38 protein-coding genes, 1 other RNA gene and 1 pseudogene (1 of these 40 running past the window's edge) are annotated in these 57,671 nt (G+C 70.2%); 30 read left to right on the forward strand and 10 right to left on the reverse strand.

The window, feature by feature from the left end; all coding sequences use genetic code 11:
• On the forward strand, window positions 1–1,112 hold a 1,112-nt coding region (locus QK440_RS17710), incomplete at its 5' end, for a histidine phosphatase family protein (protein WP_282794083.1).
• A 49-nt stretch (window positions 1,113–1,161) separates the two neighbouring features.
• On the opposite strand, the gene eda is transcribed toward QK440_RS17710, so the two are convergent.
• Entirely contained in the window at window positions 1,162–1,797 is a 636-nt protein-coding gene (gene eda / locus QK440_RS17715; RefSeq protein ID WP_282794084.1) for a bifunctional 4-hydroxy-2-oxoglutarate aldolase/2-dehydro-3-deoxy-phosphogluconate aldolase, read from the reverse strand.
• A 120-nt stretch (window positions 1,798–1,917) separates the two neighbouring features.
• Window positions 1,918–2,718, reverse strand: a complete 801-nt coding sequence (yaaA, locus tag QK440_RS17720; RefSeq protein ID WP_282794085.1) for a peroxide stress protein YaaA — start codon at window positions 2,716–2,718, stop codon at window positions 1,918–1,920.
• 379 nt (window positions 2,719–3,097) lie between these two features.
• On the opposite strand from yaaA, the gene QK440_RS17725 reads away from it, so the two are divergent.
• Window positions 3,098–4,546: an RNB domain-containing ribonuclease gene (locus tag QK440_RS17725; RefSeq protein ID WP_282794086.1), complete on the forward strand. Its 1,449-nt coding sequence runs from the start codon at window positions 3,098–3,100 to the stop codon at window positions 4,544–4,546.
• Between the two features lie 86 nt (window positions 4,547–4,632).
• Here the strand turns inward: QK440_RS17725 and QK440_RS17730 are convergent, their stop codons facing one another.
• Window positions 4,633–5,319: a hypothetical protein gene (locus tag QK440_RS17730; RefSeq protein ID WP_282794087.1), complete on the reverse strand. Its 687-nt coding sequence runs from the start codon at window positions 5,317–5,319 to the stop codon at window positions 4,633–4,635.
• On the reverse strand, window positions 5,316–6,116 hold the full coding sequence (locus tag QK440_RS17735; protein ID WP_282794088.1) for a MerR family transcriptional regulator: 801 nt from the start codon (window positions 6,114–6,116) through the stop codon (window positions 5,316–5,318). The genes QK440_RS17730 and QK440_RS17735 overlap by 4 nt, the downstream gene beginning before the upstream one ends.
• A gap of 180 nt (window positions 6,117–6,296) precedes the next feature.
• On the opposite strand from QK440_RS17735, the gene QK440_RS17740 reads away from it, so the two are divergent.
• Window positions 6,297–7,370, forward strand: a complete 1,074-nt coding sequence (locus QK440_RS17740) for an AraC family transcriptional regulator (RefSeq protein WP_282794089.1) — start codon at window positions 6,297–6,299, stop codon at window positions 7,368–7,370.
• A gap of 6 nt (window positions 7,371–7,376) precedes the next feature.
• On the opposite strand, the gene QK440_RS17745 is transcribed toward QK440_RS17740, so the two are convergent.
• Both QK440_RS17745 and QK440_RS17750 read right to left on the reverse strand, forming a co-directional pair.
• On the reverse strand, window positions 7,377–7,706 hold the full coding sequence (locus tag QK440_RS17745) for a hypothetical protein (protein ID WP_282794090.1): 330 nt from the start codon (window positions 7,704–7,706) through the stop codon (window positions 7,377–7,379).
• 162 nt (window positions 7,707–7,868) lie between these two features.
• The gene (locus QK440_RS17750; protein WP_282794091.1) at window positions 7,869–8,234 is read right to left on the reverse strand and encodes a hypothetical protein; all 366 of its coding nucleotides are present in this window, start codon (window positions 8,232–8,234) and stop codon (window positions 7,869–7,871) included.
• Window positions 8,235–8,290: 56 nt separating this feature from the next.
• Between QK440_RS17750 and rnpB the strand changes: the two genes are divergently transcribed.
• The 3 genes from rnpB to QK440_RS17765 all read left to right on the forward strand — a co-directional run bounded on the left by rnpB (window position 8,291) and on the right by QK440_RS17765 (window position 9,999).
• Window positions 8,291–8,692, forward strand: an RNA gene (gene rnpB, locus QK440_RS17755) — RNase P RNA component class A.
• Window positions 8,693–8,912: 220 nt separating this feature from the next.
• Window positions 8,913–9,608, forward strand: coding sequence for a DUF2637 domain-containing protein (locus QK440_RS17760; protein WP_282794133.1), 696 nt, complete (start codon window positions 8,913–8,915; stop codon window positions 9,606–9,608).
• Window positions 9,609–9,780: 172 nt separating this feature from the next.
• Window positions 9,781–9,999 (forward strand): hypothetical protein, encoded by a 219-nt coding sequence (locus tag QK440_RS17765; protein ID WP_282794092.1) that lies wholly within the window; start codon window positions 9,781–9,783, stop codon window positions 9,997–9,999.
• A gap of 110 nt (window positions 10,000–10,109) precedes the next feature.
• Here the strand turns inward: QK440_RS17765 and QK440_RS17770 are convergent, their stop codons facing one another.
• From QK440_RS17770 to QK440_RS17780, 3 genes are all read right to left on the reverse strand, one after another.
• Window positions 10,110–11,621: an amino acid permease gene (locus QK440_RS17770; RefSeq protein ID WP_282794093.1), complete on the reverse strand. Its 1,512-nt coding sequence runs from the start codon at window positions 11,619–11,621 to the stop codon at window positions 10,110–10,112.
• A gap of 51 nt (window positions 11,622–11,672) precedes the next feature.
• Window positions 11,673–12,596 carry a hypothetical protein gene (locus QK440_RS17775; protein WP_282794094.1) on the reverse strand — a complete coding sequence of 308 codons (924 nt, stop codon included), beginning with the start codon at window positions 12,594–12,596 and terminating at the stop codon, window positions 11,673–11,675.
• Window positions 12,597–13,001: 405 nt separating this feature from the next.
• On the reverse strand, window positions 13,002–13,511 hold the full coding sequence (locus tag QK440_RS17780) for a winged helix-turn-helix transcriptional regulator (RefSeq protein WP_282794095.1): 510 nt from the start codon (window positions 13,509–13,511) through the stop codon (window positions 13,002–13,004).
• A 499-nt stretch (window positions 13,512–14,010) separates the two neighbouring features.
• On the opposite strand from QK440_RS17780, the gene QK440_RS17785 reads away from it, so the two are divergent.
• From QK440_RS17785 to QK440_RS17865, 17 genes are all read left to right on the forward strand, one after another.
• Window positions 14,011–14,856: a winged helix-turn-helix transcriptional regulator gene (locus tag QK440_RS17785; RefSeq protein ID WP_282794096.1), complete on the forward strand. Its 846-nt coding sequence runs from the start codon at window positions 14,011–14,013 to the stop codon at window positions 14,854–14,856.
• Between the two features lie 31 nt (window positions 14,857–14,887).
• Window positions 14,888–16,111, forward strand: coding sequence for a cytochrome P450 (locus tag QK440_RS17790; RefSeq protein ID WP_282794097.1), 1,224 nt, complete (start codon window positions 14,888–14,890; stop codon window positions 16,109–16,111).
• Between the two features lie 463 nt (window positions 16,112–16,574).
• Window positions 16,575–16,703, forward strand: a complete 129-nt coding sequence (locus tag QK440_RS17795; RefSeq protein ID WP_282794098.1) for a hypothetical protein — start codon at window positions 16,575–16,577, stop codon at window positions 16,701–16,703.
• Window positions 16,704–16,788: 85 nt separating this feature from the next.
• Window positions 16,789–16,932, forward strand: a complete 144-nt coding sequence (locus QK440_RS17800) for a hypothetical protein (RefSeq protein ID WP_282794099.1) — start codon at window positions 16,789–16,791, stop codon at window positions 16,930–16,932.
• A 422-nt stretch (window positions 16,933–17,354) separates the two neighbouring features.
• Window positions 17,355–17,960: a hypothetical protein gene (locus QK440_RS17805; protein WP_282794100.1), complete on the forward strand. Its 606-nt coding sequence runs from the start codon at window positions 17,355–17,357 to the stop codon at window positions 17,958–17,960.
• Window positions 17,961–18,307: 347 nt separating this feature from the next.
• Window positions 18,308–18,997: a hypothetical protein gene (locus QK440_RS17810; protein ID WP_282794101.1), complete on the forward strand. Its 690-nt coding sequence runs from the start codon at window positions 18,308–18,310 to the stop codon at window positions 18,995–18,997.
• A gap of 257 nt (window positions 18,998–19,254) precedes the next feature.
• The gene (locus tag QK440_RS17815; RefSeq protein ID WP_282794102.1) at window positions 19,255–19,749 is read left to right on the forward strand and encodes an SAF domain-containing protein; all 495 of its coding nucleotides are present in this window, start codon (window positions 19,255–19,257) and stop codon (window positions 19,747–19,749) included.
• Window positions 19,750–19,751: 2 nt separating this feature from the next.
• Entirely contained in the window at window positions 19,752–20,600 is an 849-nt protein-coding gene (locus QK440_RS17820) for a hypothetical protein (protein ID WP_282794103.1), read from the forward strand.
• A gap of 185 nt (window positions 20,601–20,785) precedes the next feature.
• Window positions 20,786–22,063 (forward strand): ATPase, T2SS/T4P/T4SS family, encoded by a 1,278-nt coding sequence (locus QK440_RS17825; RefSeq protein WP_282794104.1) that lies wholly within the window; start codon window positions 20,786–20,788, stop codon window positions 22,061–22,063.
• Window positions 22,060–22,971, forward strand: coding sequence for a type II secretion system F family protein (locus QK440_RS17830; RefSeq protein WP_282794105.1), 912 nt, complete (start codon window positions 22,060–22,062; stop codon window positions 22,969–22,971). Before QK440_RS17825 ends, QK440_RS17830 begins: the two co-directional genes overlap by 4 nt.
• Complete coding sequence (locus tag QK440_RS17835; protein WP_282794106.1) at window positions 22,968–23,867, forward strand: type II secretion system F family protein; 900 nt, start codon at window positions 22,968–22,970, stop codon at window positions 23,865–23,867. Before QK440_RS17830 ends, QK440_RS17835 begins: the two co-directional genes overlap by 4 nt.
• A gap of 30 nt (window positions 23,868–23,897) precedes the next feature.
• Entirely contained in the window at window positions 23,898–24,092 is a 195-nt protein-coding gene (locus tag QK440_RS17840) for a hypothetical protein (protein WP_282794135.1), read from the forward strand.
• Between the two features lie 5 nt (window positions 24,093–24,097).
• Window positions 24,098–24,490, forward strand: a complete 393-nt coding sequence (locus QK440_RS17845; RefSeq protein ID WP_282794134.1) for a TadE/TadG family type IV pilus assembly protein — start codon at window positions 24,098–24,100, stop codon at window positions 24,488–24,490.
• Entirely contained in the window at window positions 24,487–24,933 is a 447-nt protein-coding gene (locus QK440_RS17850) for a TadE family protein (RefSeq protein WP_282794107.1), read from the forward strand. Before QK440_RS17845 ends, QK440_RS17850 begins: the two co-directional genes overlap by 4 nt.
• Complete coding sequence (locus QK440_RS17855) at window positions 24,930–25,397, forward strand: pilus assembly protein TadG-related protein (protein ID WP_282794108.1); 468 nt, start codon at window positions 24,930–24,932, stop codon at window positions 25,395–25,397. Before QK440_RS17850 ends, QK440_RS17855 begins: the two co-directional genes overlap by 4 nt.
• A 12-nt stretch (window positions 25,398–25,409) precedes the next feature.
• Entirely contained in the window at window positions 25,410–28,130 is a 2,721-nt protein-coding gene (locus QK440_RS17860) for a BTAD domain-containing putative transcriptional regulator (RefSeq protein ID WP_282794109.1), read from the forward strand.
• Window positions 28,131–28,229: 99 nt separating this feature from the next.
• Window positions 28,230–29,056 (forward strand): IS5 family transposase gene (locus tag QK440_RS17865; protein ID WP_282794110.1). Its coding sequence is split into 2 segments (ribosomal slippage): window positions 28,230–28,581 and window positions 28,581–29,056, totalling 828 coding nucleotides; the frame shifts between segments, so codons are not numbered across the junction.
• A 512-nt stretch (window positions 29,057–29,568) separates the two neighbouring features.
• On the opposite strand, the pseudogene QK440_RS17870 reads toward QK440_RS17865, so the two are convergent.
• Window positions 29,569–30,847: pseudogene (locus QK440_RS17870) on the reverse strand (IS701 family transposase).
• Window positions 30,848–31,875: 1,028 nt separating this feature from the next.
• Here QK440_RS17870 and QK440_RS17875 point away from each other — a divergent pair.
• From QK440_RS17875 to QK440_RS17905, 7 genes are all read left to right on the forward strand, one after another.
• Window positions 31,876–32,550 carry an LmbU family transcriptional regulator gene (locus tag QK440_RS17875; RefSeq protein ID WP_282794111.1) on the forward strand — a complete coding sequence of 225 codons (675 nt, stop codon included), beginning with the start codon at window positions 31,876–31,878 and terminating at the stop codon, window positions 32,548–32,550.
• A 74-nt stretch (window positions 32,551–32,624) separates the two neighbouring features.
• Complete coding sequence (locus QK440_RS17880; protein WP_282794112.1) at window positions 32,625–34,211, forward strand: amino acid adenylation domain-containing protein; 1,587 nt, start codon at window positions 32,625–32,627, stop codon at window positions 34,209–34,211.
• A 31-nt stretch (window positions 34,212–34,242) separates the two neighbouring features.
• The gene (locus QK440_RS17885; protein WP_282794113.1) at window positions 34,243–34,488 is read left to right on the forward strand and encodes an acyl carrier protein; all 246 of its coding nucleotides are present in this window, start codon (window positions 34,243–34,245) and stop codon (window positions 34,486–34,488) included.
• Window positions 34,489–34,643: 155 nt separating this feature from the next.
• The gene (locus QK440_RS17890; protein ID WP_282794114.1) at window positions 34,644–35,831 is read left to right on the forward strand and encodes an NAD(P)/FAD-dependent oxidoreductase; all 1,188 of its coding nucleotides are present in this window, start codon (window positions 34,644–34,646) and stop codon (window positions 35,829–35,831) included.
• Between the two features lie 185 nt (window positions 35,832–36,016).
• Window positions 36,017–42,415: a non-ribosomal peptide synthetase gene (locus QK440_RS17895; RefSeq protein WP_282794115.1), complete on the forward strand. Its 6,399-nt coding sequence runs from the start codon at window positions 36,017–36,019 to the stop codon at window positions 42,413–42,415.
• 46 nt (window positions 42,416–42,461) lie between these two features.
• Window positions 42,462–50,246 (forward strand): non-ribosomal peptide synthetase, encoded by a 7,785-nt coding sequence (locus tag QK440_RS17900; RefSeq protein ID WP_282794116.1) that lies wholly within the window; start codon window positions 42,462–42,464, stop codon window positions 50,244–50,246.
• Window positions 50,243–57,671: the 5' portion of a non-ribosomal peptide synthetase gene (locus QK440_RS17905; RefSeq protein WP_282794117.1), read on the forward strand. It continues 1,529 nt past the right edge of the window; the window shows 7,429 of its 8,958 coding nt (coding positions 1–7,429); it begins with the start codon at window positions 50,243–50,245; its stop codon lies beyond the right edge, outside the window. Before QK440_RS17900 ends, QK440_RS17905 begins: the two co-directional genes overlap by 4 nt.

The following is a 57,671-nucleotide window of genomic DNA, read 5'->3' on the forward strand; positions in this document are numbered from 1 at the left end:
ACGCCCGGGCCGCGCGGTCGGTCGCGGCGGGCGGCTCCGGCGGCGACGGGCCGGGCGACGCCGTGCCCGTCGGCAGCGGTGGCTCCGCAGGGGCCGGGCCCGGTGTGTCCGGCGCGGGCGCGACCGCCCTGGCGGGTGAGCTGGAACCTGTCGGCCCCGGCGCGGGCGCGGCCGGGGCGAGCGGACCCGGGACGTCCGGACTTGAGACCTCCGGGCTCGGGACGTCCGGGCTCGGGACGTCCGGGCCCGGGACATCCGGGCTTGAGACATCCAGGCTCGGGACGTCCGGGCCCGGGACATCCAGGCTTGGGGCATCCGGACCCGGGACGTCCGGGCTTGAGACATCCGGGCTCGGGACATCCGGGCTCGGGACGTCCGGACCCGGGACGTCCGGACCCGGAGCGTCCGAAGCGCTCGGAGTGCCCGTGTCACCTGGGCGTGGCGTGGCCACCGGGACGCCGCCCGTGGGCTGGGCCGCGCCCGCCGACCTCGGCGCCCCCGCCACCTTCGTCCTGCTCCGGCACGGCGAGACCCCGCTGACGCCCGAGAAGCGGTTCTCCGGCAGCGGCGGGAGCGATCCCTCCCTGTCGGACATCGGCCGCGAGCAGGCCGTCCGCGTCGCCGCCGCGCTGGCCGCGCGCGGCACCGTGCAGGCCGTCGTCTCCTCGCCGCTGCTGCGCTGCCAGGAGACCGCCCGCACCGTCGCCGCCCGGCTCGGCCTCGACGTCCACCTGGAACCGGGCCTGCGCGAGACCGACTTCGGCGCCTGGGAGGGCCTCACCTTCGCCGAGGTGCGCGAGCGCCACCCCGACGAGCTGACGGCCTGGCTCGCCTCGCCGCACGTCGCCCCGCCCGGCGGCGAGTCCTTCGCCGAGGTCACGAGCCGCGTCTCGGCCGCGCGCGACAGGCTCCTCGCCGCGTACGCGGGCCGTACGGTCCTCCTGGTCACGCACGTCACGCCGGTCAAGACCCTCGTACGCCTCGCGCTCGGCGCACCGCCCGAGTCCCTGTTCCGGATGGAACTCGCGGCGGCGTCGCTGTCGGCGGTGGCGTACTACGCGGACGGCAACGCGAGCGTGCGGCTCCTGAACGACACCGGCCACCTGCGCTGACCGCCCGGGCCGCGGGCTCCGTGCTCGGCCGAGGGCGGTCCGGGAACCCTCAGCCCAGGCCCGCCGCCTCGCGGGCCAGGGACTCGACGCGGGCCCAGTCCGCCGCCCCGACCGCCTCGGCGGGCAGCATCCAACTGCCGCCCACGCAGGCGACGTTGGGCAGTTGCAGGTACGAGGGGGCGGACGCGGCCGTGATGCCGCCCGTCGGGCAGAAGCGGGCCGCGGGCAGCGGGCCCGCGAGCGACTTCAGATACGCGATGCCGCCCGCCGCCTCGGCCGGGAAGAACTTCATGTCCCGCACCCCGTGCTCCAGCAGCGCCAGCACCTCCGACGCCGTGGAGACGCCCGGCAGGAACGGCACCCCCGACTCCCGCATCGCGCCCAGGACCGACTCCGTCCAGCCCGGGCTGACCAGGAACCGCGCCCCCGCGCCCACCGCGTCCTCCACGTGGCCGGGCGAGGTGACGGTGCCCGCGCCCACCACGGCCTCCGGGACCTCGGCGGCGATCGCCCGGATCGCGTCCAGCGCGGCCGGGGTCCGCAGCGTGACCTCGATGGCGGTCAGGCCGCCCGCGACGAGCGCTCGCGCGAGCGGTACGGCGGTGTGGGCCGTGTCCACGACGACGACGGGGACGACGGGGGCCAGGTCCAGGGCGGAGCCCTTGGCGGCGACGGGGGAGTTCATGCAGGCATCGTGCCCTCCCGCCACCACCCTCCGCAAAGCCCGTTGCGCCTCCTGCAACAGGCGTCCGCCCGCTCGGGCCACGTCCCGCCGCCCGGCCGCGACCGGGCACCGGCGGGGTGGCTAGTGGATGTCCCGGACCACCACGTCCAAGGACCAGGGGCGCCCCGGCTTCGACGGGGGCTCGGCCTCCACCACGTGGCCGAGGTCCCGCAGGGCCTCCACCAGCTCGGCGGGGGACGCCGGGGCCGCTCCGGCGGTCAGCAGGGAGCGCACCACGCGCCCCTTGGTGGCCTTGTTGAAGTGCGAGACCACGGAGCGCTTCTCCACGCCGTCCACCAGCCGCGCGTGCAGCACCCGCACCGTCGCCGTCCGCCCGGCGACCTCCCCCTTCGGCTTCCACGCGGCCGCGTACGCCGCCGACCGCAGGTCCAGGACGAGCCCGTCCCCGGCGGCCTCGGGCAGCACGGACGCCATCGGCCCGCGCCAGTGCGCGGCCAGCGCGCCGAGGCCCGGCAGCTTCACGCCCATCGAGCAGCGGTAGGACGGGATGCGGTCGGTGACGGAGACCGCTCCCCACAGCCCGGAGAAGACCAGCAGCGAGCGCCCCGCCCGCCGCTTCGCCGCGGCGTCGAGCGAGGCCAGGTCGAGCGCGTCGTACAGGACGCCGGTGTAGATCTCACCGGCCGGCCGGGCCCCGGCGGTACGCAGGGCGGCGTTCTTCGCGACCTCGCCGCGCAGCCCCTCGCTGAGGCCGAGGACCTCCCGCGCCTTCTCCTCGTCGGCGGCGCACAGGTCGACGAGCTCGTCGAGGACGGCGGCGCGGGCCTCGGCCAGCCCCGGCAGCGACAGCGACGCGAGCTCGAGCGGTGCTCCGTGCCCGGAGTCGGCCTTGCCCTCGGACGGTGGCAGCAGGACGAGCACGGGGTTCTCCTTACGGTGGTGCGGGTGGGGCTCGGCCCCGGCGACAGCGTACGGGGTACCGGGGCCCGGCCCCGGGCGCCCCTTCCGCCCCGGTGGGTGCGGGGCTTCCTCCTCCCGCCCGCCCACCCCTCTCCATCGCGCCGGCGCGCTCGTCCTCAAACGCCGGACGGGCTGGGTCTCTCTCGCCGTTGTCGGCTGAGCGCTGGGTGGGGCGTCCGTTACCGCATCGCGCCGGCGCGCTCGTCCTCAAACGCCGGACGGGCTGGAAGCCCTGCCGGGCGGACTGATGTCCTCGCCGGACGGGCTGAAAACCCCTGCCGGGTGGCCGAACGGCCGGGGTCCGGGTGCCGGGTCTTGGGGGTGGGCCTACGCTCGGGGCATGCCCCGGCGTCGTCTTCGTGTGTCCGGCGCGGCCGAGGCCCCGCTGCGGGGCGCGCTGCGTGAGCTGCGGGTGCGGCTCGGGGTGCCGGAGGCGTTCCCGGACGGGGTGCTCGCGGCGGCGGAGCGGGCCGTGGCGGCCCCGCGCCTGCCGCAGGCGGACGCGACCGACATCCCCTTCTTCACGGTCGACCCGCCGGCCTCCGTCGACCTCGACCAGGCGGCGCACCTGTCGCGGCGGGCGGGCGGCGGCTTCCGCGTGCGGTACGCGATCGCGGACGTCGCGGCGTACGTCACCCCGCACGGCCCGCTGGACGCGGAGGCCCACCGCCGCGTCACCACCCTGTACTTCCCGGACGAGAAGGTCCCGCTGCACCCCGCCGCGATCAGCGAGGGCGCGGCCAGCCTGCTGCCCGGCCGGACCCGCCCGGCGCTCCTGTGGACGGTCGACCTGGACGCGGACGGCCGTACCGAGTCCGCCGACGTGCGCCGCGCCCTGGTCCGCAGCCGCGCCAAGCTCGACTACGACGGCGTGCAGCGAGCCGTCGACGCCGGTACCGCCGAGGAGCCCCTCGCGCTGCTCGCGGAGGTAGGGCGGCTGCGCGAGCGGCTGGAGGCCGAGCGCGGCGGCATCTCCCTCGACGTGCCCGAGCAGGAGATCGTCCGCGGCCCGGACGGCGGGGCGTACGAGCTCGCCTACCGCGCGCCCCTGCCCGCCGACGGCTGGAACGCCCAGCTCTCCCTGCTCACCGGCATGGCCGCCGCGCGGCTCATGCTCGACTCGGGCACGGGCGTGCTGCGGACGCTGCCCACCGCCCCCGACGGCGCGGTCGGCCGCCTGCGCCGCACCGCGCGGGCCCTGCGCGTCGACTGGCCGCGCCACCTGCCGTACGCCGCACTCGTCCGCTCCCTCGACCCGCGCCTGCCGCACCACGCCGCGTTCCTCCAGGAGTGCACGACGCTGCTGCGCGGCGCCGGGTACACGGTGTTCAGCGGCGGCGAGGTCCCCGAGCTGACGACCCACGCCGCCGTGGCCGCGCCGTACGCGCACTGCACCGCGCCGCTGCGCCGCCTCGCCGACCGGTACGCGGGCGAGCTGTGCCTGGCCGCGTGCGCGGGCACGGCGCCGCCGGAGTGGGTGCTCGCGGCGCTGCCGGAGCTGCCCGGGGAGATGGCGGAGGGCACGCGCCGCGGCAACACCGTGGAGCGCGCCTGCGTGGACCTCGTCGAGGCCGCGCTGCTCCAGGACCGCGTCGGCGAGGTCTTCGACGCGGTCGTGGTGGACGTGAAGGAGCGCCGCCCGGCCGTCGGCACCGTCCAGTTGACCGACCCCGCGGTCGTCGCCCGCGTCGAGTCCCCCGCGGAGCCGCTGCCGCTGGGGGAGCGCGTCCGGGTCCGCCTCGCGCGGGCGGACCCCGCCGCGGCGACGGTCCTGTTCACCCCCGCGTGACGGGCCCCCGCGGCCCCCAGCGGAAGGGCTCCCCGCGTCCCGGGCGCCCGCGTGCGCTGTCCCCGCTTCCGCCTTGGGCCGTGTCCTCAGGCCGCGCACCCCTCCGCCGGACGCGCCGGGGCGTCCGCCTCACCGGTCAGGGCGTCCGCCGCGCGCGCGGCGGGAACCTCCGCCCGCGGCCGCCGCAGCGCGTCGACCAGGGCCCGCGGATCGTCGGCGTGCAGCCGCACCACGCGCGCGGTCGCCCGGCGCCCCAGCGGTCGTACGAACTCCACCGGGTGGGTGAGTTCGACGGTGACGGTCGTCTGGTTGCCGACGGCGACGTCGAGCGTGCCGTCGTCGCCGATCCGGATCGCGCGGCCCTCGGGGAAGCGGTGGTCCACACGCGCGCGGGCGACGGCCGATGCGGGGACGCGCAGGTCGAGCAGGTGGCCGTAGCGCACCCGCAGCGACCCGTCCGGGGCCACCACGTGGGGCCGCGTGACACAGGCCGCGTGCAGCGCGAGGCACTGCGCCACCGTGTACACGTCCACGAACAGCAGCGCACCGTGCACGAGCGGCCAGGGGACGACGAGCGCGAGCGCGGCCGTCTCGACGACGCAGAGGAACGTGAAGGCGAGCAGCGTCGCGGTCTGCGGTCCGGTGTACGCCGCCGCGTGGCCGTCACCGCCGACGCCGTGGCGCCGCCGCGCCATCCACAGCCCGAGGCTCTGGAACCCCCGCAGCTCGTGGCCCGCGAGCCGCCGCAGCAGGCGTACTCCGTCCCGCGTCACACCGACCACCCCGCCTTCCCGGTGAGCTGCTTGAGCATGTGCCGTACGGCCGCCGCCTGGGCGGGCGCGAAGTCGTCGAGGAAGGCGTCGCCGAAGGCGGCGCTCGGGGCGCCGCGCCCCTCCGGCTCCTGGCGGTCCTCGCCCCCGTGTACGAGGACCGCCAGGATGTCGCGCGGTACGAGGTCGGCGAGCTCCTGGCCGAGCGGCTCCACCCGGGGGTCGTCCACGGGGGCGTCGGCCAGCTCGTCGAGCCGTGCGTACGCCTGGTGCAGCCGGGCGGCGAGCTCCTGGTCGTCGGCGAGCTGCCGCAGTACCAGGTAGAGGCGCTCGCGGACGCCGTCGTCGGCCACGGTGTCGAACAGGGCGAGGTGTTCCAGGTCCTTGGCGGCGCTCGCGGAGTCGGCCGGCCACAGCCGCGCGAACAGTTCCGCGAGCTTCGGCGAGACCGGCCCGTTGTCGGGAAGCAGCCCGTCCCGGGACATCCGCAGCAGCTCGGCCAGCCGGGCCCGGCGCTCCCTGATCGCCGCCTCCTGCCGTGCCAGGTCCTCGTCCAGCTCCGCGAGCACTTCGGTCAGCTCCCGCCCGGCGTCGTCCGCGAGCACGTCCCGCACCTCGTCGAGCCCGAGCCCCAGCTCGGTCAGCCGCTTGATCCGGGCCAGCACGATGGCCTCGCGGAGCCCGTACGAGCGGTACCCGTTGGGCAGCCGTACGGGCTCGGCCAGCAGCCCGAGGTGGTGGTAGTGGCGGATGGCGCGCGTGGTCAGCCCGACGGCGGCCGCGATCTCTCCGATGCGCATGCCTTTCAGTAGAAACGTTGACGCTGCGGCAAGGTCAAGCGACGGGACCCGAGGCGCTGACCCTGAGGACCCTCGCGCGGCCCCAGGAGGCCGAGGCGTGAGACGTGGTTGAACGCCCCCCGGCTGCCTGCGGCATGCTTTCGGCCAGGACGCGGAGGAGGCCGGGAGGGGGGTGAGGGGATGCACGGCCGACTGGGCACGAACGGCGGCGAACGTAGCGACGCGGACGACGAAGGCACAGGCACGGACGCCGGACGCGCGGACACTGGACGCACGGACGCCGGACGCGCGGACGTCGGACGCAACGACGGAGGCGACAACAGAGGCGACGACAGACGCAACGACAGACGCAACGACAGAAGCAACGACAGAAGAGACAGGAACGGCGAACGCGCGGTGTGGACCCGGGCCCCGCTCGGCGGCGGCGCGACGCTCGACCTGCTCACCGCCCGCTTCGACCGGCACCGCTACGCCCCGCACTGCCACGAGGAGTTCACGGTCGGCGTCTGCGTGGCGGGCAGGGAGATCATCGACTACCGGGGCGGGCGCCTGGACGTGGGCGCGGGCGCTGTCGTCGTCCTCGCCCCCGGGGAGACCCACACCGGCCGCCCCGCGCCGGGCGACGACGGCTACGCGTACCGCGCGATCTACCCGGCGCCGCGGCTGCTCGCCGAGGCCACCCGCGGTCTGCCGCACTTCAGGGAGGCGGTGGTGGACGACAGGGAACTGGCGTCGGCCCTGTACGCGGCGCACACCGCGCTGAGCGGGGACGCGGCGACCGACTCCCTGGCCGCCTTCACCGCCGAGTCGCGCCTGGCCTGGCTGCTCAGCACCCTCGCGCACCGCCACGGCAGCGCGCGCCCGGCCCCGGACGCGGTCCCGGGCGCGGCCGCCCTCGCGCGGGCGGTGCGCGACCGTCTCGCGGAGGACCTGCGCACCCCGCCCTCCCTCGCCGAGCTGGCCGCCGAGACGGGCCTGTCCCGGTACCAGTTGCTGCGCGCCTTCCGTACGACGATGGGGATGCCGCCGTACGCCTGGCTGGCCCAGCACCGCGTCGCGCGGGCCCGCGGTCTCCTGGAGGCGGGGCACCGGCCCGCGGAGGTCGCGGGCCTGGTGGGCTTCGCCGACCAGGCGCATCTGACGCGCTGGTTCCGCAGGGTGACGGGGGTGACCCCGGCGGCGTACCGCACCAGCGTGCGCCCCGGCGGGCCCGCCGCCGAGGGGCGCAACACCGTTCAAGACGCCGCCCCCTGACCGGGCTCACACTGCGGGCATGACGGCACGAGGCTGGTTCCTGTTCTCGCTCATGGGTGTCCTGTGGGGCATCCCGTACCTGATGATCAAAGTGGCCGTCGACAGCGACCTGTCGCCGTCGATGGTGGTGTTCACGCGCTGTGCGCTGGGGGCGGCGCTGCTGCTGCCCTTCGCGCTGCGCCAGGGCGGACTGGGGGGCGTCCTGCGGACCCACTGGCGGCCCATGCTCGCCTTCGCCTGCGTCGAGATCCTCGGCCCCTGGTGGACCCTGACCGACGCCGAGCGGCACCTGTCGAGCTCGACGGCGGGCCTGCTGATCGCCGCGGTCCCGATCATCGGCGCCGTCCTCGCCCGCTTCTTCGGCGACGCCGAACGCCTCGGCAGGCGCCGCCTCACCGGGCTCACCCTCGGCTTCGCGGGGGTCGCGGTGCTCACCGTGCCGCACCTGACGGGCGGCGACGCCTGGTCGCTCACCGAGGTCCTGATCACGGCGCTCGGCTACGCCACGGCCCCGCTGATCGTGGCCCGCCACCTCAGGAAGGTGCCCACGCTCCAGCTCATCGCCCCCTGCCTGACGCTGGCGGCGCTGGTGTACGCCCCCGCGGCGGCGGCGACGTGGCCCGCCGAGGTCCCCGACGACAAGACCCTCGCGGCGCTGGCGGGCCTGGGCGTCATCTGCACGGCGCTGGCCTTCGTGGTCTTCCTCGAACTCATCCACGAGGCGGGCCCGACGCGCGCGGTGGTCTTCACGTACGTCAACCCGGCGGTGGCGGCGCTCGCGGGCATGGCGTTCCTCTCCGAACACCTCACCCCGTCGTTCTGGGCGGCCTTCACGCTGATCCTGGCGGGCTCGTTCCTGGCCACGGCGGCCTCCGGACCGCGGTCCCCGGCGTGGCGGGTACCATGGTCGGCACGGCAGACGAGCCGGGCGGACGGCCGCGTGGAGGCCCTGGTGGACCTCCCCGAGGAACGTCCGGGCTCCACAGGGCAAGGTGGTGGCTAACGGCCACCCGGGGTGACCCGCGGGACAGTGCCACAGAAAGCAGACCGCCGGGGACCTCGGTCCTCGGTAAGGGTGAAACGGTGGTGTAAGAGACCACCAGCGCCTGAGGTGACTCAGGCGGCTAGGTAAACCCCACCTGGAGCAAGGTCAAGAGGAGACACCCCGGTGTCTCTGCGCGGACGACCGAGGGCTGCCCGCCCGAGTCCGCGGGTAGACCGCACGAGGCCGACAGCAATGCCGGCCCTAGATGGATGGCCGTCGCCCCGACCGCCGCGAGGCGACCGGGGAACAGAACCCGGCGTACAGCCCGACTCGTCTGCCTTTACGCCTCTGACCAGCACATTCGCTGCGATCAAGGGCTTGTCCGCCTGCTCGGACATCCCGCTTCTACCTGGGAGTTCCCGGGAGTTCCCGCGCGGATGTGCACTGGATGTGCACTGGTCTCAGTCCCACACGCCCTACCCAGCAGCCCTGGGTGGGGCGTTTTCGCGTACCGGGCGCCACGCGTGATCGCCGATGACGTTGAAAGGAGGCTGTCGATGTCGAGCGCTGAGCACCGCCGTCCCCGTACTGCCGGTCCGCCGGAGACCGAAGCGGTGCGGTCCAGGGGTGGGACACAGCGGCGAGCACCTCAAGAGGAAGCCGGCCTGCACCTATGGGTGCGCCGTCTGTGTGCCTTGGTCGTGGCAGGAGTCGCCGCATACGCCTCATATGTGCATCAACGGGAGTTCGCCCTTCTAGGTGGGGCAGACGCGGCCAGTGCGGCGCTATGGCCGTTGTCGGTCGACGGGCTTCTGCTGCTGTCGACAGTGGGCCTCTTGGCGCGCCCCGCCCCCGCTGGCACACACCGCCGCGGCGTGCTGTGGCTGGCGTTCCTGCTCGGCATCGTCGTCTCGCTCGCGGCGAACATCGCAGCGGCGCCTGCCCTGGCCTGGAAACCGGTGCTAGTGGCAGGGTGGCCTCCCGTAGCACTGCTGCTCGCCGTCGAGCTCCTGGCGCACCGCCCGGGGCAGTGGACCGAGGTCCGCGCACTCGGCGACGAGGCGAACGAGGACGGTGAAGGCGGATCCGATGCGAGCGATCCGTTGTTCGAGCAGGCGCTGCGCTTGGACGCCCGTAATTGGGAGCTGCGCCGGCGTCCGATCTCGGCCGAGGCCTTGCGGAAGGAACTGCGCATCGGTGCGAGCCGCTCGAGGAAATTGGTCGCGATGGTGCGAGCTGACCCGAACGGTTGAGCGCCCGAGACGGGCCCCGGGTTCCGACGGATCTTGCGTCCGGGCCTGACGAGCCGGTCAGCTTTTCTGAGATCTGACCCCAAGGCCCCGGCTCCCCGGATGCGGGTCGCCCCGGAGCCGGGTCTCCTTGAAATCTATCGGTCTATACTGCGGCGGCGGTTAACGTTCATTCATGGACGATTCCCTCTCGTTCGAGAGCTTCCTCGCGGGAGCCAAGAAGGCCGCGCATCGGGCCATGGACGGCCACGGTCGTGGTGAGTACGACGAGTTCGCGTGCAGCCTGGAGCTCAACACGCAACAAGAGATCTTTGCATCCGGGGTTCGCGTGAGCGCTCTTACGGTCCCGAACCAGGCGGGCAACATCACGCTCGGTGAGACGTACGCCGGTTGACCGAGCTCTCCCGAAGCGCCGGTCCTCTGCCGGACCTTTCGTACGTGACCATGCTTCGTTGAACCTTTCCGCCGGTGCTGATCAGGAGCTCGGCGCGAGCGGTCGGCTATCTACTCAGGCGCCCGTGAATGCTGTCGAGCGACACTGCTGGCGTGGTGGGGCCTGAGGAACCACTTCCGAGCCGAAGCCAGCCACCAGGTGCCGCAGAAGGCGAGGACGACGCCGACCGCGATGGGGGCGTAGTTGAAGGTCTTGGCGGTGATCGGTGAGCTCTGCGGGAGCATGAACAGCACCGTGATGACCAGGACCCAGGCGACGGCGACGGTGCCGATGATGGTGGACCAGGAGCCGAGGTGCCAGGGGCCGCGTTCGAACCGGTCGCCCTGCCGCAGCCGGAGGTAGGTCGGAATCACGTAGGCGATGTACAGGCCGATGGTGGCGATGGAGGTCACGGCCGCGTACGCGGTGTTGTTCCAGAGGTAGGGCAGGCCGAGGGCGAAGGCGCCGCCGGTGGCGAGCCAGACGGCGTGGGTGGGGGTGCGGGTGCCCGGGTGGAGCTTGTGCCACGTCGTGGAGAAGGGCAGCGCGCCGTCGCGGGAGAAGGCGTAGATCATGCGGGAGTTGGCGGTCACCGAGGCCATGCCGCAGAACAACTGGGCGACGATGATGACGAGCAGCAGCCACTTGCCGGTCGCCGCGCCGAGGGCGTCCATCAGGATCTGCGCCGGAGGTACGCCGGTGCTTGATTCGAGGGCGCCGGTGTAGGAGCGGATGGCGTAGGTGAAACCGAAGAGAAGAACGAACCCGGCTACCAGGGAGACGAGGATCGAGCGGACGATGCCCTTGGGCCCCGCGACCGCGGCGTCGATGGTCTCCTCGGTCATATGGGCGGAGGCGTCGTAGCCGGTGAAGGTGTACTGCGCCATCAGCAGCCCGATCAGCACCACGTAGGCGGTCGAGCTGAAGCCGGTGTTGTTGGTGACTTCGCCCAGAACGAAGTGGACGGATTGGTGGTGGTCGGGGACGAAGACGAGAGCGCCACTGATGGCGAGAACGCCGGTGATGTGCCACCAGATGGAGATCTCGTTGAGGAAGGCGACGATGCGCACGCCGAAGGTGTTCAGGATGCCGTGCAGGATGAGGATGGCTCCGAACAGTGTGATCGTGTGCCCCGGGGTGGCGGCGTAGCCGAATTGCAGATCGAGCAAGGCGTTGAGGAAGGTGGCGGCGCCGAAGTCGATGCCCGCGGTGACCGCGATCTGCCCCAGGGTGTTGAACCAGCCGGTGAACCACGCCCACGCCGCCGCTGACCGTTCGGGCGCCATGCGGTGCGCCCAGAAGTAGAGGCCGGCGCTGGTCGGGTAGGAGGAGCAGACCTCGGCCATGGAGAGGCCCACGAAGAGGGTCATCAGGCCGACGAACAGCCAGCCCCACATGATGACGGCGGGGCCGCCGGTATTCATGCCGTAGCCGTAGAGGGTCATGCAGCCGGACAGGATGGAGATGATCGTGAAGCTGACGCCGAAGTTGGCGCGGCCGGACATGGAGCGCGACAGGGTCTGCCGGTAGCCGAGCTGCCGCAGGCGCTCTTCGTCCGAGACGCGGGATACATCTAAGGGCACCGGGTTTCTGTCCTTCCGTGTATGACGGGTGTGGCGGTATGGGCGCGCCTCTCAAGGGCGCCGTCGCCGGGGCGGGCTGTAGGCCCAGGCACGGTGGCGCAGGAACAGTTCGCGGGCGCGGCCGCAGTAGGCCCACGGGATGCGTGTGGCGTATGGGCCGATCGCGTCGAAGATCTCCGCGGCCTCGTGGTGGCGGTTGGCGAACGACAGCGCGTGCGCCAGGTAGTTGGCGTCGTCGGCGAAGCACGCGTGCGGCCGCGGCGCCCGATAGCGCCACCAGCGCTCCAGCGCCAGGTCGATGTGCGGGCAGTCGACCCACGGGTGGATCACCAGTCCGTACGAGCCCTCGTTCTGCTCCTGCCGGCAGCGGTGGACCTCGGCGATCACTACGAGCGGCAGAACCGCGATTGGCAAGCCCTTAGGGGCGATGGCGACTTGCTCCTCGGCCCACCACATCGCCTCGCCCGGGGCGCCGTGGTAGCGGGGGAAGAGGTAGGTGACGACCTCGTGGTGGGCTTCGCGGTTCCAGGGGTCGCGTTGTTTGATCTCCTCCCACACGTGGCTGAGCGTGCTGTGGTCGGGCGCGTGGGTGCGCAGCAACGCGAGCATGACCACGAGTGGGGCCACGTCCTGGGGCCACAGGTCGAGTGCGGCACGGCACGTCGCCCAGGCCTCCTCCATCTGCGTCTGGCCGCTGTCACGGCCCGCGATCATCGCGCGTAAGGCCTGTACGTGCGCGAGCAGCGCCAAGGCGTGCGGGGAGTGCGGCTCGGCCTCCGCCCAGGTGTCGGCGAACCGGAGGCGGGCGCCGGCCTCGGCCAGTACCTGAAGGCGGAAGATCCTCCGGTCCCAGTCCGGCCCGGTGGCGATGAGCATCTCTCGTGGCCCTTCCCACCGGCCCATGGCGGCGTCCTCGAGCACGCGTCGTAGGGCCTTGTCGTCTCTGGCCGGGTGTGAGTCAAACATCGTGGACATGGGATCGCTTCTCGCGAGTGAGTGAGCGGGCCCCTGCCCCGGAATGCACAGCTTCACCGCAGGGGAGTCGGGTGCGACGCTTGCTGTGGTCCCGGAGCAGGGTGCTTTGGGGGGTGGGACCGTCCCGGGTGTTACGGGGCGGGGTTGTGCAAGGCCGGGCGGTAGCCCTCCCGGCAGTGCCTCGCCTATGCCCGCACCTGTCTTTCTCCGCCTGGGTGGGCATCACGAGTACAGCTGCTCTACCGATGCCCGCCACGGCGTTGCACCTTGCCTGGTGCACATGCGAGCCTCGGCTTCTCCATCACTACTCCCTCCCCTCCCTTCGGCCGCAAGAGGTGCTTGCGGACCAACTTCGAAGTCAGCACGGGAGCGAGAGGGCGTGAGTGATCGTGGACGAGGAGGCCTTTATCGACCAGAGGCCTTACGGCGCTGCTGAGCCCTCACCAGAAGCGCTGAGTGTGTCCGCGCCCATTCAGCGGCAGGAACCATGACTGTCAGGAGCTCTCGGGCCGGCGGCGTCAACCAGTACGTTGTGGTGAAGGGAAAATGTGCCGCTCGTTCGCGCTCGATGAGTTCCCTTTCGGTCAGACGCTGCAGAGTTCGGCACAACGTGCCTTCCTGGATGTGACGGTGGGATCGCCCGGGCCAGTTGCTGGTGGGTGTCCGCGCGCGAACCGCGTTCAGCAGGTCTGTGTACTGCAAGGGGCCGTCCTGCAGAGCCACAAAGACATCCCAGTACCATTCCCCGTTCACCATGCGCAGGAAATCATGGATCAGTTGCAGATATTCCTCGTCGCGAGGGGTGACTCTTGGCCGCAGGGAACGGCGAAAGAGTGGCAGACGGGCGGTCAGGCGGCGGGGTGATTCTCTGGCTTCTGTATTCCCGCCTGCTGAGTGATCGTTGTTCTCATGCACGGGACCCCCTTATTGATGCCGCACGTATGCTTCGGTTCCACTGACGATCACGCAGTTGCTCATCGGCCGGACGCAAGACGCCGGTGACCGATGGGCGTTACGCACTTCAACCTCGATGCTCTCGGCGATGCCGCATCGCTCCTCCTTTTGGTCCATACCTGTCCGACTCTTGCCGGGGGAGGGGGCAACACCCCCCAGCCGCTGTCCCGCATGGCGCTTCACTTTCCTGAGGGTGTGGTCGGGCGCTCAGCCTGCCGACGGTTGTCTCAGCACCTAACAAGGTGCTACACCGCCCTCGCGATCTAACTTCAAAGCCAGTGCCGCTACGTCGATGACTTCAAGCCAGTCACGGTGGTACGACTTGCGGCAGAAGGTGTGCCCGTCGAGCCGCCTAGGGTTTCCCTCGTTGGCGTAGCAGGATGCATGAGCGGCCGCGGCTCATGCTCATGGGGGTAGGCGCTTGCCAAACGACGAGCTCCGCTATCTACGCGGGATCGGGATGACGATCGAGCTCATCCGGAACAAGTGGACGTATGCCGTTCTTGTCGCGCTGTTGGACGGCGCGATGAGTCCGTCGGAGCTGCTGCAACACATCAACAGAGGGAATGTGCGCAATGCGGACCTGTTGAATGAGTGGGTCCTGCATGAGAAGACCCTCGTCGAAACACTGCGGCGGATGGAAGGCGAAGGGCTGATCAAGCGCTGCCCCACCTCGCCCCGGTGCAAGAGCGCTGCTCGAGAGCTGACCTCCCTGTCGAGGGAATTGATGGACGCACTGCACGAGCCGGCCAGCTGGGCGACGCGCCACGCACGTCTGCTGCTGTCGAACCTGCAAGTTCGCCGAGGGTTGAAACTCGACGAGCGGCCGTCCCGACCCCCTTCGGCCACTGCGGCTGGAAAGCGCACTCCGAGCCAGGAGCGCTGGCGCAATTTCGGCGTCGCGCTCACGATGCTCCGTTTGCGCTGGAGCTTCCCGGTGATGGCCGGCCTGCGCAACGGCCCGCTGCGCCCTACGGATCTCGCCGTGGTCGTCAACGAGGGCATCGATCGCCGCGTCTACGGTCAGCGGACCCTGTCGGACAAGGTGCTCTGGGACACCCTGCACCGGCTGTCCGCTGACGGTGTGATCATTCATGAAGCGCGGGGGCGCGAGTTCGCCGGAACTGCCCGGTGTTCATTGACGGACTCGGGCCGTGAGCTGCTGACAGCTCTTGTTCCTGTGGGGAAGTGGGCGGTGCGGCACGAAGACGAGATCGTCGAGGCCCTGCGTTCGCGCCATCAAGGACCTGGTTCTGCGGGGGCTACTCACCCACAAACTGATGGCCCATCAGGTAGCGTGGGATAGCGAACTCAACCGTTGCAAGGGGGGTTGTCGGATGTCCACAGGGCTCGGGTGCAACGGCGACATGGCCGAGTTTCCCTTCCCGCCGCGGGAGTTCGGCGGCCCACCGGAAGCGTACGCCGACAGGCGCGGTGGCTGTCCGCTCGGGCCGGTCACGCTGCCGAGCGGCGACGAGGTCCTCCTGGCCACGACGTACGAAGACGTCAGAGAAGTGCACGCGGACGCCCGCTTCACGCGCAACCTTCGGTACCCCGGCGCTCCCCGCATGCTCGCCGGCCGCGACATTCCTGATGATCCGCACGCTCTCGTCAACATGGACCCTCCCGAACACACTCGGCTGCGGCGCATCGTGCAGTCCGCGTTCACACCGCGACGGGCCGAAGAGTGGCGACCGCAGATCCAAACGCTGGCCGACGAATTGCTCGACGCTCTCGCCTCCACCTCGCCGCCCGTTGACCTGATGGACGCCTTCGCCTTCCCTCTCCCGATCAACATCATCTGCCGATTGTTGGGCGTCCCGGCGCAGGACAGCCCTCGCTTCCGGGTGTGGTCGGACGTGTTCCTGTCCACGAGCACGGCCACTGCGGAAGAGCGCCTGAAGGCCGGAGCGGAATTCGCTGCGTACACCGACAGGCTCATCGCCGAGCGGCGTGAGAAGCCCGGCTCCGACCTGCTCGATGAACTGATCAACGCTCACGACGCCGAGGACCGGCTCAGCGAGGGCGAGCTGGCTCGTATGGTCCGCGGGCTGATCATCGCTGGTCACGAAACCACCGGGCACGTCATCGGCCGAGGCGTCCTGACCCTGCTGCGGCACCCTGACCAGATGGCCGCGATCCGACGTGAACCGGACGTGCTGCTCAGTGGAGCTGTCGAGGAGATCCTCCGCACCGAGGTGCCGGGGCATGGGGGCCTGCTGCGCGTGGCCACCGAGGACCTAACGTTGCCGTCCGGGGGCGCAGTATCCAAGGGGCAGGCGGTGCTGGCGCCCGTGGTGGCTGCCAATTACGATCCGCAGCAGTTCCCGGACCCGGACGAGTTCGACATCCGTCGGAACGCTGAGAACCGGCATCTCGCTTTCGGGCACGGCCCTCATTACTGCCTGGGTGCCAATCTCGCGCGCGTAGAGATCCAAGTAGCCATCCTCTCACTCATCGAGCGCTTCCCTGGACTTGCTCTGGCTGTCCCGCCCGACAGCCTGCGGTGGACTACTGGCAGCCGCATCTGCAGCCTGGTCGCTCTCCCCGTCGCTTGGTAGGGGCAAGGGACCGGCTGTGGGAAGACCGGTACAGCGACCATCGGTAAGATTGATCATGGATCGCAGTTGCGGCTTCCTGGCGTCCCGGTGAGTCCACACACCGTTCGCAGAACTCCTCGCGAGACTCGCACGTTGTGCGAGACAGTTCCCATCTTCAAACCGAGGAGTGTGCCGTTCGGTGACTGGGGAGTTCGGTAGTCGTTAACTATGCATGATCTTGCACACAACGCGCCGCATCGCTCCGCGTCTCGCGCTCGCCGCAGCGGTGGCTCTTTCCGCTGTCGGCCTGGGGACAGGCTCCCAGGCGCAGGCCCAGGTTCTCCAGCCGGCCTGCCCGCCTCCCGGCGGTGGCTCCTGCTACTTTGAGTACTACGACGGTGATGGACGGCGCACGATCGAATTCGAACCTGAGGTCGGCCGGTGCTACAACACCACCAGTGCCGGGGCGGTCCGGGGGGCCAACATGACGAACCGCAGGGTCCACCTGTGGCCCACGAGCAACTGCTCCGGCAGCCCGACCGCACTGGTCGACCCGGGCTTCTCGTGGAATGACCCCAGTCACCACTACTACTCGTTCCGGCCAATTCGCTGACCACTTCCCTGAGCCACGGGCGGATTTGGACGACGTGTACGACGAGGCCGTGGCAGTCCGCGGGGGCGCGGGCGGGGACTTGGTCGTGACCGCTACCGCGACCGTCCGTTACGACACCTTGCAGCGTGCGTCGGTGCTGGCCGGTGGTGACGGGTGCGACGCCGAGCCCGAAGAGCTCGAGGCGTACGGCCAGTGCGTCGTCGGCTTCGAGAAGGACGTGCGTCGCTGACTCCGCCGCCCGCCCGTAACGCTTGTGGGTGGTGACAGCGGAGGCGGCGGCGGGATGCTCAGCAGAAAGTCGTAGAGGGCCCGGTCGCGTAGCGCGGCCGGGCCCGCACCATGCAACGAGCCGCGGTACATGTACGTGACCGGCTAATCCTAATCTCACCGATAACCGCTGTACCAATGTTCCCCAGGCTCGGGGACGGCTCAGCATCTGTTCACCTCCGTCAGCGGGCAGACCGATCATGCTCTACGCGGCGTTTACTGCGATCTAGGGCGATTTCCTTGATCTGAAACTTCGTCCTGACTTCGAAGTCGGTCCGCCGAGGTGTCTTGCGGTGAGGGGGCTGGGCCGGAGTAAAGGTGGATGCGCCGGCGTGCGCATGTGCGCCCGGTATGAGTCTGCGTTGTTCGTGGGGTGGTGTGCCCATGGGGTCCACAGAGAATCGTCGTCGCGGCGAATGGCGCAGCGCGTGCGCCGGGCTCGGCACCGCGGCCGTGCTCCTCTGCGCAGGGTGCAATGGCTCGTCGGCCACGAAGGAGCCTGCTGGCGCCGACTCGCGCGATTCCCCCGGCTCGAGCGTGAAGGAGCCGCATACCTCGACGACGGCGTCCGCCACAGAAGGTGCGAGGAGGAAGGCGACCACGGCCTACCTGGGCATGTGGCGCGACATGGCGGAGGCGGCGAGGAGTTCCGACTGGCGGGCGCCGCGGCTCGCCCGGTACGCGACGGGCGAAGCGCTCAAGGCGATCACGCGCGGAATGTACGCCGACCACCGGAACGGCCTCGTCACAAAGGGAAAGCCGAAGAACTCGCCCAAGATCACCAAAGTCACCCCGGCTGCCGAGCCCACCGCGGCGATGATCTCGGATTGCGGTGACTCATCCCGCTGGCTGAAGTACCGGAAGAGCAGCGGTGAGCTGGCCGATGACAGGCCCGGCGGACGCCAGGCGATCACGGCCGAAGTGAAGAAGCAGGCCGACGGCGGGTGGAAGGTCACGCGGTTCGCCGTCTGGGAGGTCGGGTCGTGTTGAGACGTACCTGCACCGTGCTGGTCGTGGCGGGAACCTTGTCCCTGGCGGGCGTTCTTCCTGCGCTGGCCGATCCGGGCTGGGGGAACGTGGACTGTTCGCAGCACCCGCATCCAGGGTGCGAACTCGACGCAGGGAAAGGCCGAGAAGGCGGAAAGAAGGCTCCCCGGCTGGAGGGACGCGGTGCGGCGCCCCGCCCTCGCGGAGGCGAAGGCGGAGGTGGCGGCAACGGTTCACGGGAGCGTGATCCGAACCTGGCGCGGTGTGCGTACGAGCGCAGCGACTACGAGCCGCCGGGCCCGGTGGTGCACGCGGCATACCAGGAGCCGGCAGTCAGCGGTGCCCAACGTGTGGCAGCGGCCGCGCCGGAGCGAGGAGCCGAGCCCGGCTCGGCGGCGCAGGTGGCGGACCCGAGGCCGGGGGAGGAGGGCGCCTGGTACGTCTACAAGTGCTCGTCGAGCGGGTTCCGGGACGCCTTCTACCGGCCCCCGGTGTGGCTCCCCGACGGGGTCCAGGACGACGCCGGTGGCTCTCCTGCGCCGTCACCCGAGCAGGTGGCCCAGCGGGCGCGCAGCCAGCTACGGCTTCCCCCTCCCACGATCAGGACCAACCCGCCGGTCGAGCAGCTGGTCGGCCTGCCGACGTGGCTGTGGCTGGCCCCCGGGGCCTGGCAGCAGGTCTCGGCGTCGGCCTCGGTGCCCGGGGTGTCGGTGACAGCGGTGGCGCGGCCGAGCAAGGTCGTCTGGCGGCTGGGCGACGGCAGCTCGGTGACGTGCGAGGGACCGGGCACTCCGTACGACACCGGAGCCCGCGGCAAGAGGGGTGCGCTGGGCGCTCGTAGCGCCTCGCCGGACTGCGGGCACACCTATCGCTCCTCGTCGGCCGGACAGCCCGGGAACGCGTACGCGGTCTCCGCGACGGTCCACTGGACGGTGAGCTGGTCCGGCGAAGGACAGAGCGGGGCATTCCCCGGCTTGACCACCACGGCCGACGCTCGCTTCCGCGTCGCGGAGAGCCAGGCACTGAACACCGAGGACTGACGGCGTCGCGCTGGTGCGGTCGCAGGACGTAACGGCAGGAGGGGCCACGGATGAGCACCCGACTACGCGCGCTCGGGGACCCCGGTTCCGCGAGCCGGGACTCCCTGAGGAGGGGTGGGCCCGACGCTGGACGGGCTCCGTCGCGGTTGGCGAGTGCCTCGCGGCGACGGCGCTTGCCCTACCTCTTGCTCGGAGTGCTCCTGGTCCTCGGCTGCGCGACCGGAGGTGTGTTGCTCACGTTGAAGTTGGGAGACCGCGTGACCGTACTCGTGCTGAAGCGGCCCGTATCCGTCGGGCAGGAGCTGCGCGTCTCTGATGTACGGGAGGCGAGCATCGCCCGGAACGGCGGGATCGACGCGGTACCGGCGGAGGCCCGCGGCGCGGTTGAGGGACGATCGCTCGCCTACAGCCTTCCCGCCGGAGCCGTACTGACGAAAAGCGTCCTGGGCAGCCCGAAGGTGCCACGTGCGGGGCAGGCCGTCGCCGCGGTCGGGTTGAAGCTGGGGCAGTTCCCCACCGGGCTCCAGCCCGGTCATCGCGTCATGGTCGTGGCCGCTGCTCCCGATGACGTAGGCGACGAGTCCGCTGCCGTCGGCACCGAGACCTGGAAAGCCGTGGTGGCCGAGGTGCGGGGGCACAAGGACGACCAGGTGACGGTGGTGACCCTGCAGTTGGCCGAGGCCGACGCCCGTCGTCTGGCCGCCGCGCCGGAGGGGACGCTGCGCCTGGTCGTGGTGCGGGGAGGGCGGTAGCCATGGCCTTGGTGGCGCTGTGCAGCCTGAAGGGGTCGCCCGGGGTGACGACCACCGCCCTCGGCCTCGCGGCGGGCTGGCCGGCCGGCGATGCACCGGTGGTCGTCGAGTGCGATCCGGCGGGCGGCGATCTGCTGGCCCGCTTCCGTCTCGACCTCTCACCCGGGCTCGTCAGCCTGGCTGCCGCCGCGCGTCGGGCGACCGACCCCGACCTGCTGTGGCAGCACACCCAGCGGCTTCCCGGCGGACTGCGGGTCGTCGTCGGACCGCCGGGCGCGGAACAGGCCCGCGCCGCATTGGAGCAGCTCACTCATGACGGCGGAACGACTGTCCGGAGTTGGACGGACGTGGCGGGAGCAGTCGTGCTCGCGGACTGCGGCCGGGTTGAAGGCAACACCCAGGTAATGCCGGTCCTCCGTACCGCTGACCTCGTGCTCCTGCTCGCACGGGCTCGGAGCGACGCCCTGGCCTACGTAGCGATGAAGAGGGAAGCGCTCGGCCAGTGGTCACGCGCGCTGGCTTTCGTGCTCGTGGGCGAGGGCTACCGAGACGATGAGGTGAGCCGTGAGCTGGGCATCGAGGTAGCAGCCCGTCTTCCGGCAGACTTGCGGGGCGCGGCCCTGCTGCGGGGCGTCACCGGCAGACGCGCTGCCCCGGCCCGCACAGAGCTGGGCAAAGCACTCGCGTCCTTGGCGACGCGGATGGCGGGCCGCGTGGTGAAAGGCTCCGAGCGGACCGGCGTAGAAGTCACGGACACTGAACTCACCGCCCCCGCTCTCCACTTCAGGCTGCCCGGTGCCCAAGGATGGCCTGAGTGCCCAGCCTCCTCCGGCAACGGAGGGGTGCGATGAACGACTTCGAGCGGGAGACGCCACCGCCTTCGGGCAGCGCACCGGGCTCGGGTCCGGCAGGGCCGAGCAACGGAAAGGTCCGGGTCACTCTGGGCACCGGCGTGACCGATCCTGCGGGGCTCCCTGGTGCGAGCCTTTACGAGGACGCGACGACCGAGCGGCTACGCCAACGGCTGCGACGCCAATTGTCCAAGCGACTCTCCGAGAGGGTCCGGGCCCACGAGTCCTCCGGCCAGCCGCAGTGGCCGGAGGCCGAACGGCGTGCCCTGGCCGAAGCGGTCCTCGCCGACGCCGCGGAGGAGTACGCACGCGAGCAGTTGACCAAGGGCGGCCCCGTCGTCTCACGCGACGTCGAGCAGCAGGTGGTCCAGGCGGTGCTGAACGAGGTCTTCGGCCTCGCCGGTCTCGAACCGCTGCTCCGCAACCAGGACATCGAGAACATCAATATCAACGGTGACCGGGTCTTCGTGCGCTACGCGGACGGCCGTCGCGAACAGCTCCCGCCGGTGGTGGGGTCGGACGCGGAGCTGACGCAGCTCATCCGCGACCTCGCCGCCCGCTCGGGGGTGGAGGAGCGCCGCTTCGACCGGGGGAGCCCGGGCGTGAGCTTCCAGTTGCCCGGTGGTGAGCGCGTCTTCGCCGTCATGGCCGTGACCGCCCGACCGTCCGTATCCATCCGACGACACCGCTACCGGACCGTTTCGCTCGGCAAGCTGCGCCGCCTCGGCACCATCGACCGGGACCTGGAGGCGTTCCTCGGCGCTCTGGTCAGGGCGCGCAAGAACCTCCTGGTCACCGGCGGCACCGCTATCGGCAAGACCACCCTGCTGCGCGCGTTGGCCGCGGAGATCCCGCCCTGGGAGCGGCTGGTCACCGTAGAAGACGTCCTCGAGCTCGGGCTGGACGCCGACGCCGTCGCCCACCCCGATGTGGTCGCGATGCAGGCCCGCGAGGCCAACATCGAGGGCCAGGGCGCCATCTCACAGGCTGAGCTGGTGCGCTGGGCCCTGCGGATGTCCCCCGACCGCGTCATCGTCGGCGAGGTCCGCGGGTCCGAGGTGATCCCGATGTGCAACGCCATGAGCCAGGGCAACGACGGCTCCATGGCCACCCTGCACGCCTCCACGAGCCGAGGAGCGTTCACCCGGCTCGCCGCGTACGCCGTCCAAGGCCCCGAGCGCCTGTCCTTGGAGGCCACCAACCTCCTCGTCGCCTCCGCCCTGGACTTCGTCGTCCACCTGGACCGCCCGCGCGGCGAACCGGCCAGCCGCGTGGTCTCCTCCATCCGCGAGGTGATCGACGCCGACGGCCCGCAGATCGTCTCCAACGAGGTCTTCCGTCCCGGGCCAGACCTCCGCGCCGAGCCCGGCGTGCCCCTCCGCACGGAGACGCTGGACGCCCTGGTGGCCGCGGGCCTGGATCCCGAAGCGCTGCAGCGCCTGGGCCAGTGGTGGTCACCATGAGTGCGTACGTGCCGCTGGCAGCGCTCCTGGGGCTGGGCATCAGCAGCGGATTACTCCTCGTCGTACGCGGGTGGCGTGAGCCGCCGAAGTCGGCCTCCTCACCATCTGTCCTGCGCACGGCGCGGCACCAGTACGGCCAGCGGGAACGCGGCGGGCGCTGGCTCACCGCATCGCTGGCCGCAGGGCTCCTGGCCGGAGCCGTCACCGGCTGGGTGGCGGGCGGGCTGCTCGCCGCCATGACGACCTGGACGATGCCTCGCCTGCTCGATGTCGGGGCGGTCGACCGGGAGCAGCTGGCCCGGATCGAGGGAGTGGCCGGCTGGAGCGAGATGCTGCGCGACACCCTCGCCGCGGCCGCGGGCCTGGAGCAGGCCATCACGGCCACCGCGCGCGCAGCGCCCAAGGCCGTACGCCCTCAGATCTTGGAGCTGGCAGCCCGTCTGGAGCGGGGGGAACGCCTCGCCCCGGCCCTGCGACGTCTCGCCGATGATCTGGACGATCCGGCCGCCGACCTCGTACTCGCCGCCCTGGCCCTGGCCTCACAGCACCAGGCCCGCCAGCTCGCCCCGCTTCTCGGCGAACTCGCCGCTACTGGCCGGGCGCAGGTCGCCATGCGGCAGCGCGTCGACGCCGCCCGTGCCCGCATGCGTACGACCCTGCGCGTCGTCGTCACGACCACGCTCTCCTTCGCCGGAGGCCTTGTCGTGCTCAACCCCGCCTTCCTCGACCCGTACGACGCGGCCGCCGGACAACTGGTGCTGCTCGGTATCGGCGCGCTGTTCACCGTCGCGTTCTCCTGGCTGCGCCGGTTGGCCCGGATCGAGGGCCCCGAGCGCTTCCTGATCTCCCTGGACGGCCTGGCCCCCGTTGAGGGCAACGGGACCGGAGGGCGGGAGGTGTCGCCATGACCGTCACACTTGGCTTGCTGGGCACGGGGGTGGGCCTTGGCCTGTGGTCGCTGCTGGTGTGGCTGGCCCCGCCCCGACCGGGTCTGTCCGACCTCATGGCGCGACTGCACCCCGAGCCTCCGCAGCAGCCCCTCCTCACCACCCCGGAGGCCGGGGGCTGGGCAGTCCGCCTCGGCGCCCCCTTCACCACTGCTCTGCGCTCGCTCGGGCTGCCGCACCGGGACGTCCAGAAGGACCTGGCCGTCACGGAGCGCTCGGCGGACGTACACCTCGCGGAGAAGGCCGCACTCGCCCTGACGGGCCTGGTACTGCCCCTGGCGGTCGAACTCGTCCTGGCCGTGGGAGGCAGGGCGCTGCCGTGGGCCGTACCCGCGTCCGTCGCCATGGCGCTGGCGGTGAGCGGCTTCCTGCTGCCCGACCTGACCGTACGAGCCCAGGCCCAGCGCCGCAGGGAGGCCTTCCGCCATGCCCTCGGCGCCTACCTGAACCTCATCCACATTCTGCTCGCCGGGGGCGCGGGCATCGATGCCGCCCTGCACGACGCCGCCCGGACGGGCCAAGGATGGGCCTTCCAGCAACTGCGCCGCGCGCTGAACACCGCGCGCCTCACCCGCAGCTCCCCCTGGACCACCCTCGGGCAACTCGGGGAGGAGCTGGAGATCGCCGAACTGACGGAACTCGCCGCCGTGCTCTCCCTCGCCGGCACCGAGGGCTCGAAGGTCCGCGCGTCGCTGGCCGCCAAGGCCGCCGCCCTGCGCAGCCAGGACGGCGCCGCCGCCGAGGGCCAGGCCAACGCGGCCACCGAGCGCATGGCCCTGCCCGGCATGCTCATGGCCTTCGGCTTCGTGATCTTCGTCTTCTATCCGGCCCTTACTCAGATCACCGCCTCACTATGACTTCCCCACGACGCCGAAAGGAGACCGGCCATGCTTCCGCGCCCTTCCCCTTGGACCTGGCAGCGACAACTCGGCGGGTTTCTGCGCGCCTTGGCCCGCGACGACCGCGGCATGACCTCCGAGCACGTCATCTGGATCGCCTTCGCCGCCGCGCTCGCCCTGGCCGTGACGGGGCTGTTCGGTCCGCAGATCATGGCGGCCGCGCGCAGCGTCAGCTTCCGCTGAGACCGCTGGCACCACGGTGCGACGATGGCGGCTCCGTCACCACGGAGATGGTGATCGTCATGCCGCTGATCCTCACCCTCGTACTCCTCCTCGCGCAGGCGGCTCTGTACATCCACGCGACCCACATCGCCCAGACCACCGCCTCCCACGCCTTGGCGGCCACACGCGTCCACAACGGCACCACGGCCTCCGGGCACAGGGAAGCAGACCGCGTACTCGACCAGCTCGGTCGCGGGCCGCTGCGCGACACCCGGATCTCGGTGGACCGCGGCGCCGACCGTGCCGACGTACGTGTCCTGGGTACCGCGAGCAGCGTCCTGCCCTTTGTGCGGTTGCCCGTCCGGGCTCGCGCCGTCGGCCCGACCGAGGAGTTCAGGCCCGAGGTGAACCGGCCGTGAGGAACCGGATTCCCGATGTCGGCTCGGCGACGATCGAACTCGTCCTCATCATCCCCGTGTTGGTCCTGATGCTGTGGTTCCTGGTCTTCAGCGGGCGCATGACCGACGCCCGGCTGAGCGTCGAGGACGCCGCCCACCAGGCGGCCCGCGCCGCGAGCCAGCAACGAACAGCTTCCGCTGCCGCCGCGCACGCCCACACGACCGCTGCTTCGGCGCTGAGCGAAGCGGGCCTCACCTGCCGTCCCCTCACGGTCGACTTGAACGGCAGCGTGCAACCGGGGAGCACGCTCTCCGCCACGGTCACCTGCCGTGTCCACCTGCACGATCTGGCGCTCCTGGGCGTGCCGTCCTCGCTGACAATCGAGGCCGACTTCGCCGCCCCAGTGGACACCTACCGTGGCGCTGCGGGTGCGACGGAGGCTCGTGGAGGCGAAAGCCCGTGACGTACTTCGACATCCGGCGAGCGCGACAGCGCGCCGAGGCACGGCAGGACGTCCCCTTCGACGACCAGGGACAGGTCACCGTCTTCGTCGTCCTGATCGCCGTCGCCGTGGTGATGTTCGCCGGCCTGGTGGTCGATGGCGGTCTCGCCCTGGCGGCCAAGGTCCGGGCCCTCGGCGAGGCACAGGAAGCAGCCCGCTCAGGCGCTCAGGCCATCGACCTGGTCGCCTACCGGGACACCGGAACCGTACGCCTGGTCCCGCCCGAGGCCCACCGCCGAGCTCAGGCGTACCTGTCCTCCACCGGCGCCACCGGGACGGTGACGACCACGCCGACCAGGATCACCGTCACGGTCACCGCCCACCGACGTACGCAGCTCCTCGGACTTGTCGGCGTGGAGACCCTTACTGTCACCGCGAGCGGGGTCGCTCACCCTGTCCACGGCGTCGAAGGCCCCGAACGGTAAGCAGGAGCAGCTATGGCCGCACGGCACGTCGTCCCCAGCGGTCACCACCGGCACGTGCACCTCGCGGTCCGGCTGATACGCGGAGTCCTGGCGGGAGTGCTTTTGGTGCTCCTGACCATGGGCATCCCTTGGGGGCTGTGGCGGTACGTCGGCTGGCCCCTGCCGAATCATGCCCCCACTGGGGGAGAGATCTCGAACGTGCTCACCTCCCCGATGAGCGCGTCACTCCTGCTCAACGCGCTGGCGTGTCTGCTATGGACCACATGGGCGTTATTCGCCGTCGATGTCCTGCGCACAGCGGGCGAAGCCGCGCGGGGAACCATGTGGGCACCTCGCGAACCCGGCACGGGACCCGTGCACGGCCTGGCTGCTGCCCTGATCGGTGCAGTCGTCCTGGCGCTCCTGCCGTACCGCGGCTCACAGCCCGCCGCGGCCTACCGGGACTCAGCGACGGTCGACCTCTCGGCCATGGACGCGCGCTCGGCGGTTCCCGACCAACAGGCGGACGCGCGCGCCAAGCCCTTGGTGCCCCGCGGAGGGAAGACCGTCGTAGTCCGTCCCCCGCACCATGGTGTGCACGACAGCCTCTGGCGCATCGCGGAGCGCCACCTGGGTGACGGTGACCGATGGCCTGAGATCTATGCCCTCAACCGTGGCCGCCCGCAGTCCGACAGCCGCACGCTCGCCCATCCCTGCCTCATCCGGCCCGGCTGGGTCCTCCGCCTTCCCGATACCGGGACCGACCCGGACGCGAGTCGGCCACCCGACGATGTACCTGAGCCGCCACCCCCTACGCCACCCCCAAGCCCCGACCCTCCTCCGCACCGGCCGCCGCCGCATGAGCAGGACGGTGAGGAGCCCGGCGTCGGTCTTGACCTACCCGACGGCGCCTTCGTCGGAGTCTGCCTGGCCGCCGCAGTAGCTGCCGCCGCAGCCGTCGTCCTCCGACGTCGCAGGATCCGCTACCGCCCAGGCAGCGGCGAGCGAGGCGACGTCCACCTGGCCCCGGTCGTACGCGCCCTACGCGCGGCGAGCGAGGATCTGAGGCCGCAGGAAGAGGCGGACAGCCCCAGCAGCACCACCGTGCTGCCCACCGGTGAAGAAGCGAAAACCGGACGCGCGGAGGCTTCGAGACAGCACCCTGCCGCCTCGCACGACCGACGAGTCATCGGAGTGAAGGAAGGCCAGGCTGTTGCCTGGGATCTCGCGCGCAGCCGCGGGCTGGGCCTCACCGGACCAGGAGCACTCGACGCCGCCAGAGCACTGCTGATCCACTACTTGGCTGAGAAGCAGACGGCTGCTCCCGGAGCGGATGTCTTGATCGCGCACTCGGACGCCCAGCGCCTGCTGGGGACGTACGCCGTGAGGAACACGCAGCTCCCGCGCCTGCACGTCACCGCGGACACGACGGAGGCGCTTGTGGTGCTCGAGGCCGAAGTCCTGTCGCGCATGCGCATGGGCGAAGAAGACGCCGAGCACAGTGACCTCGACCAGCCGACCGAGCTGGTCTTCCTCGGTACTCCCTCGCCAAAGGAGGAGCACCGCCTGCAAGCGGTGCTGGACAACGGCTCCTCGGTCGGCGTGTGCGGGATCCTCTTGGGCCAGTGGCGCCCGGGAAAGACGCTCCGTGTCGAGGCCGACGGCACCGTCGTTCCCGTCAGCGCCTCACGCACGGACGTGTTCGCCGGCACGCGCTTGTTCACGCTCCCCGCCGCCGACGCGCGTACCCTTCTCGACCTGCTCGCCGAAGCAGCTACGGCTTCCGCCCAGGCGAAGGAGGACACCCAGGCCCAGACCGCCGAACGGCTGCCCGCGTCCTCTCCTGGGGGCCCGGAAGCCGACATCAGGTTGCCTTCGGTATCGACCGCGGCCCCGACGCCGACTGCAACGCAACCGCTCCGAGCCCAAGGCGGGAGACCGGGGCGCGCGAACTCCCATGACCATCGGTCCCTCCGGCTGGTGGTGTTCGGACACGTACGCGTCACCTACCAACCGCCCGGCGCGGACAACCCTGTGGAAGTGACCCACGCGTTGGCACCGAAGCAGCGAGAAGTCCTCGCCTACCTCGCTCTGCACAAGGACGGAGCCCGGCGCGACACGCTGACAGCGACGATCTGGCCTGATGCCCCCAGGCAGCGCCCGTACAACAGCCTGCACGCCACACTGAGCCACCTACGCCGAGCACTGCGCCTGGCCACCCACGAAGAGATCACCGACATCGCCTCCTACGCCGACAAGCACTACGTGCTCGACCGCGGGCAGGTCACGGTCGACCTGTGGGACTTCGAGCAGGCTGTGCGCGCCGCGCGGCGGCCCGACCTCGAGGAACGCACACGTGAGGATCACCTGCGGCGGGCGACCGGGCTCTACGTCGGTGACTTCGCCGCTGAGATTACGGCTGCGTGGCTGGAAGCACCACGCGAAGCTCTGCGCCGGGACTACCTGGACGCCATGAGTACCCTCGTACGGCTGCGGAGCGGTACGGACCCCCGCGAGGCGCTCGACCTCCTGGAACGGGCCCGGGAGCTGGACCCCTACAACGAGGCCATCTACCGCGACATCGCTCGAATGCAAGCACGGCTGGGACTGCCCGACGCCGTCTCGCGCACGTTCGAGCTTCTCCGGCGATCACTGGCAGAACTGGGAGAGTCTCCGAGCAAGAAGACGGTTGATCTGTATGAAGCTTTGCAGCTTCACCAGTCCAAGGGTCAGCGCGAGGGGCCGGGGAAATGACCGGCGAGCTCTGCACGGCCATTGCGGCCCAACCTTTACTGGTCCTAACAAAAGCCGCTGATCATGAGACTGTCGGCCGTTGTGCTCGTAGGTATGGGTATGGGAAAGCGTCAGTCACGTCCGTGGTTCGTGTCGGACGAACTGTGGTCGTTGGTCGAGCCGTTGTTGCCGAAACCGGGGCCGAAGTCGGTCGAGGGCAGACCTCGGGTGCCGGACCGGCAGGCTCTGTGCGGCATTCTCTTCGTCCTGCACACTGGCATCCAGTGGGAGTACCTGCCCCAGGAGCTTGGTTTCGGCTCGGGCATGACGTGCTGGCGGCGTCTGGCGGCCTGGAACGAGGCCGGTGTGTGGGACCAGTTGCACGTGCTGCTGCTGGAAGAGCTGAGGTCGAAGAACCAGCTGGACTGGGAGCGGGCGGTGATCGACTCCTCGCACGTGCGGGCCGCCCGCAGGGGCCCAAAAGCGGGCCGAGCCCAGTCGACCGTGCCCGGCCGGGCAGCAAGCACCATCTCATTGTCGACGGCCAGGGCATCCCGCTCGCGGTGTCGCTGACCGGCGGAAACCGCAATGATGTCACCCAACTGCTGCCCCTGCTGGACAAGATTCCGGCCGTCGCGGGCCGGGTCGGCAGGCCGCGTCGGTGCCCGGTTGCCCTGCTGGCCGACCGCGGCTACGACCATGACATCTACCGCCGCCAGCTCTGGCAGCGCGGAATCCGGCCTGTGATCGCGAAACGAGGTGACCCCCACGGCACCGGCCTGGGCGTCTTCCGCTACGTGGTCGAACGCACCATCGCCTGGCTCCACGGCTTCCGCCGACTACGCATCCGCTGGGAGAGACGCGACGACATCCACGAAGCATTCCTCGGACTCGCCGTCTGCGTGATCACCCACCGACACGTCCAAGGCTTTGTTAGTAGCTGTTAAACAGGGGGCCGTGCCAGCTTGGGCCGGGGCCTTCGGGCACGGGGCACTTCACGTCCCGGCCATAGACACTGCCGAACAGATGGAGAGCTGATTCATCACGGAGCCCTGTGTCGTGCGCAGCCGGACAGTGGCGCCAGCATTTACGGGCCGGTCCCGAGCTCCGTCTGAAGCAGCGCGTTGACGAGGTGGTCGGCGGCGTCGGGGCGGCGGTACTGCGGGCCCTGTGTTGGTGGCACTCGGGAGGAACCTTGGTGAGCAGCTATCCGAGCTTGGCTGCGGAGTCGCCCGTCTGGGTGACGTAGGTGACCAGAGTGTCGAGCTGGGGTTCGGCCAGCGCGCGCTGAACCAGAAGTAGGGCTGCCGCCCGGTCGCACAGCTACAGAACGAGACGGAGACTGCGATGGGCGTCGCCCTGGCTAGTAGGACTCCGTTAGGTCTGTCTCGATCTTGATGTCGTGTGCGGTCTGCTGGGCAGGAGCTGCTGGCAGGTGGTGCAGATGCCGGTCCAGCACTCAGGATGTCCTGGAAGGCGTCGAGGGTCTGGTAGAGAGTGAGGCCGGTGTGGGTGCTTTTGGGGCAGCGGCTGTTCGGTGAGGAAGGCGTGGGCGGCGGTCACGAGGGTGACGTGGTGGTGCCAGCCGGGCCAGGAGCAGCCTTCGAAGTGGTCCAGGCCCAGACCGTGTTTGAGTTCGCGGTAGTCGTGCTCGATGCGCCAGCGAGCCTTGGCCAGACGGACCAGGTCGGCGATCGGAGTGTCGGCCGGGAGGCTGGACAGCCAGTAGTCAGTGGGCGCCTCGGCGCCTTCGGACCACTCGATCAGCAGCCAGCAGTCGGGCAGGGCGCCGTCCCACCAGCCCTGCTGGGCCGAGGCGGCGGCCCGGACCGGACGCTCGACGGCCTTGCCCGCGGGATGGACCCGCACGGCGGCGAAGCGGGAGCGTGACTGGCCGCGCGAGCCCTACCGCCAGGTGAGGGAGACGAATGCTTCCTGCCCGAGGCCGACGGCCAGGGCTGCCACCGAGGGTGCTCGGTGGCGGTAGCGAGGCTGGGGCCAGCAGCCGATGGGGCCCTTGCGCTCCGGAGACACGGGCTGGGCGTCGAACAGGTGGGCACTCACGTCCGCGCGGACGGCCAGCACGTAGCCGATGCCGCGCTCGGTCAGGTCGGCCCGCAGCTGGGCGTTGGTGCCGTAGGCGGCGTCGGCCACGACCACCGGCGGGCGCATGCCCCAGCCGGCCAGCTCATCGAGTATGTCCAGCGCCAACCGCCACTTCTCGCGGTGGGTGACCTCCGGTGGGATGCGGGTGACAGTGCGGCGGCCGGTGTCCGCCGCCCATTCCTTGGGCAGGAACAGCCGCCACTGCAGCGGGCAGGAGGCGGTGTCACTGGCGGCGCGGACGCTGACCGCAACCTGGCAGTTGGCGCGTTTGCCCAGGTCCCGCAGTACTGCGGCGCCCCGGCGACCGACATTCTTCCGTCCTTGGGCAGTGACACGTCGTCGATCACCCAGGCCGTCGGGGTGATGAGCGGCAGCATGCGTTCGCAGACCCGCCGCTGCACCGGCACTGGGTCCCAGGGGGACTGGTTCACAAACTGCTGCAGATTCTGCTCGTTGCCGTCTGGCAGCCTTGCGGCCATGGCCTGGATCGACTTGCGGCGGCCGTCCAGCATCAGTCCCCGCAGATAGCAGTCACCCTTGGCCCGCCGGTCCTTGCGTGGCACCAAGGCGAAGACATCGGCCACGTACAACGTCAATTTTGCCTTGAAACAGCCCACCTCATGTGAGTCCATTCACCGAACATGCCTAGGAACAGACCGAACCGGAAGACCTAACGGAGTTCTAATGCGAGGCTGATGCAGAAGCAGGCCTGCGCCGCCGACGTGATGTCCGCCCTCGTCACGGATGCCGCGGTCACCGGGACAGGGGCCGGGTGACGCACCACAGTCGGCGGGGCACGGGATCTTCGTCTGGCTCGCAGCACGCGGCCTATGGGGCGGGACTGACCCAGTGACGCGTGATTCGATGCCGCCCCGGAAGCGGCTGCCTATTCGTACGCGGCGCCCTGCAACCCGGGGGCGCGTACGGGTTCCTGTCATCTGGCACCCAGGATTCCAGTACCGCGCGCGTCTTCTCTTGTACGGGCACCGAGTCAAGTGAGGCTGACGGCGTTGAGCGGGGGTGACCACTCAACCCCGCGTAGCGCTCTCGGACCTGGACGATGCCTCAGAGGCCCTGCCTGTCGTCGTGGCCACTCGGTGGTGCGACCCTTGCGCCGCCGCATCGGGCGACCTGCCAAGGGCCTGCGGCCCGCTTCAACTCTTCTGGAGTAAGCGTTGCTCAGCATTGCGCAGAACTCAATGGGCTAGAGGTCCGGGCGTACGGCAGGAACGTCATCAACCCTGCCAACTCTTGTGGCGTTTGGGGGCCGAGACCTACGGTGTGGCGTCAGGTACCGGAGCGGCTACGGGGGCTGGTGTCCTGTCGACAGGACGACGCTGAGCAGCGAACCCGTGCCCGACCCCGGCGTCATGCGGAGCCCGCGTGACGGCCAATGGCTGCTCGGTTAGAAAGTTCTGCAATTCACAAGTGGCGTGACGAAAAAGAGTGGTGCCAGTGCGTACGAACCCATACGACGGTGACGGCTGATTCTGCGTCGTGTCCGATGACGGGGAGTGGAAGTCTCCGTGGCCGGTGTTCGCAGAGGCGCCCGCAGGCTGACCGAAGAGGAAGAGCCTTAGGGAACGCATAATTTTGGATCGGAGCTGAAGGTTGTGGGGGAAACCCAGTGAGAACCGCGAGGAGTTACAAAACCGTTCCAGTGGAGTCCACCCATGAACTCGCGCACCGCGATGTGGTTCTGTCCTTTGTGAGCAAACAAGCAAGGGTGCACAAGTCGGGGATGATCTTCCCGGAGGACTTGTCGGAGCGGTCCTGGGAGCGGATCGGGGCCAGTCTGCGCGAGCTGGTGAACTCGTCAGCGTGGTGGCTCGGTGACTGGTTGATCTTCGGAGAGACCACCTACGGGTTGCGGCGGTATCGAGAGGCGATCGAGAGAACTGGGCTCGATTACCAGACTCTGCGCAACTACGCCTGGGTGGCTCGGCGGTTCGAGCACCACCGCAGGCGAGACAGCCTCAGCTTCGCCCACCACGCCGAGGTCACCCGCTTGTCGCCACCGGAGCAGGACTACTGGCTGGGCAAGGCCGAACAGCGGAAATGGTCGCGTAACGAACTCCGCAGGGCGGTACGCGCCAGCCTGACCGAGCAGCGCGACAAGACCAGCATCCCCCCGAGCATCGTCGATGAGAAGCGCGACGTACCTCGGACGACCGAGTCGGCGGACGCTGTCAACCATCGGCGGAAGGCCACGCTCACCCTCGAGTTGCCGGCCGACCGACTGGACTGCTACTCGAAAGTGGCTGCCGCGCACGGTCTGCCCGTCGACGAGTGGGTGACTCAGGTGCTCGACGCCGCTGAGCAGCGCACCGCCTAGAGGTGCCGGAAACGCCCCGTTCCCCGTGGTGCGCCGACGGCTCGCCCGGACACCAGTCACATCGGAGCTCATTCATGATCCTTCAGGGAAAGCGGGTTGCTCTGCCCTCGGAGCCCGTCGTCCATAAGCGGTTCGAGACGCACGCGGAAGACACCCCTGACGCCACTGCCGTGGTCTGTGCCGGACAGCGGATGACCTACGCAGAGTTGAATGCAGAGGCAAACCGGTTCGCGCACTTCCTCGCCCGGCATGGGTGCGGCCGCGGCGCGAAGGTCGGTATCTGCCTGGACTATTCGATCGACATGGTCACCGCCATCCTTGGCACGCTGAAGGCGGGCGCGGCCTACGTGCCACTCGACCCGTCCTACCCGGCGGCGCGACTCCGACTGTTGCTGGGGCAACTCCCCGACCTCGCCCTGATCGTGGCCTCCCCGGCGACGGCCGGGCTGGTCGAGTCGGCGGCGGCCGAGGTCATCGCTCCCGCGCGGCTGTCCGACCTCCTGGGCGGTGCCCCGACGAGCAACCCTGACGCCCCGATTACCGGGGACGACCTGTGCTACACGGTCTTCACGTCCGGGTCGACCGGCACGCCGAAGGCGACGGCGGTGCGGCACGAGGGCTGGTTCAACCTGTTGAACTGGCTGGCGCTCGAATACCGCCTGGACCGCGAGTCACACAACCTGGTCGTCAGCGCCTTCGGGTTCGACCTCTCACAGCGCAGCTTGATGGCGCCGCTGTTCTGCGGCGCCACCCAGCACCTGATGGCGAGCCGGAACTTCGATGCCGCGCTGGCCTACCGCATGCTGTCGGAGCACGGGATACGCACGGTCCACTGCGCGTCGAGCACGCTGTACGTGCTGGTGGACTGGGAGACCGCACGCGGCGGTGAGGCACTCAGCCAGATGGACTACGTGCTGTTCGGCGGGGAGCCGCTGCGCGTCGAACGGATCGCCGCCTGGGCGGGGCGCCCGGGCAACACGTGCACTCTCCTGCACCAGTACGGTGTCGCCGAGTGCACGGACGTCGCCACCTCGTACGACCTCGCCGATTACCGGCATGGCGACATGGACATTGCGCCGGTCGGCAAACCGGCCTACAACACCGACATCCACATCCTCGACGAGCGGATGCACGGGGTCCGGGCGGGGGACCAGGGCGAGATCTGTATCTCCGGCGCCGGCGTCGGCGCGGGCTACCTCAACGGCACGGGCCCTGAATACGAGCGGTTCACGACGGTCATGGTCGACGGCACGCCGCGCAGGCTGTACCGCACGGGCGACCGCGGCTACGTGACGGAGGCCGGGGATCTCGTCGTCGTCGGCAGGATGGATGCGCAGGTGAAGGTTCGGGGCATGCGCATCGACCCCGTCGACGTCGAGCGCGCGCTCGGCAGGCTGGCCGGTGTCCGGGAATCCGCCGTGGTGATCACGTACGCCGACTCCGGTGAGGCCGAGCTGATCGCGTTCGTCGTCCCGGCGGGCGACGAGCTCGCCGAGAGCGATGTGCGCGCCCGCCTTCTCGAGACGCTGCCGCGGAACATGGTTCCGGCCCGGTGCGTCAACATTCCGCGGCTTCCGTTGAGTCCGCACGGAAAATTGGATCGTAAGGCCTTGCTCGACGCGGGTCTCAAGCAGTTCGCCGGCAGCGGCGCGACGGAATAACCGACGGAACACGAAATCGATGGAGCGGACTGTGGCGATTGTTGATAAGGTGCGAGAGATCTGGTGTCGGGAACTCCAGCGCGATGACATAGAGGTGGGAGACGACTTCTTCGCCCTGGGGGGACAATCCGTGATCATGGTAAGAATTCAGGGTGCCTTTATCGAGGAGCTGGGCGTCGAGGTCCCGGCGGACCAGATGTTCCTCAACCCGACGGTGGCGTCGATCTCCGCGTATATCGAATCCTTGGAGACGAGGAATCCGCAGCGCGCCATGTAAGCGGCACCGTCTGCTGTCCCGACGGGGGACGCAATACCGCGCTGACGCGCCAGCTGAGCGATCAATTCGCCATGTCTTTCCCTCGTGGCCGCCCTGGCATCACATCCACGCTTATACCGCTGACATCAAGACACCACCTGGTAGGAGAGGCCCGCATGTACGACGTGATTGTCGTTGGAGCCCGTTGTGCGGGTGCGCCGGCGGCCATGTTGTTCGCCCGGCAGGGATATCGCGTCCTGCTTTTGGAGAAGGCACAGTTCCCGCGGGACACGCTGTCGTCGCACTACATCCATCAGCCGGGCGTGGCGCTGCTCGGTCAGTGGGGACTGCTCGATGAGCTCCGTGACGCGGGCTGCCAACCGATCAACCACCAAAGCTACGAGGCACCCGGCGTCCGGCTCGACGGCTTCTCCCTGCCGGTCGACGGTTACCGGACCACGTACGCGCCGAGGCGGTTCGTGCTCGACCCGATTCTCGCGCGTGGCGCCGTGGCGTCCGGTGTGGAGTTCCGGGAATCCTGCGCGGTCACCGATCTGTTGTTCGAGGGTGGCCGGGTCGTCGGGGTGCGGTGCACGACGCCCAGCGGCACCGAAGTGTCGGAGCGGGCCCGCCTGGTCGTCGGTGCGGACGGCATGCGCTCGCTGGTGGCTCGCAAGGCCGGCGCGCAGAACGTCGTCGAGCACCCGCGGATGACTTGCACCTACTACAGCTACTGGGCCGATGTTCCCGCACACTTCGAGCTGTACGAGCGGCAGGGGCGCTGGATCGGTGTCATTCCTACCAACGACGACCTGACGCTGATCATGACCTACTTCCCGCAGAGTGAGTTCTCCGAGGTCCGCACCGCGGTAGAGCCTGCCTACATGGAAGCCGTCCGCACGACGGCGCCCGAGTTGTACGAGCGCATGTCGGCGGGCAAGCGCGTGGAGCAGCTGTACGGCACGGGTCAGCAGGAGAACTACTTCCGCAAGGCCTACGGACACGGCTGGGCGCTGCTCGGGGATGCCGTACACCACAAGGACTCCATCACGGCGCGCGGCATCACCGATGCATTCATGCAGGCCCAGTCGCTTGTCGAGCACATCGGGAAGGAACTGCACGACGACGCGGCGCTCGACGCTGCGTTGCAACGCTACGAGGACGACCTGGACGACGACTTCGCCGACTTCTACCAGAGCGCGCTCAATGTGGCCGAACTCAAGCCCGAGGGGCGGGCCGAGCTGCTGCAGAAGCTGGCCGGAAGCCAGGATCTGGTTGACCGGTACTTCTCGACGTTGTCGGGCGCGTGTTCGTTCGACGACTTCTACAACACCGAGCTGCTGGAGTTGCTGGAACAGAGCTGAGTGGCTCGTCGACCGCGCCCGGTGTTCCAGGAACTACTCAGGTGTATGGAGAGCCTGATCTTTTTTGTTGACTGGCCGGTATTCGCGTCGTTAGTATCCAATTCGCACTTGACTCTCTTTCAAACCCAAATGCCGCCGCGAAAATTTCGCGGCCGGTGAATCAGTCCGCGTCGAAGGTGGGTTCAATGTCTGCCGCAGGGGTGTCGTCGTCACAAGTTGGAATGTGGATCGCCGACAAATTGAAGACGTCGATTCGCAACAGCATCGGCGCCTGGTGGGAAGTCGACGGTGCACTCGACCAGTCCCTCCTGACCACGGCACTGCGGCAGGTGCTGCGGGAGAACCCCAACCTTCTCGTCACCTTCGAGGAAACTGAGTCCGGAGTTCGGTCGGTGCCCCGTGACCTCGGACCGTGGCAACCCTTCTTCTACGACTTGAGTGGTTCTGAGAACGCTGAGGAAGAGCTGTACGAACTGCTCGCGAAGTTGCATGAGGAGAAGTTCGACCTGAGCCGTGATCTGCTGTTCCGGCTCGGCGCCATCAAAGTCGGCGAAGCGCGCTGGATATTCTGCGAGATATTCCATCACATCGTGAACGACGGCCTCGGCTACAACAACTTCGCGTTGCGGTGCGCCGAGGTCTACACCGCCCTTGCCGAGGGCCGGCCGGTACCGGAGGTGCCGGTCCTCGACGGCGACATCGTGGCGGCCGAGGAGACGGACTACCGGCAGTCTCCGCAGTTCGCGGAGGACGCCGCGTTCTGGCGGGGCTACCTCGCGGACTCGCCGGACGCCGCTCGGCTGCCTAGCGCCCGTGCTGCGGGCGAGGCCGGGGCGGGCGACGACGACGCGCGGCCGGGCTTTGGGCCCGCGCGGGTCGCCCACGCGGTCGGCATGGCCAACTGCACGACGGTTATTCCCAGTGAGGAGGTCGTGGAGTGGAAGCGCGTCGCCAAGTCGTTCGACCTCTCAATACCCACCCTGGTGACGACGGCCGCGGCCGTGTTCATGCGGGAAACCTGTGGGCTCTCGGACATCGTGTTCTCGCTCGCCGCGGGCAACCGTTCCGAGATCACCCGGAAGGCGACCGGAATGGCCGCGAACTTCGTCCCGCTGCGGGTCACTGTCCGGGAGACCGACCCGTTCGTCGAGGTGGCCCGCGCGATCGCCGCGGAAAAGGCCACCGTCGCTCCGCACAGCCGGTACCTGATCGCCGACATCCGGCAGGACATGGGACTGACCGACGTCGGGCGTAACCCGCTCGGCGTGATCATGAACTTCATCCCGATGCGGCGTCTCCGCTTCGGCACGTCCCCGGCGTCCTTCTTCGCGGGTTGCTTCCCCTCGCCGGATGAGCTCATGATCACCGTCTTCCGGTCCGGTCCGGAGGAAGCCATCACGATCAGCATGGACGCGCCTCTGTCCATGTACACCACTGCTGAGCTGGAGCGGTTCTCGTCGCGTCTCGTCACGTTCGTACGGACCGTGGCCGCCGATCCACGGATGCGGGTCGGCGCGGCGGATCCGCTGGACGGTGTTGAGCGGGACTGGCTGCTCCGGGAGTTGAACGACACGGGCGTGCCGCTGTCGGGCTTGGCACTGCCGGGGCTGTTCGCGCGACAGGTGGAGCGGACGCCGGACGCACAGGCCCTGGTGTCCGGCGATGAGGTTCTGACATACCGGGAGTTGGACGCGCGGGCGCGCCGTCTGGCGGGCGTGCTGCGGTGCCAGGGTGTCGGTGCCGAGGTGGTCGTGGCGGTCGCCCTGCCGCGCTCGGTCGACCTGGTGGTCGCCCTCCTCGCGGTGCTGAAGGCGGGCGGGGCCTATCTGCCGCTGGACCCGGGGTATCCGGCGGACCGGGTCAGGTCGATGGTGTGCGACGCCAAGGCCCGCCTCGTGCTGACCGACGCGGCGACAGCCGGAACCCTGCCCGAGGAGCTGGCACTCACTACCGTTCTGCTCGACGAAGACCGCGGCCCGGACGCCCTCGGTGGCGGAGACAGCGAGCTGCTGGACCTCCCCTCGTGCTGGGCACCGGATCAGCTGGCGGCCGTCATGTTCACCTCCGGGTCGACCGGAGCCCCCAAGGGGACCGGCACGACGCACCGCAACCTCGAAGCCTTTGTGACGGACCACCGTTGGCAGGGCGACGGCCACGCCACTTCGCTGTTCCACGCGCCGCACACCTTCGACGCATTCGTCAAGGAATTGTGGGTTCCGCTGGTGAACGGCGGCCGTGTGGCTGTGGCTCCGCCGGGAGAGCTGGACATCGAGACCCTCGCCGACCTGCTGGCCACCCACCAGGTCACCGTGCTGTGGCTCACCGCCGGGCTGTTCAGGGCGATTGCGGAGGAACGCCCGGAGTGCCTCGCCGGGCTGCGCGAGGTGTGGACGGGCGGGGACGTCGCGTCCCCGGCCGCCTGGCGCCGCGTGCGGCAGGTCTGCCCCGACGTGGCGCTCGGCAACGGCTACGGGCCGACCGAGACGACGGTGTTCGCCGCCACACATCGCATCGCCCCGGACGAACAGGTGCGCCGCGGCGTGCCGATTGGCCGCCCGCTGGACAACACCGCGGTCTACGTCCTCGGACCCGGTCTCGCGCCGGTTCCGGTCGGCACCGTCGGGGAGCTGTACGTGGCTGGAGCCGGTGTGGCGCGCGGCTACCTCGGGCGGCCCGGGCAGTCCGCTGAGCGGTTCGTCGCCTGCCCGTTCGGTCCCGCCGGCGGGCTGATGTACCGGACGGGAGACCTGGTGCGGTGGGACGCCGAGGGGCGTCTTGAGTACGTGGGCCGCACCGACACACAGGTGAAGGTGCGCGGGTTCCGAATTGAACCGGCGGAGATCGAAGCGGTGCTGGGTGAGCACCCCGGTGTCGCGCAGTCGCTCGTGGTGGCCAGAGCGGGCGGCTCCGGGCACCGACAGCTCGTGGGGTATGTGGTGCCCGTCGGCGGCGGTGTCGTCGGTGGCGACGGCGCGGGCGGCGTCGGCGACCTCGACTTCCAGGCCGGTGTCTCGGGCGGCGAGCTCCGCCGGTTCGCGGCCGGGCGGCTGCCGCAGTTCATGGTGCCTTCGGCGTTCGTGGTACTCAACCGTCTGCCGTTGACCGCGAACGGCAAGGTGAACCGAGCAGCGCTGCCGGAGCCGGAATTCCAAGGGCAGGCGTATCAGGCGCCGCGCAGTGATGAAGAGCGTCTCCTGGCCGAGGTGTTCGCCGATGTACTGGGTCTCGGGCAGGTGGGTGTCGACGACGACTTCTTCGCCCTGGGCGGGGACAGCATCCGCTCGATCCAGGTCGTAGCGAGGGCCAAGACACGGGGACTGAGGGTCAGCACGCGGGCGCTCTTCGAGTACCGGACGATCGCCCGCCTCGCCGAGTTCGCGAGCGAGCAGGAGGGAGACTGGGAAAGGCTGCCGGAGTTGCCCGGTGGCGGTATCGGCTCGGTTCCGGCCTCCCCGGTGGCGCTCCAAGTCCTCGGCGCCGGCGGTGGCGTGAACCGGTTCGCCATGGCCATGAACCTGCGCCTGCCGCGGGCCATCGACCGAGCCGGGCTCGTCGCGGTACTGGAAGCCGTCCTGACTCGCCACGATATCCTGCGCAGTCGGCTCGAGCCGGCCACTCTCGGCCTGCGTGTCGACTCGGCGGCGGACGCCGTGGATGTCGACCCGCTGGTGCGCCAGGTTCCGTGCGCGCAATGGCCGCCCCGGGACGAGGCCGTCGCGGCGGAGCTGGACGCAGCCGCGGACCGCCTGAACCCGGTCGACGGAGTGATGGCGCAGTTTGTGTGGTTCACCTCGGACTCGGAGGAGTCGGAGCCCGGGTGGCTCCTGGTGGTGCTGCACCACCTGGTGGTTGACGGTGTGTCGTGGCGCATCCTGCTGCCGGACATGGCTGCGGCGTGGCGCCAGGTGCGTGCCGACGAGGAGCCGGTGCTGCCCGAGGTCGGCACCTCCGTACGGCGATGGGCGCATGCCCTGGTGGACGAGGCGGCCCGCAGGAAGGCGGAACTCCCGCTGTGGCTGGACATGCTGGCGGGCGCCGAACCACCCCTGGGCGAGCGGACCCTTGACGCGGCTAAGAACGTGACGGCGACAGCGGACGAGCTGCGCGTCCAGGTGCCTGCCGCGGTCGCCGAAGCGGTGCTTACCGCGCTGCCCGCGGCGTACCGGGGCGGCCCGGAGGACGGCCTGCTGGCCGGCCTGGCGCTTGCGGTGACCGGCTGGCGGCGCGCGAGGGGGTTGGGCGACGCGTCGTTCTCGATACGGCTGGAGGGCCACGGACGCGAGGAGGGCGCCATCCCCGGAGCCGACCTCTCGCGCACGGTCGGCTGGTTCACCAGCATGTTCCCGGTGCGACTCGACCTGAACGGCGTCGACGTGGACGACGCCGTCGCCGGCGGGCCGGACGCCGGACGAGCCGTCAAGCTCGTCAAGGAGCGCCTGCGCTCGATCCCGGACAAGGGCATCGGCTACGGACTGCTGCGGCACCTGAACAAGGACACCTCGGCGACCCTCGCCCCGTACGGCAACCCGCAGATCGGCTTCAACTACCTCGGCAAGGTCACCGCGGCGGACATCCCGGAGGAACTCCGGCAAGACGGCTGGACCCCGCTGACCGCGCTGGGGGAGCTGATTCCCGCGCCGAACGCGGACCTTCCGCCCCTGTCGGCGCTGGAGATCAACGTGGCGGTCGGCGAGGACGGATGCCTTACGGCGCACTTCGGCTTCACCGCCGGTGTCACCCGTGCAGAGGTGGACGAGTTGGCGCGACGGTGGGTCGACGCGCTGACCGGGCTCGCGCGACACGCCGCGGCCCCCGACGTCGGTGGGCTGACCCCCGCGGACGCGCCCCTGGTCGAGGTAAGTCAGGCGGACATCGACGCCTGGGAGGCCCGGTACGGCAGGCTGGCCGCGATCGGGCCGGTCACGCCCGCGCAATCCGGGCTGCTGTTCCACACCATGCTCGCCGAGAGCTCGTTCGACGTGTATCACCTGCAGTTCGTGTTCCACCTCTCCGGCGAGACCGATCCGGAGCGGATGCGTCGCGCCGGACAGGCTCTTCTTGAGCGCCACCCGAACTTGCGCGCGGCGTTCGCGGCCGACGACGACGGAGAGACCATCCACCTCGTTCCGCGCCACGTCGAGCTGCCCTGGCGCTTCCTCGACCTCACCGGCGGCGGTGACCTTGAGGCGTTCCTCATCGAGGACCGTGCGGCCCACTTCGACCCCGCCACACCGCCTCTGGTCCGCCTGACCTTGGCCAGGACGGCACCTGACCGGGCTGAACTCGTGCTGACCGCGCACCACGCGCTGTTCGACGGCTGGTCGCTGCCGTTGCTGATGCGAGACCTGCTTCGGCTCTACGCGGCGGACGGTGGCCCCGCCGACCTGCCCCCAGCACGCGACTACGCGGACTTCCTCACCTGGCTCGCCGACCAGGACCACAAGGCCTCGGCGCGCGCATGGGCCGCGGAGCTCGACGGGCTGCGCCGGCCCACCCTGCTGGCCCCGAAGACCGCGGCCGCCGACGCCGAGGGCGTCCGACGGGTAGAGCTCGACCTGGGCTTCGACACCGCACAGCGACTCAACCGGTGTGCTGCGGCGCTGAGTATCACGCTCAACACCCTCGTGCAGGGCGCGTGGGCGACGCTGCTCGCGCAGTTGACGCGGCAGCAGGACGTGGTCTTCGGTGCCACCGTGTCCGGGCGACCCGATGCGCTCCCGGGCTCGGACCGCATGGTCGGGCTGTTCATCAACACCATCCCGGTACGGGTCCCGTGTCCGGCGGAGCAATCCGTGGCCGAACTTCTGGGACGCCTGCAGGACCGGCAGAGCAAGCTCTTCGACCACCACTACTACGGCTTGTCCGACATCCAGGAGGAGACCGGACACGGCACGCTGTTCGACACCCTCATCGGGTACGAGTCCTACCCCGTGGACCGGGTCGCGCTCGCCGAAGCCGATGCCGCGGCGGGCCTCGCGGTTACCGGAATGCGGCCGTACTACGGCTCGCACTACCCCATCACGCTGAACGCGTCCGCCGAGCCCTACCTTCAGCTCTCTATCGACTATCCGGTCGGACAGCTTGAACACGAGACGATCACGTTGCTCGCCGCCCGCCTCGTGCGCATCCTTGAGCAAATCGCGGATGATCCTGACACCCCGGTCGGTACGCTCGAAACCCTCGACGCCGCGGCCCGGGACCGGCTGCGTGAGCTGCTTCAGCTCGACCAGCTCCACGAGGACTCACCGGAGCAGGCAGCATCCGATGCCGGATCCGTGGCGTACCGCGCGCCGCGGACGGCGCGTGAGGAATCCCTGTGCACGCTCTTCGCCGATGTGCTCGAAGTGGACCGGGTGGGCATCGACGACAACTTCTTCGACCGCGGCGGAAACTCGCTGAGGGCGATCAAGCTGGTCAATCTGATCCGTGCGGAACTGAGCCTGGAAGTCCCGATCCGCACGTTGTTCGAGACGCAGACCATCGCCGCGCTGTCGACGGTGTGGGAAGACCTGTCCCTGTCGAACCGGCCGACCTTGAGCAGAAGGACGAAGGGCGGAGAAATCGTGCCCGCTTCCGTCAAATAGTCGCCGCAGCGTCCCACCAACAAGGTCGCGGAGGAATTGAGACAAGATGATCCCGTTGTCGTTCGCGCAGCGCCGGATGTGGTTCATTCACCGGTTCGAAGGTCCTTCAGCGACCTACAACGCCCCATTCGTCCTGCGCCTGACCGGTGAGCTGGACGCCGGCGCCCTGGAGCTGGCGTTCCGCGATGTCGTCGACCGGCACGAGGCCTTGCGGACCGTGATCGTCGAGGATGCCGACGGCACGCCGTTCCAGCGGGTCCTGCCCTCGGACGCGCAGCCGTTCGAGCTGCCTGTCGTCGACGTTACGGAGGAGGACCGGGCAGAGGCGGTCCGCGCCACAGTCACCGTGCCGTTCGACCTGACGGCGGACTTGCCGATACGGGCCAGGTTGTTGCGGTGCGGTCCGCGCGACCACACGCTGGCGCTCGTCCTCCACCACATCGCTGCGGACGGTGAGTCTACCGAGCCACTGGTGCGGGACCTGAGGTCGGCGTACTCGGCCCGCAGGGCGGGCCGGGCGCCGATGTGGGAGCCGCTCGCGGTGCAGTACGCGGACTACACGCTCTGGCAGCGCGACCTGCTCGGCGACGAGTCGGATCCCGAGAGCCTCGGGGCCAAACAACTGCAGTACTGGCGACACGAGTTGGCCGACCTGGCTCAGCCCCTGGCCATCGCAACCGACCGCCCGCGGCCGAAGACGCCGAGTAGCCGGGGTGACCTGGTCGAGGGCTGGGTCGACGCCGACCTTCTTGCCGACGTGGAGAAGCTGGCCGCCCGGCAGGACACCACCGTGTCCATGGTCATGCAGTCGGCGCTCGCAGTCCTGCTCCAGCACCTCGGCGGCGGTGACGACCTGACCATAGGCGCGCCGATCGTCGGCCGTACCGACGCGGCCCTGAAGGACCTCGTCGGCTTCTTCGTCAACACCTGGGTACTGCGCGCCGACCTCTCCGGCAATCCCACATTTCTTCAACTGCTCGACCGGGTAAAGGACAAGGCCCTCGCCGCGTACGACAACCAGGACATGCCGTTCGAGCGGCTAGTGGAACTGATCAACCCGGACCGGTCCTCCGCGTACCACCCGTTCTTCCAGGTGATGCTCGCCTGGCAAATCTCCTGGCCTGAAGTGGAACTCCCGGGCCTGGAGGTGGAGTTCGAGCCGAACCAGAACCATGCGGCGAAGTTCGACCTGTTCTTCAACATGATTCCGAACCCCGCGGGCGGGGCCGAGTGCCGACTCGAGTACGCCACCGACCTGTTCGACCGGGAGACGGCCGAGGGCATCGTGGACCGGTTCCTCCGGGTACTCGGCCGGCTCGTGGCCGACCCGGGGCGCAGGATCGGCGGCATCGACGTGCTCGACACGGCCGAGCGGGACCGGCTGCTCACCCAGTTCAACGACACGGCCACTGCGGTGTCCGATGCGACCGTCGTGGACCTGTTCGAGAGCCAGGTGGCCCGCACGCCCGACGCACCGGCCCTTGTGTGTGAGGACCGGACGCTGACCTACCGCGAGCTCGACGACCGGGCGAACAGTGTCGCGTGGGAGCTGGTCCGGCGTGGTGCCGGCCCTGAAGACCTGGTGGTCCACGCGCTGCCCCGCACGGTTGACCTGGTTGTGGGACTGCTCGGCATCCTCAAGTCTGGTGCCGGCTACCTGCCGATGGACCCGCAGTACCTCAGCAGGCGGGCGCAGAGCGTCCTGGCGGAGGCGGCTCCCCGCTTCGCCGTCACCGACACCGCCACCTGGCAGGGCCTGCCGTACGACGACATCTCGGTCGTCAACCTCGACCATCGCGCGGAGTGGAACACGCCCGACAGGGTGCTGGACAACGCGAGCAGAACCGCGCCGTTGGGGCCGGACAACCTCGCGTACGTGATGTACACCTCAGGTTCCACAGGCAAGCCGAAGGGCGCGGCGATCACCCACCGCAATGTCGTCAATGGAGTACGGGAGCTGGTGCGTGTCCTCGACGCCCCGCCCGGGTGGCGGATGCTGGCCGGCACCTCGGTCAACTTCGACGTCTCGGTTTTCGAGCTGCTGACCACCCTGTCCACCGGCGGCACGGCCGAGCTGGTACCGAACGCGTTGGCGCTCGGCGAGCGGGATGGCTGGGACGGCCATGTGATCAGCGCGGTCCCCACGGTACTCGGGGAACTGGTGGACCACCTGCCGAAGTCGTCCGACCTGCGAGCGGTCGTGCTTGCGGGCGACGTACTCCCTGCCCGCCTCGTGCGGCAGGTGCGCGAGGCCCTGCCCCACGTGCAGATCGTCAACTCCTACGGTCAGAGTGAGAGCTTTTACGCCACCGCGTTCTCCCTCCCGGCGGGCGAGGAGTGGGCGCACGGCGATGTCGCACCCATCGGCACGCCGCTGGGAAATATGCGCGCCTACGTCCTTGGCCCCGGACTCGCTCCGGTGCCGCAGGGCGTCATCGGTGAGCTGTACGTGGTCGGGACCTGCCTGGGCCGCGGCTACCACGGCCGCCCGGGCCTCACCGCCGAGCGCTACGTGGCGAACCCGTTCAGCTCCACGGGGGAGCGGATGTACCGTACAGGCGACCTGGCCCGCTGGAATGCCAGTGGCCAACTGGAGTGCGTCGGCCGCGGCGACGGCCAGGTCAAGGTGCGCGGCTTCCGCATCGAGACGGCCGAGGTCCAGGCCGCGTGCGAGCAGCACCCCGGGATCAGCGAGGCCGTGGTGATCAGCCGGGAGGTGCCCTCGGGCGGGCAGCGGCTCGTCGCGTACGTCGTGCACACCGGCGAGGGGGCCGTCGGTGACGACGGCGCCGGCGGTATCGGCAACGTGGACGTGCAGGCCGGCGCCTCAGCGGCCGAGCTGCGCAAGTTCGTGGCGGCGCGGCTGCCCGACTACATGGTGCCGTCGGCCTTTGTGGTCCTCGGCCGGATGCCGCTCGGGCCGACCGGCAAGCTGGACCGCTCCGCCCTGCCCGAACCGGAGTTCCTGGGCGAGACCTACCGGGAGCCGCGGACCGAGACCGAGGCGATCATCACCTCGGCGTACGCCGATGTCCTCGGTGTGGAGCGAGTCGGCATCGACGACGACTTCTTCGTGGTTGGCGGGGACAGCCTGCGCTCGATCCAGGTGGTGGCCCGGGCTCGGGCCCGGGGTCTGGAACTCACCACCCGGGAGATATTCGAGTGCCGCACGGCGGCCCGGCTCGCCGAGGTGGCCTCAGCCCGCCAGGACCAGACGCCCGCGCTCGCCGAGGACGAGGGCGGCGGCGTCGGCCCGATGCCGTTGCAACCGGTGGCGCGGGAGGTGTTCGAGCACGGCGGCGGGATGAAACGATTCGCCATGTCGATGGCCCTTGAGCTGCCTGCTGGTATCGACGCGGACGGACTCGCAGCGACGCTGGACGCGGTGCTCGACCGGCACGACCTGCTGCGTGCGCGTCTGGTACGTGGCGACGGGCTCTCCCTCGATGCGCGTCCGACGGGCACCGTGCGGGCCGCCGGCCTGATTCGCCGGGTCGCCTGCGACGGCCGGTGGGATGAACCGTCGCTGCGGGAGCGGGCGAAGGCGGAACTGGACGACGCGGTCGGGCGGCTCGACCCGGAGGCCGGGGTCATGGCGCGGTTCGTCTGGTTCGCTGCGGAGTCCGGCGCGGGCAGGCTGCTCGTGGTGTTGCACCACCTGGTTGTGGACGGCGTCTCCTGGCGCATCCTCATGTCGGACCTCGCCGACGCGTGGCAGCAGGTTCACTCCGGCCGGACCCCCGAACTACCCGAGGTCGGCACGTCGGCCCGCCGCTGGGCCACGGCACTTCAGGCCGAGGCGCTGTCCCCGGAGCGGGAAGCGGAAGTGGAGTACTGGCGGGACATGCTGGAGACGCCGAACCCGCCGCTGGGCACGCGCGCCCTCGACCCGGCGGTGGACGTGATGTCCACGGTCGAAACCCTGCGGGTGCGGCTCCCCGCAGCAGCCACCGAGGCGGTGCTGACCAGGCTGCCCGCGGCGTTCCGGGGTACCGGGACCGACGTGCTGCTCGCCGCTCTCGCCCTGGCGGTGAACCGGTGGCGCGGTACGGACCGCTCGACCCTGGTCCGTCTCGAGGGGCACGGCCGCGAGGAGGACGTCGTCCCCGGCGCCGACCTCTCGCGGACCGTCGGCTGGTTCACCAGCATGTACCCGGCCCGGGTCGACGTGGCGGGGGTCGACCTCGCTGACGTGCTGGCGGGTGGTCCCGCGGTCGGCAAGGCGATCAAGCTGGTCAAGGAGCAACTGCGTGGGATCCCGGACAAGGGCGTGGGGTACGGGCTGCTGCGCCACCTGAACCCGGAGACCGCCCCGCAGCTCGCTGAGTACCCGGCGCCGCAGATCGGGTTCAACTACCTCGGCCGGATCACCGACGCCGACGTGCCCGAGCACCTGCGCGCGAGCGGGTGGGGACCGGCGTCCTGGTCCAGCGAGCTGATCCCGGCGCCCGATCCGGACCTGCCCGCGCTGTCCGCCCTTGAGGTCAGCTCGGTCGCCATGGATACCGCCGACGGCATTGAGCTGCAGACGGTCTTCATGTTCCCCACCGGGGTGCTGTCCCGCGAGCGGACCGCCGAACTGGCCGAGCTGTGGGTCGAGGTGCTGCACGGCATGGCCGCGCACGCAACCCGCCCGGAGATCGGTGGGCTGACGCCCTCGGACGCCGCGCTGGTCCCGGTGCGGCAGGACGACATCGAGACCTGGGAGGAGCGCTACGGCCGTCTCGTCGAGGTGTGGCCGCAGGCTCCGGGACAGTCCGGCATCCAGTTCCAGGCCGCGCTCGCCGACGGCTCCTTCGACGTCTACCACATGCAGTTCGTGCTGCACCTGTCCGGGCACGTGGACCCGGAACGCATGCGGTCGGCCGGGCAGGCGCTCCTAGACCGGCATCCGAACCTGCGCGCCGCGTTCCTCACCGGAGCCGACGGCGACCCGGTGCAGGTCGTGCCGGAGCGCGTCACCGTGCCCTGGCGGCACATCACCCTGACCGGTCAGGGCGAATCCGAGGAGAACGCGGCGGTCGACGAGATCCTCGCCGAGGACCGGGCCGACCGGCTCGACCCCACCCGGCCGCCGCTGTTCCGCCTCGCCTTGCTCACCTGCGGGCCCGACCGGGCGAAGCTCATCATCACCGCACACCACACCCTGTTCGACGGCTGGTCCTCACCGGTGGTGATCACGGATCTGATCCGGCTGTACTCCGGGAGGAGCGCGCTGCCCCCGGTCCGCAGCTACGGCGACTACCTGGCCTGGCTGTCCCGGCAGGACCGAGAGGCGTCGGCCGCCCGGTGGGCCGCCGAGCTGGCCGGCTTCGAGCAGCCGACCCTCATGGCCCCGAACGCCTCTCTCACGGAGGTGGCGGCGTCCGCCCTCGGCCGCGTCGAGGTGCCGTGGTCCATCGACCAGGGACGTGAACTCGCCCGGCGTGCCGCGGAACTCGGCGTCACCCTGAACACGCTCCTCCAGGGGGCGTGGGCGATCCTGCTCTCGAAGCTGACCGGGCAGCGGGACGTGGTGTTCGGCGCCGCCGTCAACGGACGTCCGGCGGACCTGCCTGGATCGGACGAAATGGTTGGCCTGTTCATCAACACCCTCCCGGTCAGGGTGCCCTGCCCGCCGGATCACAGCATGGCCCGCGTCATCACCGAGCTTCAGGACCGGCAGACCGCACTGCTCGACCACCACCACTACGGGCTCGCCGACATTCAGCGGGCAACCGGGCTGCAAGCCCTCTTCGACACGATCGTGGTGTTCGAGAACTACCCGATCGACCGCGAGGGGATCGTCGACGCGAACATGTCGGCGGGCTTCACCATCGACGCCATCCGGCCGTTCGCGGGCTCGCACTACCCGCTCACCCTCAACTCCACTGACCCCTACCTGCGGCTCTCCCTCGACTACCAGAACAATCTCTACGAGCGGGCCGAGGCCGAGGAGATCGCCTCCCGGCTCGTACGGGTCCTTGAGCACCTGGTCGTCGACCCCAATGCGCCCATCGGTGCCGTCGAGGTGCTCAGCCAGGAGGAGCGAGACCGCCTGGTGCGGGAGGTCAACGACACCGCACACCCGGTAGCCCCCGACACGCTGCCGGACACCTTCGAGGCCCAGGTGGAGCGCGAGCCCGACCGGGTTGCGCTCATCGGTGACCAGGAGCGGCTCACGTACAGCGAGTTCAACGCCCGCGCCAACCGGCTGGCGCACTGGCTGCGGGAACAGGGGGCGGGTCCCGAGCAGTTGGTGGCCGTGCGCGTCCCGCGCTCCGTCAACCTCATGGTGGCCATCTACGCGGTCGTCAAGGCGGGCGCCGCCTACGTGCCGATCGACACCGAACTGCCCGAGGACCGGGTGCGGCACGTCCTGGACAGCGCCACGCCGCTCCTCATGCTCGACGGCACGCTCCCCGACGTATCCGCCTACCCGGCCACCAACCCCCAGCGGACCCTGAGCCCGGACAACGCGGCGTATGTCATCTTCACCTCCGGCTCCACGGGTGGTCCCAAGGGGGTGCAGGTGTCCCACCGGTCGATCATGAACCGGTTGAAATGGGGCCTGGCACATTTCGATGTGGGCGTCGAGGATCGGGTGCTGTTGAGCACGTCGGCGAGCTTCGATGTGTCGGTGCCCGAGCTGTTCGCACCGCTCCAGGTCGGCGCCGCCGTCGTCATCGCACGTCCTGACGGGCGGCGGGATCCTTCGTATCTGGCGGAGTTGATCCGGCGGGAGAAGGTGACCGGCGCGGACTTCGTGCCCTCCCTGTTGGAGGCGTTCGTCAACGAGCCCTCGGCCAAGCAGTGCGGCAGCCTGCGTTGGATCGAGGTCGCGGGCGAGGCTTTCCCCGCCGCCCTTGCCAACAAGGCCGTGGGTGTCCTGCCGGACTGCGGGGTTCACAACCTCTACGGGCCCACCGAAGCCGCCGTGGAGGTCACGGCCTGGCAGCACATACCGGGCGCTGAGCGGGTGCCCATCGGCGCCCCGGTGTGGAACACCCAGGTGTACGTCTTGGACGCCGCTCTGCGCCCGGTCGCGCCGGGAGTAGCGGGCGAGCTGTACCTGGCCGGAGCCGGACTCGCCCGCGGCTACCTGGGCCAGAGCGGCCTGACCTCCCACCGCTTCGTGGCTTGCCCCTTCGGCGCGCCCGGCACGCGCATGTACCGCACCGGCGACCTGGTGCGCTGGAACGGCGAGGGCCAGGTCGAGTACATCGGACGCACCGACTTCCAGGTCAAGGTTCGCGGCTTCCGCATCGAACTCGCCGAGGTCGAGTCCGTGCTGACCGCGCACGAGGATGTCGACAGTGCGGTGGTCGTGGTCCGCGAGGACCGGGCCGGAGACCAGCGCCTGGTCGCGTACGTCGTCCCTGGCGACGGCACCCAGGACCCGGCCCGTCTGGACATCGCGGCCCTGACCGAACTCGCCCGCGGGCGGCTGCCCGACTACATGGTCCCCTCCGCGATCGTGCCGCTCACCGCCTTCCCCACCAACGCCAGCGGGAAGCTCGACCGCAACGCGCTACCTGCCCCGGACCACACCGAGGCCACGGCCGGACGCGGTCCACGCGACCACCGCGAGGAAGTCCTCTGCCGCCTGTTCGCCGAGCTCCTCGGCGTCGAGGAGATCGGTATCGACACGGACTTTTTCGACGCCGGCGGGCACTCGCTGCTCGCGACCCGCCTGATCGGCCGCATCCGCACCGAGCTCGACGCCGATGTGAAGGTCACGACGGTGTTCCGCAACCGGACGGTCGCCCGGCTCGCCAAGAAGATCGAGAAGCAGGCCACGTCGAAACGTCCCCGGCTTCGCCCGATGAACGTACAGGAGAACCGCCGATGATCCCGCTGTCCTTCGCGCAGAGCCGCATGTGGTTCCTGCACAAGCTGGAAGGCCCGTCCGCGACCTACAACGTCCCGTTCGTGCTGCGCCTGGACGGGCCACTGGACACGGCGGCTCTGGCCGCGGCGGTCACGGACGTCACCGACCGGCACGAGAGCCTGCGCACTCTCGTCGTCGAGGACGCGGGCGGCACACCGGAGCAGCGGATCCTGCTCCCGGAAGAGGCCGACTTCCCCTTCCGCGTCATCGACGTGGCCGCCGAGGGGGTGGACGCCGCCGTGCACGAGGTCGCCCGCGAGCCCTTCGACCTGGACACCGAACTGCCCCTGCGCACCACCGTGCTGCGGGTCGCCCCGCAGGAGCACGTCCTGGTGTTCGTCTTCCACCACATCGCCGCTGACGGCGCATCCATCGCGCCGTTCGTCCGCGACTTGGTGTCTGCGTACACCGCCCGCCACCACGGCGGCACCCCCGAGTGGACGCCGCTGCCCGTGCAGTACAAGGACTACACGCTTTGGCAGCGGCAGCTCCTGGGCGACGAGGCCGACCCGCAGAGCACCGCCGCCGAGCAGATCGCGTACTGGAAGAAGGAGCTGGCCGAGGTCCCGCAGCCGCTCCAGCTGCCCCTCGACCGGCCCCGGCCCGCGGTCGCCAGCCACCGCGGGGGCGAGGTCCCCTTCGTCCTGCCGCCCGCGACGCTGTCCGGGGTGCAGAAGCTGGCCATGGACCACGGCGCCACCGCGCCCATGGTCGCCCAGGCCGCGCTCGCGGTGTTGCTGCACAAGCTGGGCGCGGGCGACGACATCCCGATCGGCAGCCCCATTGAGGGCCGCGGCGACGAGCAACTCGACGACCTCATCGGCTTCTTTGTCAACACCTGGGTGCTGCGCGCCGATCTGTCCGGGAACCCGACGTTCACCGACCTGCTCGAACAGGTGCGGGACAAGGCCCTGGCCGCGTACGACCACCAGGACATCCCCTTCGAGCGGCTCGTGGAACTGCTCAACCCGGACCGCACCACCGCCTACATGCCGCTGTTCCAGACCGCCCTCGGCTGGCAGTTCGTGTGGGGTGAGATCGAGATGCCGGGCCTGAAGGTCACCCCCGTGCCCGTCGGCACCGGCACCGCCAAGTTCGACCTGCTCTTCAACATCGTCCCGAATGCCTCCGGCGGCACTCATGGCCTGCTCGAGTACGCCACCGACCTGTTCGACCACCCCACCGCCGAAGCGGTCGTCGAGCGGTTCGCGCGCATTCTGGAGCAGGTCCTCGACGACCCGCGGACGCCGCTCAGCGCCATCGAGGTGCTTTCGGACCAGGAGCGGGAGTGGGCCCTGCGCGGCACCAACGACACGTCGGCCAAGGTGCCCGAGCGCACCATCGACGCGATCTTCGCCGAGTGGGCCGCCACCACGCCGGACGCCGTCGCGGTGGAGCGCGGCGACGTGGCGCTCAGCTACCGCGAGGTCGACGAGCGGGCCAACCGGCTCGCGCGGGTCCTCGTCGAGCGGGGCGTGGGCCCCGAGTCCGTGGTGGCCGTGGCCGTGTCCCGCACGCCCGAGTGGGCTGTCGCCGTCCTCGGCGTGCTCAAGGCCGGCGGCGCCTACCTGCCCGTGGACCCGACCTACCCGGCCGAGCGCGTGACCTTCATGGTCACCGACTCCGGAGCGGCCCTCGTCCTCGGCGACGCGGCGGCGGCGAAGCAGCTGCCGGAGCTGCCCGCGCCCGTACTCCGCCTCGACGCCCTGGACATCACCCAGGCCCTCGCCGCCGCCGACCCGCGCCCCGTCACCGACGCCGACCGGCACGGCCCGGTGACCGTCGCCCACACCGCGTACGTGATCTACACGTCCGGCTCGACCGGCACCCCGAAGGGCGTCGCCGTCAGTCACACCGGCATGGCCAGCCTCATCGCCGCGCAGGCGGAGAGGCTCGGCGTGAACCCGGACAGCCGCGTGCTCCAGTTCGCGTCCCCGAGCTTCGACCAGTCGCTGTGGGAGTGGGGCATGGCCCTGTCGGCGGGCGCGCGCCTCGTCCTCGCCGACCCCGTCGAGCTCGGCGCGGGTGAACCGCTCATCGGCACCATCGCCGCGCACGGTGTGACGCACGCGACGCTGCCGCCCGCGGTCCTCGCCGCCCTGCCCGTCGGATCGCTGCCGAGCCTCGAGACACTTGTCGTCGGCGGCTCCGCGTCCACGCCCGAGCTGGTCGCGCAGTGGTCGGAGGGACGCCGGATGATCAACGGCTACGGCCCGACCGAGATCACCGTATGCGCCGCCATGAGCACGCCCATGGTGGGCGACGGCCGTGTCCCGCCCATCGGACGGCCCGTCACCAACACCCGAGCCTATGTGCTCGACTCGGCGCTGCGCCCGGTCGCCCCCGGCGTCGCCGGTGAGCTGTACATCGCCGGGCCCGGCCTCGCCCGCGGCTATCTCGGGCGGACGGGCCTGACCGCGAACCGGTTCGTCGCCTGCCCTTACGGCCCGCCCGGCACCCGTATGTACCGCTCCGGCGACCTGGTGCGCTGGGCCAAGGACGGCCAGCTCGAATACCTCGGCCGCACCGACTTCCAGGTCAAGATCCGCGGCTTCCGTATCGAGCTGGGCGAGATCGAGCACGCCCTGACCACCCACCCCGGCGTGGAGCAGGCCGCGGTCGTGGTACGCGAGAACCAACGCGGCGATCAGCAACTGGTCGGCTACGTCGTGCCTAAGGTCTACGAGGCCACCGTGGCCGACGCCCAGGTCGACGAGTGGCGTGACCTCTATGACGACAGCTACGCCGACTCCAGCGACGGCCTTCTCGGCGAGGACTTTCAGGGCTGGAACTCCAGCTACACAGGCGAGCCGATCCCCTTGGAGCAGATGCGCGCGTGGCAGGACGCCGCCGTGGCTCAGGTGCTGCGCCACGCGCCCCGGCGCATCCTCGAGCTCGGCGTGGGCTCCGGCCTGCTTCTGGCGAAGATCGTCGACCACGTCGAGGAGTACTGGGGCACCGACATCTCCGGCACGGTCGTGGACCGGGTGCGCGCCCAGGCCGAACAGGCCGGGTACGGAGACCGGGTCCGCGTCAGCGCCCAAGCAGCCGACGACATGACCGGGCTGCCCGCGGGCCGGTTCGACACCATCGTCCTCAACTCGGTGGTGCAGTACTTCCCGAACGCCGCGTACCTGGACCAGGTGCTTCGCCAGGCCATGGACCTGCTCGCGCCCGGTGGCCGGATCATCGTTGGTGACGTCCGCAGCGCCGCAACCCGCCTGCTGATGCACACCGCCGTGCAGCACACCGCCCACCCGCACGCTTCGCCCGACGAACTGCGCACCCTGGTGAAGCGGGAACTGCTCGCCGAGCGCGAGCTGACTATCGCCCCCGAGTGGTTCACCGACTGGGCGGCCGAGTGCTCCGCCACCGCCGACATCCGGCTCAAGCCCGGTGAGGTGCACAACGAACTGACTCGGCACCGCTACGAGGTCATCCTCCACAAGCAGCCCGCCAACGTGCTCGACCTGGCCGACGTGCCGTCGCTGCCGTGGGGCGACGAGGACGGCGTCGAGGACCTGGACGACCTCGACGGCCTGGTCGACCGGGCGAGCGGCCCGGTGCGCGTGACTGGGATACCCAACGCGCGCCTGTCCGAGGAGGTCACCCTCGCCGTGACCACGGGCCTCCTCGACCCGGTGGCAACCGCGGGCGACCCCCTCGACCCGCACGAGCTGCTCCAGTGGGCGCGCGAGCACGGACGGGAGGCAGTGCTCACCTGGTCCGGCGCGGATACACGAGCCTACGACGCCGTGCTGCTGCCCGAAGGGACCGGCGAACGGCAGACCCTCGCGGGCGCGTTCGTTCCCAGCGGCGCGCCCGGGCGAGTCCGCGCGAACGACCCCGCCCTCGCCCGGTCCATCGGCCCGCTGCTTCTCGAACTGCCCGCCTACCTGGGCGAGCGGCTGCCCGAGTACATGGTGCCGCCCGCAATTGTGCCCCTCGCGCAGCTGCCGTTGACCCCCAACGGCAAGCTCAATCAGCGCGAACTGCCCGCACCTGACCAGGGGCAGGCGGCGACCGGCCGGGCGCCGCGCACCCGGACCGAGGACATCCTGAGTGCGCTGTTCGCCGAGGTGCTCGGGGTGGAGAGCGTCGGCATCGACACCGACTTCTTCGCCAGCGGTGGCGACAGCATCCGCTCCATCCAGATCGTCGCCCGCGCCCGCGCGCGGGGCATTGAGGTCAGCACCCGGGAGATATTCGAGCACCGCACGGTCGCCGGGCTCGCGGAGCTGGTGGACGGGCGCGAGGACGAGCGCGTCATCCTGGCCGAACTGCCCGGCGGTGGCGTGGGCCCGATGCCGCTGCTGCCCACGGGTAAGCATGTGCTCGCGCTTGGCGGCGGCCTCGGCCGGTTCTGCATGTCCGGGCTGCTGACCCTGCCCGAGGGCATCGACCGCGCGGGTCTGGTGGCGACGCTCCAGGCCGTCCTCGACCGGCACGACGCGCTGCGCTCTCGGCTCGACCGGGCTTCGTCGGGCCTGTGGATCGAACCGCCGGGCAGCGTTGACGCCGACGCGCTCCTGCGGGAGGTCGCCGACGCCGACACCGGTACGGATACCGCGGTGGACCCGGTGGCCGCCGAGTTGGACGCAGCGGCGGGGCGGCTGGATCCCGACGCGGGTGTGATGGCGCAGTTCGTGTGGTTCAGCTCCCGTACGGGCGCGGACCGACTGCTGATCGTTCTGCACCACCTCGTCGTCGACGGGGTGTCGTGGCGGATCCTGCTTCCGGACCTAGCCGCGGCCTGGCAGAGGGTACGTGACGGCCAGCCGGCGGAACTCGCGGAGGTGGGCACGTCGTTCCGCCGGTGGGCGCACGCGCTGGTCGACGCGGCGGCCGCACCGGAGCGGGTGGCGGAACTGCCCGTGTGGCACGAGATCCTGCGCGAGGACGAGCCGGTGCTCGGCTCACGAGAGCTGGACCCCGCGCGGGACGTCGCCGCCACCGTGGACACGGTGCGCGTCCAGGTGCCGGTGGATGTCACCGAGGCCGTGCTGACCACGGTGCCCTCGGTCTTCCGGGGCGGCGTCAACGACGGGCTCCTCGCGGCGCTGGCACTGGCCCTTGCCCGCTGGCGCCAGACGCGCGGCGTGTCCGCCTCCTCGGCACTAATCCGTCTCGAAGGACACGGTCGGGAGGAGCAGGCGGTGCCCGGCTCCGACCTGTCGCGAACAATCGGCTGGTTCACCTCGATGTATCCGGTGCGCCTCGACCTGGCTGACGTGGACGTGGCGGACGCGTTCGCCGGCGGCCCGGCCGCCGGGCGGGCCATCAAGAAGGTCAAGGAGCAGCTCAGGGCGGTTCCGGACCGCGGCATCGGCTACGGCCTGCTGCGCCACCACAACCCGGAGACCGCCGCCGCGCTGGCCGCGGAACGGGAACCGCAGATCGGGTTCAACTACCTCGGCCGGACCTCCAGCGCGGACCTCCCCGAGGAGCTGCGCGGCCTGGGCTGGACGCCGGACACCACACAGCAGGATCTGATCGCCGCGCCGGACGCGGACCAACCGGTCCTCTCGGCGCTCGACGTCAACTCGGTGGCCACCAGCACCCCGGCCGGTGACGAGCTGACCGCCTACTTCGGCTTCCCGACAGGTGTGCTCTCCCGTGAGGAGGTGGCCGAGCTGGCCGACCTGTGGGTCCAGGCACTGACCGCTCTGGCCCGGCACGCCGCCACGCCCGACGCCGGCGGCATGACCCCGTCGGACGCGTCCCTGGTCACCGTGGGCGAGGAGGAGATCGCCGCATGGGAGGCCAGGTACGGCCACCTGGCCGAGGTGTGGCCGGTCACCCCGGCGCAGTCCGGCATTCTCTTCCATTCGATGCTGGCCGGCACCTCGTTCGATGCCTACCACGTGCAGCTGGTGTTCCACCTCTCCGGAGAGGTCGACCCGGAGCGGATGCGCCGGGCCGGGCAGGCACTCCTCGATCGCCACGCCAACCTCCGCGCGGCCTTCGTCAACCGGGCCGACGGCGACTTCGTGCAGGTGGTGCCCGCGCAGGGGGTGGCCCTGCCGTGGCAGTACCTGGACCTGACCGGGCTCGGCGAAACGGAACGGACCGAGGCGTTCGAGCGGTTCCTCACCGAGGACCAGGCTGACCACTTCGACCCGCGGACACCGCCGCTGATGCGGCTCGCGCTCGTCGTTCTCGAATCCGGCCGGACCGAACTCGTAATGACCGCCCACCACGCCTTGTACGACGGTTGGTCCACGCCCCTGCTGCTGCGGGATCTGCTGGTGCTCTACGCCTCCCACGGCGACGGGGCTTCGCTGCCCCGCACGCGCAGCTACGGCGAGTTCCTGGCCTGGCACGCGCGGCAGGACCGGGAGGAGGCGGCGCGGGCGTGGGCCGCCGAGTTCGAGGGCGTCGATGAGCCGACGTTGCTCGCCCCTGGGGCCGAGGGCGGCGACGGGCTCGGCCAGCTTGAGGTCACCCTCCCGCCGGGTGTGTCCGACGAACTCAACCGGTGCGCCGCCGAGCTGGGCGTCACCATCAACACCCTGGTGCAGGGCGCCTGGGCGCTGCTGCTCGGCCAGCTCACCGGCCGCCAGGACCTCCTGTTCGGCGCTACCGTTTCCGGGCGCCCGCCTGCTGTGCCGGACGTCGAGTCGATGGTCGGGATGTTCATCAACACCCTTCCGGTACGCGTCGAGTACGGCCCCGGCGACACCGTTGCCGAGGTCCTCACCCGGCTGCAGAGCCAGCAGGCGAACCTGGTGGAACACCACCACTACGGGCTCACGGACATCCAACAGGTCGTCGGCCTGCCGTCCCTCTTCGACACGCTAGTCGTCTTCGAGTCGTATCCGGTCGACCGGGACGGCCTGCGCTCGGCCACTGACGCAGCGGGCGGCATCGCCGTCACCGGCCTTCGTCCCTCCAACGGCACCCACTACCCGCTGGCGCTGATGGCGGCGGTCGACCCGCACCTCCAGCTCCTGCTCCAGTACGCACCGGGCGTCTTCGACCGGAACACGGTGGAGGCGTACGCGACCCGGTTGGTGCGCATCCTGCGCCAGCTCGCGGCCACCCCCGAGCTGCGGGTCGCGCAGCTTGACACGCTGGCACCGGCCGAACGCGACCGACTCGTCGTCGAGTTCAACGACACGGCCAGCGCCATCCCGGACGTCACGGTCCACGGGCTGATCGAGGCCCAGGCGGCGCGGACACCCGACGAGATCGCCGTGGTCAGCGAGGGCGTGACGCTCACGTACCGTGACGTGGTCGACCGGTCCGACCGGCTCGCCCGCGCACTCGTCGACCGGGGCGTGGGACGGGAGTCGATGGTCGGGGTCGCGCTGCCGCGGACGGCGGACCTGGTGGTCGCCCTGCTTGCCATCCTGAAAGCGGGCGGCGCCTATCTGCCTGTCGACC

Origin of the sequence: Streptomyces sp. CC224B, assembly GCF_030010595.1 — a bacterium.
Lineage (GTDB): Bacteria > Actinomycetota > Actinomycetes > Streptomycetales > Streptomycetaceae > Streptomyces > Streptomyces longispororuber.

Bases quoted from the DNA above. Each gene is read 5' to 3' on its own strand.
- eda (WP_282794084.1), bottom strand. From the start codon at position 1,797: ATGAACTCCCCCGTCGCCGCCAAGGGCTCCGCCCTGGACCTGGCCCCC.
- QK440_RS17725 (WP_282794086.1), top strand. From the start codon at position 3,098: ATGCCCCGGCGTCGTCTTCGTGTGTCCGGCGCGGCCGAGGCCCCGCTG.
- QK440_RS17735 (WP_282794088.1), bottom strand. From the start codon at position 6,116: ATGCGCATCGGAGAGATCGCGGCCGCCGTCGGGCTGACCACGCGCGCC.
- QK440_RS17740 (WP_282794089.1), top strand. From the start codon at position 6,297: ATGCACGGCCGACTGGGCACGAACGGCGGCGAACGTAGCGACGCGGAC.
- QK440_RS17745 (WP_282794090.1), bottom strand. From the start codon at position 7,706: ATGATCGGGACCGCGGCGATCAGCAGGCCCGCCGTCGAGCTCGACAGG.
- QK440_RS17760 (WP_282794133.1), top strand. From the start codon at position 8,913: ATGTCGAGCGCTGAGCACCGCCGTCCCCGTACTGCCGGTCCGCCGGAG.
- QK440_RS17765 (WP_282794092.1), top strand. From the start codon at position 9,781: ATGGACGATTCCCTCTCGTTCGAGAGCTTCCTCGCGGGAGCCAAGAAG.
- QK440_RS17775 (WP_282794094.1), bottom strand. From the start codon at position 12,596: ATGTCCACGATGTTTGACTCACACCCGGCCAGAGACGACAAGGCCCTA.
- QK440_RS17785 (WP_282794096.1), top strand. From the start codon at position 14,011: ATGACGATCGAGCTCATCCGGAACAAGTGGACGTATGCCGTTCTTGTC.
- QK440_RS17790 (WP_282794097.1), top strand. From the start codon at position 14,888: ATGTCCACAGGGCTCGGGTGCAACGGCGACATGGCCGAGTTTCCCTTC.
- QK440_RS17795 (WP_282794098.1), top strand. From the start codon at position 16,575: ATGACGAACCGCAGGGTCCACCTGTGGCCCACGAGCAACTGCTCCGGC.
- QK440_RS17805 (WP_282794100.1), top strand. From the start codon at position 17,355: ATGGGGTCCACAGAGAATCGTCGTCGCGGCGAATGGCGCAGCGCGTGC.
- QK440_RS17820 (WP_282794103.1), top strand. From the start codon at position 19,752: ATGGCCTTGGTGGCGCTGTGCAGCCTGAAGGGGTCGCCCGGGGTGACG.
- QK440_RS17830 (WP_282794105.1), top strand. From the start codon at position 22,060: ATGAGTGCGTACGTGCCGCTGGCAGCGCTCCTGGGGCTGGGCATCAGC.
- QK440_RS17835 (WP_282794106.1), top strand. From the start codon at position 22,968: ATGACCGTCACACTTGGCTTGCTGGGCACGGGGGTGGGCCTTGGCCTG.
- QK440_RS17840 (WP_282794135.1), top strand. From the start codon at position 23,898: ATGCTTCCGCGCCCTTCCCCTTGGACCTGGCAGCGACAACTCGGCGGG.
- QK440_RS17860 (WP_282794109.1), top strand. From the start codon at position 25,410: ATGGCCGCACGGCACGTCGTCCCCAGCGGTCACCACCGGCACGTGCAC.
- QK440_RS17880 (WP_282794112.1), top strand. From the start codon at position 32,625: ATGATCCTTCAGGGAAAGCGGGTTGCTCTGCCCTCGGAGCCCGTCGTC.
- QK440_RS17890 (WP_282794114.1), top strand. From the start codon at position 34,644: ATGTACGACGTGATTGTCGTTGGAGCCCGTTGTGCGGGTGCGCCGGCG.
- QK440_RS17895 (WP_282794115.1), top strand. From the start codon at position 36,017: ATGTCTGCCGCAGGGGTGTCGTCGTCACAAGTTGGAATGTGGATCGCC.
- QK440_RS17900 (WP_282794116.1), top strand. From the start codon at position 42,462: ATGATCCCGTTGTCGTTCGCGCAGCGCCGGATGTGGTTCATTCACCGG.